Genomic DNA, 56,026 nt, shown 5'->3' on the forward strand with positions numbered 1-56,026 from the left:
CGGCGCCACCGCGTCGAAAACCTGTTTTCCCGGCTCAAGGACTTTGCTCGCATCACCCTGCGACGCGACAAGACACGCCGCAGTTGGATGGGCTTCGCCCATCTTGCTGCCACCATGATCAACTTGCGCACCACTGAGTTCGGTCACAGACCCTAGAGAAGGGCTGCGCCCGCGCCACGGCTCCGGGGGAGGAGGCGCAGGAGCGTGTGGTGCTCCTGAACCCTTGTCGTGCGTCGGACCCCATGCTGTTGGATTTCACTGATGATGGGCGTCCAACAGCGCGCCACCTCGACCAACCCGGGCGTCGGTTTCGAGCCGAGACCTCCATCCGCCTCTATCATCTCGACCACACCGATCTCGTCGAACACCGCCGGCTTCTGGCCATCGAGCTTAACGAGAAGATTGACGCCGCGAATGAACTCTACGACCGAGTGGATACCGGCGATCTCGCTATAGATCGTAGCTATAATAGTCATGTCCGTGATCTGAAGAACGCCATGGCTGAACGCGCTGAGCTTTCGGCATTCGCACGCAAGATCGTCGCCGGGCGACGCGACCTTCCCTGGGTGGAGGAGCTGTTCCTAATCTGAGGGCCGGCGTGTGTCGCCCGCGAGCAACTCTCTGTCCTTCGTTTCTTTTGGTCGGATGGTGAGCATGCTGAAGGTAGACCGTTCGTCCGCGGCACGTAGGAGCCAAGATCAAGACGTTGACCCTTGTTGACTAAATCGCCCAACCCTCAAAGTCCAGAGAGTCTCCGTGGTTTCGCAGAGCTCACCTGACCTCGTTGTGGAACCAAGCTATCAAGATCATGGCTGAAGCCTACGGAAAACCTGTGGTTCAACGCAGCGCCGGTACTGCGAAGGAAATTCCGGGAAAGACCGACTGGCGCTCTGGGCCTCGCTGCTCGCGGTCCCGGTGCTGAGCTAGCGAGCGGATCGCTGCACCTTGATGGCATTTGGCCTCGGGCTCGCCGCAGTGCTGCTGGTGCTGGCTGGCACCATAGGTGCCCGAGGGCCCGAGCGGTCTCGGGGTGGCGCTGGGGCTGGCGGCGAGCGCCACCTTCCGCGCAGGCACGGTGCTCAGCAAGAAGCTCGGCTTTCATAGCCCCGTGCTGCTGATCACGGCCTGGCAGCTGCTCCTGGGGACGCCGCTGGTCTTTGCGGTGTGGCTGGTCCTGTACGACCATGCTTATCCCGCAGCCGGATGCTGGGCGCAGGCTCTTCGGCCTGTTCTTCATGGTCGTCTTCGCCAATGCCCTCGCTTACGCCGCGTAGTACGTTTTGGCAGAGCGGCTGAAGGCCAGCGTCGCCAGCCTCTCGCTGCTGGTGGTGCCCTGCATCGGTGTCGCCAGCAGCGCGGTGCTCGTACAGCGCGCGATTGGCCCCTTTGACGTCGCGGCCCTGGCCTGCGTGCTGGGCGCGATCGCTCTGGTAGTCCGGCGGCCCGCGATACCTCCAGCGCTGGAGACGCGTCAGCAGAGCGAGTGAGCGGTACCAGCAAGACGCAAGCGTGCGGGTAGGATAGGTTCCGAATGGTCGACAGGGACCACCAATGGGCAAGAGGTTAAGGGAAGCGAGCGAAATTCGCGCTCCCTGACTCGACCGGCAGGCGATCGAAAGCACAACTTGTGAGTGCCTGTCGTCGGTCAATATTCAATAATTTCAACTAGTTAAACCTTGTGGTGAAAATCACCCTACCCTCAACCTTCGGAGAGAACGCGCCCTTCGGAAAGAGAATTCCGACCTCGTTCCGCTTTTGCACCATCAAGGTCCGCGCGGAAAACCGCAGGAAACCTGCGCCTCACGGCGTGGTTGTCTGGGAGGGAGAATGGTTGGGTCAGGGCCGACTGGAGCGGGCGAAGGGATTCGAACCCTCGACCCCAACCTTGGCAAGGTTGTGCTCTACCCCTGAGCTACGCCCGCGCCGTTCGGCGCGGCGTCGATGTACCATAGTTTCTCCCTGGCGCAACCCCCCTTCGCAACGCCTCGGTCTGGACGGCTCTCCCGGCGCGGGCCACGCTCGGGCCGAAGCGCGGGAGGAAGGTAAATGACCAAGCCGGGCAAGGCGTTCGACAATATGGTTGCGGCCGTGGCGGATATTCCGGACGGGGCGGTGATCGCCTTCGGCGGATTCGCCGGCCCTGGCACTCCCTACAACCTCACCAAGGCTTTGCTGGCACAGGGGGCGAAACGGCTTACCTGCATCGCCAACACCACCGGCGGGGCCCAGCAACCGCGCATGCCTGATATCGGCATGCTGGTGGAGAACGGCCAGGTGGCCAAGGTGATCTGCGCCTTCACCGCGGCGACCCGCCCGACTGACCAATTGCCCTTCACGCCCTATTACGAGCGGGGCGAGGTGGAGGCGGAGTTGGTGCCGCAGGGGACGCTCGCCGAACGGCTGCGCGCCGCCGGCGCCGGCATTCCAGCCTTCTACACGCCAACCGCCGTCGGCACGGAACTGGCCAGGGGACGGGAGACGCGCATCATCCATGGTCGGGAATACCTGCTGGAATACGCCCTGCCCTGCGATTATGCATTCATCCGCGCCTGGCGCGCGGATGCGGCCGGCAACCTGCAATTCCGCCTGTCGCAGCGGAATTTCGGGCCGTTGATGGCCATGGCCGCCAGAACCACCATTGTCGAAGTAGAAGAACCCATCCTGCCCGTTGGCGCCATCGACCCGGATCAGGTGCATACGTCGGGGATCTTCGTTCATCGCCTGGTACCGATCCCCCCGCCCCCAGAGGGCCTTTGGACCACCCGCCGGCAGGAGCGCGCGAAATGAGTGGGTGGGACCGGCAGCAGATGGCCGACCGCCTGGCGCGAGAGTTCCAGGATGGTTGGATCGTCAATCTCGGCGTCGGCATCCCGACGCTTTGCAGCAACACCGATATCGGCGACCGTGACATTATCTACCACGCCGAGAATGGCGTGATCGGCTACGGCCCTGTCCTGCCGCCAGGGCAGGAGGATCTGCATCTCGTCAACGCCGGCGGACAGAATGTCTCACTGAGGCCGGGGGCCGCGATCGTCCATCATGCGGACAGCTTCGCCATCATCCGCTCCGGCCGCATCGATGTGACGGTGATGGGCGCCTATGAGGTCGCCGCCAATGGCGACTTCGCCAACTGGCGAATTGGCGACGCCAAGGGTGGCGGCATCGGCGGCGCGATGGATCTCGCCGCCTGCGCACGCCGGGTCTTCATTATACTCGAGCATACGACGCGGACGGGGGAGCCACGGCTGCTCCGGGCGTGTAATTTGCCGGTGACGACGCGGGGCGTAGTCACGCTGGTCGCCACCAATCTCGGGCTCTTCGCCCCGGCCGGCGACGGTTTTGCAGTGCGGGAATTGGCGCCCGGGGTGAGTTTCGAAACGGCCCAGACCGCCACCGGCGCGCCGCTGCTGCCCGGATGAGCCAGCCCACCTTCCAGGTCACAAGGCTCCTCGTCTGGCCGCACCTCCTTGGAGGATACGGAGGCATGCTCCGCCATGGACAAAGAGCCAGGGGTCGTGCGTTTCATCGATGGCTCCCGAGGTAAGGAGGTCGATCACCACGCGAGGCGCACGCGCGGCCCTGGCCACTCCACCTTGGCTGCTGGACCATTGAGCCGACGAGCCACTTCCTCGCCTGGGGTGCTGCTGCTCCCAAAGGATAGCCTTGGTCAGGGGCTGTGCAACCGAGGGGGCCGCCGCATTGCTGGCACATGCTTTCGCCACTCTCGGGCTGCCGACGACCGTGGCTGGGATCAACCCGCCGAATTTCACCTCTCTCCGCGTCGCGGCGAAGCTCGGCCCGGTGGCGCAAGGGCGGGCGGGCGGCTACCCTCGCCAGGCGCTGCGTCGGAAAGAATGGCTGACGGTGCCGGGAGGATAGAGGGATGGGCCTGCATATCGACTACTACGCCTCGCTGAACTCGCCCTGGACGCATCTCGGCGCAGCGCGGATCGAGGCCTTGGCGGCGCAGCACGGCGCCTCCCTACGCATCTGGCCGGTCGATTTCGGTACCATCTTCGCCGGCTCAGGCGGCCTGCCACTGCCGAAGCGCAGCCCGCAGCGGCAGGCCTACCGCCTGCAGGAACTCGCCCGCTGGCGCGAGGCGCTGGGCATCCCTATCCAGATCCAGCCGAAGCACTTCCCAGCGAAGGAGTTGCCCGCCGCTGCCTGCGTCATCGCGGTACGGGAGACGATGGGCGATGCGCCTGCCATCCGCCTCGCCCACCGGGTGCTGAAGGCTTGCTGGGAAGATGATCTCGATCCGGGCGAGGAGGCGACGCTCGTCCGTCTGATCGGCGAGGTCGGCCTGGACGGAGAGGCCGTGCTCGCCCTCGGCAAGGAGCCGCGCTGGGCAGAGATGCGCACGGCCGATAGCGAGCGGGCGCTGGCCCGCGGCGTCTTTGGCGCCCCTTCCTATGTCATCGGTGACGATATCTTCTGGGGCCAGGACCGGCTGGAATTCGTTGCCAAGCGGCTGGCGCGCGGCTGATGCCGGAGGGCGAGATCGGCCGCTCCGTCCGACGGCGGGAAGACCTGCGCTTCCTCACCGGGGCGGGGCGCTATGTCATGGATGTGGCAGTGCCGGGGGCGCTGCATGGCGTCGCCCTCCGCTCCCCGCACGCCCATGCCCGCATCCTCGGCATCGACACGGCGGCGGCATTGGCCATGCCCGGCATCCACCTCGTCCTGACCCATGCCGACCTTCTGGCCGAAGGCATCGGTCCCCTGCCCTGCCCGGCCGTGGTCGTCACCGTCGCGCCGATCATTGTCCCGCCACGCGATGCCCTGGCCGCGGATACGGTGCGGCATGTGGGCGAGGCCGTTGCCTTCGTCGTGGCCGAGACCGCCGCCCAAGCGCGCGACGCGGCGGAGGCGATCCTGGTCGAGTACGAGACGCTGCCCGCCGTGGTGGAAAGCCGCGCGGCGCTTGCCCCCGGCGCACCGCAGCTTTGGCCCCAGGCGCCAGGCAATGCGGCCTTCCGCTTCGAGCGTGGCGACAAAGCGGCGGTCGAAGCCGCATTCGCCGTGGCCGCGCATGTGGTCGAGCTCGAGCTGATCAACAACCGCGTCCATGCTGCGCCGATCGAGCCACGGGCCGCCGTCGCCCGCTGGGACGGAGCACGGTTCGACCTGATGTTCAGCGGCCAGGGTGTGCATGGCATCCGTCGTCAGCTTGCCCAGGATGTCTTCCACCTGCCGGAGGAAGCCTTCCGGCTGCACTGCCCCGATGTAGGCGGCGGCTTCGGGTTGAAGAACTTCCTCTTCCCTGAATATGTCGCGCTGCTGCTGGCCGCCCGCCGCCTGGGACGGGCCGTGGTCTGGACTGCCGACTATACGGAGGATTTCCAGGCCGCCGTCCATGCGCGGGATCTGCGCGGCCGGGCCCGGCTCGCGCTCGACGCCGAAGGGCGTTTCCTCGCCCTCCATGCCGATCTCGCAGCCGATATGGGGGCCTATTGCTCCTCCCACGGCCCCGCCTGCCCGACCAACTCCGTCTCGACCGCCATCGGCGGCGTCTATGCCATCCCCTCCATCCGGCTTGAGGTGACCGGCGCCTTCACCAATACAGCGCCGGTCGATGCCTATCGCGGTGCCGGCAAGCCGGAAGCCAACTATCTGACCGAGCGGCTGGTCGAAGCCGCGGCCCGGCAACTCGCCCTGGATCCGGTTGAGCTGCGACGTCGCAACCTCATCACTGCCTTTCCCTATCGCAGCGCCCTTGGGATGCTGATGGATACGGGACGCTTCGCCGCCAACCTGAGCGAGCTGGAGGCGCTGGCGGACCGCAGCGGCTTCGCCGCCCGCCGGGCGGAAGGTGAAGCAAGGGGCCTGCTGCGCGGCCTCGGCATCGCCTGCTTCCTTGAGACCTCGCGTGGTGCGCCGCATGAATGGGCTGCGGTGCGCTTCGCGGATGATGGGATGGTGGAGCTCTGTCTCGGCACCCAGTCCAATGGCCAGGGTCATGAGACGAGCTTCCCGCAATTCGCCGCCGCCCATCTCGGCCTGCCGGCGGAGCGCTTCCGCCTGGTCCAGGCGGATACCGACACCATCCCCTTCGGCAATGGCCATGGCGGCGCCCGGTCGCTGCATGTCGGCGGCACCGCGCTGGTGATGGCGATGGAGGCAGTGCTGGAGAAGGCGCGACCCATCGCCGCCCATCTCCTGCAGGCCGCGCCCGAGGCGCTGGACTATGCCGGCGGCCGCTTCCGGGTCCACGGCACCGAGCGCAGCGTGGCGCTGGAGGCTGTGGCCGAGGCAGCGCGGGATCCGGCCAACCTACCGGAGGGCACCGCGCCGGGCCTGGATGCCGAAGCGAAGAACCTGTCGGAACTCGTCACTTTCCCCTCCGGCGCCCATTGTGCCGAGGTGGAGATCGACCCGGAGACGGGGCAGGTGACCCTGCTGCGCTACCAAGCCGTGGACGACTATGGCCGACTCATTAACCCGCTACTGACGGCAGGCCAGGTACAGGGCGGCTTGGCCCAAGGCATCGGCCAAGCGCTGCTGGAGGAAGTGGCCTACGAACCTGGCTCCGGCCAGCTCCTTTCCGCCTCCTTCATGGATTACTGCGTTCCCCGCGCGGCGGACCTCCCGCCGCTGGAGATCGCCTTCGGTGAGTTGCCGACCGCTTCCAACCCGCTCGGCGTGAAGGGCTCGGGCCAAGCGGGGGCGATCGGTGCGCCGCAGACCGTCGTGGCGGCAGTGCTGGACGCGCTGGCGCCGCTCGGCATCGGCCATCTCGACATGCCGCTGACGGCCGAGCGCGTCTGGCGGGCGATCCAGGCTGCTACTCCGCAGTAATTCCGGTTACCTGAAGCACCTTCGCCCAGCGAGTCTGCGCTGCTTCCAGATTGGCCTGGGTCGCCGCCGGTGGTGTCCAGGCGGCGTCGAGGCCGAGATCGCTCAGCCGCCGCACGATCTCTGGTTGGGCCATGGCCCGTCGCAGCCCGTCCGCGAGGGTGGCCATGACCGGGGCTGGTGTCCGGGTCGGAGCCAGCAGCGGCACCACGCCATCCCAGTCGAACAGGGCGGGGTAGCCGAGTTCAAGGAAGGTCGGGGTCTCCGGTAGATAGAGCAGGCGCTTCGGGCCGAGCACCGCCAGGACCCGCAGCTTGCCTGCCTGGATATGCTCGCGGGTCGAGGTGTGGCTCACCAGACCGCATTGCACCCGCCCGGCCAGCATGTCGAGGATCAGAGGGTTCTCGCCACGATAGGCCACATGGGTCATCCCCAGCCCCTCGGCATCCGAGAGGAACTGGCTGAACACATGGCTGCCGGAGCCGGTGCCATAGGAGCCGTAGCTGAAAGAGTGGCCACGCGCCGCGGCAATGAACTCCGCCAGGTTCCGAGCCCCTGTCGATGCCTGGACCACGAAGGTTGCCGCCGCCGCGCCAACCTGCCCGACCGGGGTGAAGTCGCCGAGCGGGTCGTAAGGAAAGCGGCGAAACACCATCGGCGCCTGCATATAGGTCAGGATGGTGAAGAGCAGCGTGGTGCCGTCCGGCGGCGACTTGGCCACGTGATCGGCGCCGATCATGGCCGAGGCGCCGGAGCGGTTCTCCGCCACGATGGTGCGGCCAAGCGCCTCACCGAGGGCCGGGGCCACCGTACGCATCCAGGCATCGGTCGCGCCACCAGGCTGGAAGGGCAGAACCATGCGGATGGGGCCGGTCGGGCAGGGCCTCCAGCCCCTGGGCCCAGGCCTGCGTGTGAAGCGCTCCGGCCGCAAGGCCACAAAGCAAGCCGCGTCGCTGCATCCCGTTGGTTCTCCCGTGGTCCCGTGTTCCCAGGATCCATGACGGAAGCTTCAGAGTTTTCGCCGAGCGCGGCAACGCCGATCAAGGCCTGCCTTCAGATAACGAAGTTCAACGGCTCCACCACCGGCCGCTTCACCCCGGCCGCGGCCGCGCGCTTGATAAGATCAGCGACGGTCAGTTTGGTGAGATGGTCCCGGCAGAGACCCTCCAGCTCACTCCAGAGCGGCGCAACCACTGCCGCCTGAAGGCGGCCCTGGGGCGCATCGGGCGTGCTGTCCTCATCGAGGGCCGTGGCAACGATCTCGGCAAGGCGCAGGTCGCGCGGTGGCCGGCCGAGCCGGTAGCCGCCCTTCGGCCCGCGGATACTGTCGAGAAGACCAGCACGGGACAAAGCCTGCAGCACGGGCTCGATGCCACGCCGGGCCTGACCCAGGCGCTCGGCGATATCGGCGGCACTTACCGCCTCGCTGCGCCCCGCATGGAAAGCGACATCCAGCATGATGGCGATGGCGGTCATCGCCCGTTCCCGCCGCAGCAGCATCCGCGCAACCTCCCCGGCGATTCAACGCCCTGGGACCGTGATATGCCGATGCGCCTATATGGGCAAGACCCGGGCTACACGACGTAGCCCGGGTCTCACGCCTACTCGCGGGTCAGAGTCGCCGCCTCGGGGCCTTTCTTGCCCTGGACGACCTTCATCACCACCGCTTGGCCCTCGGCCAGCGGGGTCAGGCCGCTACGCTCCAGCGCGGTGGCGTGAACGAACACGTCGCGGCCGCCGCCCTCAGGGGAGACGAAGCCGAAGCCCTTCTCCGGGCTGTACCACTTCACCGTGCCGCGCATTTCCTGCGCGTCACCCTGCGGCATGAAGCCGCCACCACCGCCCGGGCTACGCGGCGGACGCGGGCTGCCGAAGCCGCCCCCGCCACCGGCGCCGCCATAGCCACCGGCCATGGCACCACCGCCACTACGTGGCGCCTGAGCTTCACCAGGGCTGGTGATCTCGAGCACCTCGGTGACCTGCTGGCCCTTCTGGCCAGGCCCGACCCGCACGCGCAGCCCCGCACCCGGGTTGACCGCATCCGCGCCCACCCGCTGCAACACCGAGACGTGCAGGAAGGCATCGCCCGAGCCATCGCCCAGCTCGACGAAGCCGAAGCCCTTCTCGGGGTTGAACCACTTCACCGTGGCCTTCAGTTCCGGCCCGGAGGCGAAGACCGAGGGTGCCCGCGAGATCGGCGGGCCGCCACTCGAGAAGCTGGGCGGCGGCGGGGCCCAGCCGCCCCCGAAATCGGGTGTATCGTCGTCGAAGCCGCGCTTGCGGGGCTTACGGGGGCGCCAGCTCTCGTTCTTGGCCATATCGGAAACTCTTCGGTGCTCCTGCAGCCATGCCCCTTCCTTGGTGCATGGCCCGCCGCCCCGGCTCCGGAGGAACCGAGATCCGGCGATTGGCAAAACTCGCGGTACAGCGCCCCGCGGTCAAGGGGCAGTTCGGCGCAAGAGCGATGACAGGCGCATAAATCGCAATCGGCACCCCCAGCCGGGGTCCGAAGGGTACGGGATTCAACGCCGGGGCGAATTAAATTGGTAGGGTGCCGCCGTCGTCACCAGCGGGTCGAGCGCCAGGCGATGCTCGAGCGGCGGAAAGGCACGGCTGCGGCAATCGAGCCGGTCGCAGAGCCGGCAGGATAGCCCGATGCCGACCATCGCCTTCTCCAGGTCGATGCCATCGCCATAGACCACCTCCGGCGCGCGGGAGAGATCGCAGCCCATGGCGACCACCTGCACCGCCGCCGGCTCACCCCAGCGGGTCGGCGCGCCCTGCACGGTGCGGGCGAAGCACAGGAAGGTGCCGCCATCCGGCAACTGCGCGAGTTGCACCCGCACCTGGCCCGGCGTGGCGAAAGCGTGGTGTACGATCCATTTTGGGCAGCTTCCGCCGAAGCGGGCGAAGGGGAAGCCGGCAGCGCTGAAACGCTTGTCGACATTCCCGGCCGGGTCGACGCGGAGGAAGAAGAAGGGCACGCCCCGTGCGCCCTCGCGCTGCAGGGTGGTCAGACGATGGCAAGCCTGCTCGAAGGAGACGCCAAAGCGCGCGGCGAGCGCCTCCACATCATGGCGCAGACCCCGCGCCGCCGCGGCGAAGCCGGCATAGGGCATCAGCAGCGCACCGGCGGCATAGTTCAGCAGGCCGATACGGATCAGTGCCGCCGCTTCCGGGCTTGATGGCTCGAATCCGCCGAGCGCTGCCTGCACAGCCTCCCCCGCTTCAAGCAGCATGAGCTGGAAGGCGAGGTGGAAGCCGCGGCTTTCCCGCGGCAGCGATTCCGATAAATCGAGCCGGCGCCCCGTCGGATCGTAGCGCCGGAGCGCGCCGGGCAGCGGGCCGACGACGACGGTCAGCCCATGCCGCTCGCGCAGCCGCTGCGCCACGGCATGGTTCATCTCCGAGGGCAGTGAGGTGCGCATCTCAGCGGCGATTGCCTCAGCCTCCGCCTCCAGCAGGGGGAAATGGTTGGCGCGGTCATGGAAGAAGTCGCGCGCCTCCTCGGTCGGCAGCAGCAGGCGGCGGCCGGTTGGCAGGGCAATGCCGCCGCTATCCTCCCGCGCGACCCGCCAGGCACGATAGAGCGCCAGCATGGCCCGACCGGCCTGCGGGGCGCTGCCGGCGATGGTGGCGATCTCCTCCTCCGGGACCTCGTCGAGACCCAGCAGAGGGTCCGCCAGAACCTCGCGCAGCCCCGTCTCCAGCGCCTTCTCGCGGATGCCGGAGAGAGCCGCGATGTCCACCTGCAAGGCTTCGGTCAGCTTGATGAGCAGGCTGGCCGTGACGGCGCGCTGGTCGTGTTCGATTAGGTTGAGATAGCTGGCCGAGATGCCAAGGCGCGCGGCCAATGCCTGTTGGGCCAGACCTCGCTCCTGCCGCAGGCGCCGGATGGTCCGGCCGATCAAGGCACGCGCCACGCTTCACATCCTTTACATTTTTCCCCGCTTTTCTGTCATGACCACGACAGGTTTGCGGCTTTACAAGCGATCTACGTGCTGAACTCCGACCCGACAATGTGAATTATTCACTCGTCTACAAGACGTGACGGATGGGAGATGCCGATGCACCAGATACCTGCCCCCTGCTTTGCACCTGATGGCAGCCTTGGGGGCGACAGGCCGGAACCTGGCCGCTTCGATGGCATCCGCCGCGACTACAGCCTGGCCGATGTTGCGCGCCTCGCCGGCAGCTTTCGCATCCAGCACACCCTGGCCGACCGTGGTGCGCGCCGCCTCTGGCAACTGCTGAAGACAGAGCCCTATGTGAACACCCTTGGCGCGCTGACCGGCATGCAGGCGCTTCAGCAGGTGAAGGCGGGGCTGAAGGCGATCTACCTATCCGGCTGGCAAGTGGCGGCCGATGCCAACACCGCCGGCACCATGTATCCGGACCAGTCGCTCTACCCGGTCGACAGCGTTCCCAGCGTTGTGCGGCGCATCAACAATGCGCTGCGCCGGGCCGACCAGATCGCGGTGCAAGAAGGCAAGGGGGATACGACCCACTACGTGGCGCCGATCGTCGCCGATGCCGAGGCCGGCTTCGGTGGGGCGCTGAACGCCTATGAGCTCATGCGGGCGATGATCGAGGCCGGCGCCGCCGGCGTGCATTTCGAGGACCAGCTGGCCTCTGAGAAGAAATGCGGCCATCTCGGCGGCAAGGTGCTGGTGCCGATCAGCCAGCATATCCGCACATTGAATGCCGCCCGCCTTGCCGCGGATGTGGAGGGTGTGCCGACCGTGCTGCTCTGCCGCACCGATGCGGAGAGCGCGCAGCTGCTGACCAGCGATGTCGACGAGCGAGACCGCCCCTTCATCGACACCGAGCGGACGCCGGAAGGCTTCTTCCGCATCAAACCTGGAATGGGCAAGCGGTATGCGACCGCCCGCAGCCTCGCCTACGCGCCTTATGCCGACCTGCTCTGGTGGGAAACCTCCGACCCCGACCTCGATGATGCACGGGAATTCGCCGAGGCAATCCACCGCGAGTATCCGGGCAAGCTCCTCGCGTACAACTGCTCGCCGAGCTTCAACTGGCAGCGGAAGATGGGGATCGAGGCGGCGACGCGCTTCCAGCGCGAGCTCGGTGCCATGGGCTACAAATTCCAGTTCGTGACCCTGGCCGGCTTCCACAGCCTGAACCTGTCCATGTTCAAGCTGGCACGCGGCTACAAGGATCGCGGCATGGGCGCCTATTCCGAGCTGCAGCAGGCGGAATTCGCGGCCGAGGCGGATGGCTTCACCGCCATCCGCCACCAGCGCGAGGTCGGCGTCGGCTATTTCGACGCGGTCGCCACCGCGGCGGGCGGCGGCCACTCGAGCACCACCGCGCTGGCGACCAGCACCGAAGCCGCGCAGTTCCACGACCAGGATCACGCGCCCGCGCGCGAGGCTGCCCCGGCGAAGTGAGAGCAGGCCCCGCACCTTCGTGCGGGGCCACCCCCAACCCAAAGGAAGACGCCCCATGTCCCACGATGATTCCGACGACGGCCTGATGCACGCCCGTGATTGGGAGGCCGAGCCGACACCCTGGCGCGAGGAGCAGCTAGCCGAGCCGGATGGCCATGCCGTCGCCGATGACGGTTACGACGATGGCTTGGTCCATGACCATGGCTGGGCCTGCTCGGAGCGAGGTCGCATGGCACACCGCTGAACAACCCTGGTCGGGCTATTCGACCAGGCTCGCCGCCAGACTCACCGCCGCCGCCAGGATGACGGCGTTGAACATGAAGGCGACCAGCGCATGCGTCAGCGTGAGCTTGCGCAACAGCCGGTCGGTTACCGCGACGTCGGAGGTCTGGAAGGTCATCCCGATGGTGAAGGCGAAATAGAGGAAGTCGCTGAACTCCGGCCTCTCCTCGCCTTCCGGCCCTTGCGGAAAGTCGAGCCCGCGGCCCCCAGCCTGCCAGTACTCATGGGCATAGCGCACCGCGAAGAGGTGATGCACGAAGACTCAGGACAGTCCGATGGTGAGGAGGGCAAGGGTGATCTGCCCAGGCCCCGGCTTGCCCTCGGCCGAGGCCAGGTACCAGACCACCGCGCCGATCGAGGCAATGGCGGCGGCCAGGCTCGCGGACAGCACCGCCGTCTCGCCCTCGTCCAGTTCTTCGGCCCGGCGGCGGATGGATTCCGGTGTGGCCCGCTGCATCAGTGCAAAGGTCGGGATCGTATGGCCCAGCGCTGCGGCGCACCAGCCAAGCAGCACCGCGCTTGGCTCCTGGATGCCAATCATCCAGGCAGAGACTCCAACCAGCAGGCCGAGCGCCGCAGCAGCCAACAGGACCGGGCGGCGGCGCAGCCCGCTGAACATCATGCGGCGGCCTGAAGGGCCTGGGCAAAGACTGCTCCATCGACATTGCCGCCACTGAGGACGATGCCGCAGCATCGCCCCTGCACCGCGAGCTTGCCGGCCAGCAGCGCCGCCAAGGCCACCGCCCCGCCCGGCTCGACGACCAGCTTGAGATGCTCGAAGGCGAAGCGCATGGCGCGGAAGACCTCGGCCGGCGTCACCACCAGCCCGCCCGCCAGCCTCGCCCGGTTGATGGCGAAGGTGAGCTCGCCCGGCCGCGGCGCCAGCAGCGCATCGCACAGCCCCTCGCCCTGCCCGTCATTCGCCAGCCGCTCCCCAACGGCGAGGCTACGGCGCGTGTCGTCCCAGCCCTCCGGCTCGACCGCCCAGACCTCGGCTGCAGGCGCCAGCGCCTCCATCGCCAGGGCACAGCCGGCGATCAGCCCGCCGCCGCCGGTGCAGACGGCAAGCGCATCGAGCGTGAGGCCCGCCGCGCCTGCGTCCTCCACCAGTTCCATCGCCAGCGTGCCCTGGCCGGCAATGACATGCGGATCGTCGAAAGGTGGGATGAAGGTCCCGCCATGCTTCGCCACCAGCTGCGCGGCGAGTGCCTCGCGATCCACGGTGTGGCGGTCGAACAGCACGATGTCGGCACCCCAGCGGCGCGTCGCCTCCCGCTTGATGATGGCGCCATCCGCGGGCATGGCGATGACGGCCGGCATGCCGAGCTGATGGGCCGCGCAGGCCGTGGCCTGGGCGTGGTTACCGGATGAGTAGGTCACGACCCCGGCGCGCCGCGCGGCTGGGTCCAGCAGCAGTGCCGCGTTGGTCGCGCCACGCAGCTTGAAGCTGCCGGTACGTTGCAATGGCTCCGGTTTCACCAGGATGGTGCCGCCGGTCAGCTCATCGAGCAGCGGGTGGCGCAGCATGGGCGTGCGGATGATACAGCCGCGCAGCCGGGCGGCGGCAGCTTCGACATCGGCGAAGCCTGGCAGCGCGCTCATGGCGTGCCCTCGAAGCGAAGCGGGTCGCAGAGCGGCACAGCGGCTGCGACATCCGCATCGGGCGGCATGCCGTTGACCAGCGAGGCCAGCAGCCGGCCCGCAGCCGGGGCGGTCTGGATGCCGTAGCCGCCCTGGCCGACCATCCAGAAGAAGCCCGGCTCCCGCGCCGCGCCGATGGCGAGGCCCCGGTCCGGCGTGAAGCTGCGGAGCCCCGCCCATTTGTGCTCGATGCGGCCGACCGGGATGTCGAGCGCCTGCTGCATCCGGTCGATGGCGATAGCGACGTCCAGCTCGTCCGGTTGGGCATCGAGCGGGGCGCTGTCGGTCTCATCGGCGGGTGAAACCATCAGCTTGCGCCGCGCCTCGGGCCGGGCATACCAGCTGTGGCCGGCATCGCCGAGTAGCGGCCAATCGGCACAGTCATGGGGGCCAGGGTTGATGATGCAGGCGGTGCGGCGCTTCGGCTGCAGACCGATGATAGGAATGCCGGCCAATGCCGCCACCTCGTCGCCCCAGGCACCAGCGGCATTCACCAGGACCGGCGCGCGATAGGTCTCACCCCCTACGGCCTCGGCATGCCAAAACCCGCCCCGGCGCCAGATGCGCCCGGCCCGCTGTCGCAGCGCCAAGGCGCCACCGCGTTGCCGAATGGCCCGCAGAAAGCCCTGGTGGATGGCGGCGACGTCCATGTCAAAGCAGTCGGTTTCGACCGCCGCCATGGCGGCATAGCCGCGCCGCAATGGCGGCACCAGGGCGTGCAGGGCCTCAAGCTCGAGCGGCCGGATATCGGCGCCGCCGGCGATCATGGCCTCCAGCACCGCGACCTGCTCAGGTGGGGCCAGATGCACGACATCCCGTGCCTGGATCAGCGGCGCATCGGCGAAGCCCGGGGGCGCCGAGTCGAAGAAAGCACGGGAGGCGGCGGTGAGGATCCGGGCATCGGGGCTGCCGTAATTGCGGATCCAAATCGCCGCTGAACGGCCGGTGGCATGGTAGCCGGCACTCTCCTCAGCCTCCAGCAGCACGACGCGACGGCTCGGCGCCAGATGGGCTGCCGCGGTGGCGCCGGCCATGCCAGCACCGATGACAATGGCCTCGAAGCTTTGGATCTCCATGGCGCCATGGTTGCCGCGCGACGGATCGGCGGCAAGGGTTGGCGCCCGGCCGGGTCAGATATCCGGGCTTTGCCCACCGGGGCGGCGGTCGCCTGGCGCCTGCTCCCCGATTCGGCCACCATTGGTCTCGAGCGCCCGGGTCGCCTTCTCCACCATGTCCTCCTGAACCAGGAGGGAGACGAGGATGCCCTCGCCCCGGCCACCATCTCCATGGAAGCCATGATGCTGTTCGCTTCGCCGATCCTGGGTGCCGGCAGTGGCATTGTCCTCCCCCGCAGCCTGGACCTGGATTCGGTCGCGCTGGAGCTCAAGTTGCTGGACAAGGGTTTCGACCGCGCGCTCCGCTTCCGCACGCGAATCGAAGAGGCCGGTGATGGTGCGCATCGGGGTCGGTCCTTCTGACTGGATTGGCAGCCCCAACGGCCGGCCAGCCCCCACGTTCCCGCCACTACCATTGCTCCCCCGTTGTCATGTGCGCAGGGCTGAGCCACAGTCGTGCCCGGGACCGGGACAGGTCCGGACAGGGACAGGGCGGGTTTCCCGCCCCTGGGAAGGACGACAAGAATGGTAGTCAAGGGAATGACCCGGCGCGGGGCACTGCGTTCGGGTGCCGGCGTGATGGCGGCCGGGTTGCTCGGCGCCCCCATGGTACATGCCCAGGGCACCGGCGGCAGCCTCCGCGTCGCCTTCTGGGACCACTGGGTGCCGACCGGCAATGACGCAATGCGCGCCCTGGTGACCGAATGGAGCCAGAAGAACCGGGTCGAGGTGACGCTCGACTTCATCAACACCACCGGCAACCAGCTGCAGCTCGCCGGCGCGGCCCAGGCCCAGTCGAAGAGCGGCCACGACATCATCTCCCTCGCCCCATGGGATGTCGGCACCTATGCCTCGGTGCTCGAGCCGGTTGACGACGTCATCAACCGGCTGATCGCGAAATACGGGCCAATCAATCCGGTCGCCGAGTATCTGGCGAAGCGTGAAGGCGCCTGGCGCGGCGTGCCGGCCACCTCCGGCACCCAGAACAAGCCGGCCTGCGTCCGCTTCGACCTGATGCAGGAACATGCAGGCCTCGATGTGCGTGCCATGTGGCCGGCCAGCGGCCAGCCCGGCCCTGGCGCCGATCAGTGGACCTGGGACACCTTCCTCACCGCCGCCGAGAAATGCGGCAAGGCCGGCTTTCCCTTCGGCCTGCCGATGGGCGCCTTCTCGGATGCCGTCGACTGGGTCGGCGCGCTTTTCGCCAGCTATGGCGCATCGATGATGGATGAGAAGGGCAAGCCAACCGTCCGCAACAATCCGAAGCTGCGCACGGCCATCGAATATGCGGTGCGGCTCTCGAAGACGCTGCCGAACGACGTCTGGGCCTGGGATGATGCCTCGAACAACCGGGCGCTGATCTCCGGCAAGTCGGCCCTGGTATTCAACCCGCCCTCCGCCTGGGCAGTCGCCAAGCGGGACCAGCCGCAGGTCGCCGAGAAATGCTGGACCATCCCGATGCCGGCCGGGCCGGAGGGGCGCTTCCTCGCCTATCTGCCCTGGACCTCGGGTATCTGGAATTTCGGCCGCAACAAGCAGACGGCGAAGGCGCTGCTGGAATTCCTTGGCGAACGCAGCTCGGCCGAGGCGCTGACCAGCAAGACCAGCGGCTACGACATCCCGCCCTTCGAGACCATGACCGACTTCAAGATCTGGGAGACCGAGGGCCCGCCGGTTGGCACGGTCTACAACTACCCACTGAAGCCCCACCACAAGGCGAAACCCTCCATCGCCTTTGCACCTGCACCGGGCGAGTTTGCCGCGCAGATGTATGTCCAGGCGCTGAACACCAAGGTCATCGCCCGGGTGGCGCAGGGCGGCGACACGGTGGACCAGGCGCTCGGCTGGCTCGAGCGTGAGTTGACGACGATCGTCCGCGGCGGCTGACGATCACGGGCGGGCGGCAATGGCCGCCTGCCCGGCTTGCCGCAATCAGGGAGGTTTCATCATGGCCGCGGACGGCACCCTTGTCGCCGGCGCACCGGCAAGCGCCGCGAACGGGCGCGCCAATACCATGCAGCGCTTCGCCCGACGGCGATCCACCATCGCCTTCCTGATGGCGCTGCCGCTGATCGCCCTGATCGGCGGCCTCGTCGTCTATCCAGCCGGCTACGCCATGTGGCTCTCGACGCTGAACCGGCGGATGACAGCCAATATCGGCCTCGGCAATTTCGAGATCCTGCTGGATAGCGACACCTTCTGGATGGTAATCTGGCAGTCCTGCATCTTCGCCGTGGGTGCGGTGATCGCCAAGGCGCTGATCGGATTCTGGCTGGCGCATATGCTGCATCACATCCCGGCCAAGGGGCAGCGGAAGTGGCGCGGCATGCTGCTCATCCCCTGGGTCATCCCGCCGGCGCTCTCCACGCTCGGCTGGTGGTGGATGTTCGATCCCAGCTATTCCTCCATTAACTGGATCCTGAACATCTTCGCCGTGCCCGCCGTGCCCTGGCTGGGCGAGCCATGGTGGGCACGCTTCTCGGTCATCCTGGTGAATGTCTGGTACGGCTCGCCCTTCTTCATGATCATGTACCTGGCGGCGCTGAAATCGGTGCCGGACCAGCTTTACGAGGCAGCCGCCATCGACGGCGCCACAGGCTGGCAGGGGCTGCGCTACGTGACGCTGCCGATGATGCAGAACATCATCTCGATCACCGTGCTGTTCAGCCTGATTGTCACCTTCGCCAACTACGACATCGTGCGGGTGCTCACCAATGGCGGGCCGCGTGACCTGACGCAGGTCTTCGCTTCCTACGCTTTCCAGGTCGGCATCCTCTCCGGCAACCTGCCGCGCGGCGCCGCCGTGAGCCTCTTCATGTTCCCGGTGCTCGCGGTCTTCGCCTTCTTCATCCTCCGCGGCATCAACCGTCGCAATAGGGAGCAGATGTGATGTCCGCCAGCACCGCGAGCACCATCGCCTCCTACACGGGGAAGAAGCTCGGCAGCCTCCGGTCGGAGCGCCGCTGGGCGCTCTGGACGGCCTATGCCTCCCTGATCGTGGCGACGATCATCTTCCTCGCCCCGCCCTTCTACATGCTGGTCACCAGCCTGAAGAGCAGCGCCGAAATCTCGAATCTCTCGGGCAATCCCTGGATCGTCCGGGCGCCGACGCTCGAGAACTACATGGAGCTGATCGCCAACCCGCTGTTCCGCGGCTTCTTCTTCAACAGCGTGATCATCACCCTCTGCGTCGTCGCCATCTCCATGGTGATCTCGGTGCTGGCGGCCTTCTCGCTGGCGCGGATGAAGTTCTGGGGCAGCCAGGCCTTGGCGACCGGCGTGTTCCTGACCTACCTCGTGCCGGACACGCTGCTCTTCATCCCGCTCTACCAGATCGTCGGCGGGCTCGGCCTGCTGAACTCCATCTGGGGCCTGATCCTGATCTACCCGACGCTGACGGTGCCCTTCTGCACCTGGATCATGATCGGCTACTTCGCCTCCATCCCGAAGGAGCTGGACGAGGCGGCGCTGATCGACGGCGCGGGCTGGATGCAGATGCTGACCAAGATCTTCATCCCGGTGGCGCTGCCCGGCATCATCGCGGCGACGATCTTCGCCTTCACGGTGTCCTGGGCGGCCTTCGTCTACCCGACAGCCTTCGTCACCACGCCGGAGCACATGCCGCTGACCATCGGCGTCGTCTCCCAGCTCATCCGGGGCGATACCTTCGCCTGGGGCCAGATCATGGCGGGCGCGCTGATGGCGGCGCTGCCGCCGGTGGTCGTCTATGCCTTCCTCATGGATTATTACATAGCCGGCCTCACCGCCGGTGCGACGAAGGGATAAGCCGCGCCATGGCTCAGGTGCATCTGCGCAAGGTCGTCAAGGAATACGAGGGCGGCGTCCAGGCAGTGAAGGGGATCGACCTCGACATTGCCGACCACGAGTTCGTGGTGCTTGTGGGGCCGTCCGGCTGCGGCAAGTCCACGACGCTGCGGATGATCGCAGGACTGGAAGAAATCTCGGGCGGCGAGATCGATATCGGCGGCACCGTGGTCAACGACGTGCCGCCGCGCGACCGGGACATCGCCATGGTGTTCCAGAACTACGCGCTCTATCCGCACATGACCGTCTACGACAACATGGCCTTCGGACTCACGCTGCGGAAGTTCGACAAGGGCGAGATCAAGCGCCGGGTCGAGAACGCGGCCAAGATCCTCGATATCGGCATGCTGCTCGACCGCAAGCCGAAGGCGCTCTCGGGCGGACAGCGGCAGCGCGTCGCCATGGGCCGCGCCATCGTGCGGGACCCGAAGGTGTTCCTGTTCGACGAGCCGCTCTCCAACCTGGACGCCAAGCTGCGCGTGCAGATGCGCACCGAGATCAAGAAGGTCCATCAGACCGTCCGCACCACCACCGTCTACGTCACCCATGACCAGGTGGAGGCAATGACGCTCGCCGACCGCGTGGTGGTGATGAACCACGGCAAGATCGAGCAGGTCGGCCCGCCGCAGGAGCTTTACCACCACCCGCGGACGCGCTTCGTCGCCGGCTTCATCGGCAGCCCGTCGATGAACTTCATCCCCGCCCGGCTGGAGGAGGCCGGCTCCGGCCTCGTCGTCCGCATGACGGACCGGGCGGTGCTGCCGGTACCGGCCGCCCGCGCTAGCCGCTATGCGGCCCATGTCGGACGTGACCTGCTCTTCGGCATCCGCCCGGAGCATCTGACCGAGCCGCACCCGAACGAGCACCGGCCGAACATCGCCCATTTCGAGGCCGCTCCCGAGGTCGTCGAGCCGATGGGGATGGAGACGCTGCTGCACTTCTGGGTCGAGGGGCACGAGATCTGCGCCCGCTTCGACCCGGCGGTGGAAGTCGCGCCGGGCAAGCTCGCCGCCATGGCGGTCGACATGGATCAGATGCACCTGATCGACCCGAAGACGGACCTCGTCCTGTAGCCGGGGCGGAATTGAGGGGTTAAGATCGGCGCATGGCAGACTACACTCCGGTGCTGATCGGCGCCGAACCCCTCGCCGCCCTCGTGGGCAACATCTTCCGCGCCAATGGCTGCGATGCGGCCGAGGCCGACCGCATCGCCGAGCACCTGCTCGGCGCCAACCTCGCCGGGCATGACAGCCATGGCGTGGCCCGCGTGCCGCGCTACGTCGAGTGGCAGCAGGCGGGCTATGTCGTCGCCGGCCAGCAGGCCGAGGTGGTGACGGATGGCGGCGCCTTCGCCCTGCTCGACGGGCATTATGGCTTTGGCCAGACGGTGGCGCCACAGGCGACGGCGATGGGCATTGAGCGCGCGCAGCAGCACGGCACGGCCATCATCGCCCTGCGCAATGCAGGGCATGTCGGTCGGATCGGCGCCTACTCGGAACAGGCGCTTGCCGCGGGGCTGATCTCCATCCATTTCGTCAACGTCGCTGGCAGTGTCCTGGTCGCGCCCTTCGGCGGAACCGAGCGGCGCTTCTCCACCGCGCCCTTCAGCGTCGGCGTGCCCACGGACCCGCCGGTGGTGCTCGACTTCGCCACATCCCATGTCGCCGAAGGCAAGGTGCTGGTCGCCTCCAATGGGGGCAAGCCACTGCCGCCGGATGCGCTGATCGAGCCGGATGGGCGGCTCTCTGGTGACCCGCACACGCTCTATGGCGAGTATGAGCAGGTCGGGCCGCGCAATCCGGCCAATGGGCTCGGCGCGATCCGCGCCTTCGGCGAGCACAAGGGCTCGGGACTTGCCTTCATGTGCGAGTTGCTGGCTGGTGCCTTCACCGGCGGCGGCTGCTCCGGCCCGATCGATGCGCGCGGGCGAATCGCCAATGGCATGCTCTCCATTTTCATCTCGCCACAGCATTTCGGCACCGAGGCGGCTTTCAAGCAGGCGGCGCAGGATTATGTCGCCTGGGTCAAATCCTGCCGGCCGGCCAAGCCCGGTGGCGAGGTCCTGGCCCCGGGCGAGACCGAGGCGCGGTTGAAGGCGGAGCGCCTCGCCAATGGCGTACCGCTGCAGCCCGATACCTGGGCCGGCATCGTAGGTTGCGCCCGCAAGCTCGGCGTGACTGTCCCGAATTGAGCGAGGAGCTGACCGCCGCCGTGCGCTATGGCCGCTATGCGGCCATCCGCCGGCGCATGCTCACCGAAGCCTCCCGCCGCATCCCGCTGGCGAGCCTGGCGCAGCAGGCACGTGCCTTGTCGCTCTGGGATGGCAAGCAGGTCACGCCAGCGGATGAGATGCAGCTCGCCGCCGTCTTCGACCTTGGCGTGCTCGACCCGCTTGGCGAGCATGGCCGCGCCATCGATCGCCAGGCCCGGGCCGAGGCGCCCCCGCCCGGCAGCGAGGAACACCGGATGCTGCAGGCGCTGGCCGAGGCATCCTTTGGTCTGTGGCGCATTCACGGTCCCCATCCCGAGGGCGGAGTCCGGGCCGAAAGCTTCCCGGATGGCGAGGAGCTGGTGATCTGGGACCGCTTCCTCGATCGCGGCAGGGCGCCCGGCGCGCTGGTCGGCGCCCGCATCGCCCGACCGGAGGAAGACCTGCCAATGACCTGCGGCGCCGTTGTCTCGCTCGACAGCCGGGCGGTGGAGCGGCTGCTGCTGGGAACGCCGCCGCAACGGGGCCCGGTTTTTCCCAGCCTGCCCCTCACCGACGACGGGCCGTCGTTGGAGCGGTTGGTGGCAGAGCCAGCAACGCGACTGCGGCTCGCGGCCTTGGCCCGGACGCCGGGCTTCGCGGCGACGGTCTACCGCACCGCGATCGATCTCGGACTGATGGGGCCTGTCATCGGGCGAAGCCCCGGAGCCGCACAATCCCCCTGAGCGGCTTGCCGCGGCGGCGCTTCCAGCTACTCTCCCCGGCAACAAAGTCGGGGAAATTGGTCCATGCGCCGCCTGCTGCCTGCCTTGCTTGCCCTGCTGTTTGCCACCTCGGCTCAGGCCTTCCCCGACCGCCCGATCACCCTGGCCACCGGCTATGCGCCAGGCGGATCGACCGATATTGCCGCCCGGCTGCTGGCCGAGAGGCTGGCCGCCAATCTCGGGCCGGAGGCGCGGGTGGTGGTGGAGAACCGGCCGGGCGCCGCCGGGATCGTCGCCAGCGAATGGCTGCGGCGGCAGGTGCCTGATGGCCACACCATCATGCTGGTCGAGAGCTCATCCCATGCCATCGCGCCGGCCGCCCTGGTTGGCGGCACGCGCTATGACCCGGTGGCGGATTTCTCGCATCTGGGCGTCATCGGAACGGCGCCGCTGATCCTGGTGGTGAACAAGGATTTCCCGGCGAATACGGCACCCGAAGTGCTTGAGCGGTTGCGCTCCGCCCCGCCGGAGACCTTCACCTATGCGACGTCCGGCGTCGGCTCCATCGTGCACCTGGCGCCCGAAATGCTGGCACTCGACCTCAAGACCCGCTTCGTCCATGTGCCCTATCGCAGCGGCGGGCAGATGCTGACGGCGATCTTCCAGGGCGAGGGGCAGTTCGGCATCGCCGTGCTGGCCTCCGCCGCGCAGCAGGTGCGGGACGGCATGGTGCGGGGGATCGCGGTGACGGGCAACCGCCGCTTCCCCTCCTTCCCGCAACTGCCGACGCTCTCCGAGGCAGGCGTCCCGGGCTATGACATCACCACATGGAACATCATCCTCGGCCCACCCGGCCTGCCGGCAGCGGTTCAGGAGGCACTGAACCGTGCCATGGTCACATCCCTCGCCGAGCCCGCCCTCCAGCAGCGCCTGCTCACGGCCGGCGTCGATGCCTGGACCGCGCCGAACGCACCCGCCGATGCGCGGGCCTTCCTCGAGCGGGAAGTGGCAAAGTTCCGGGTCGTGGTGGAGCGGACCGGGGTGAAGCTGCAACCCTGACGTCGCCGGGAATCAGGTCTTTTCCTGGTCCGATGGCGATGCGGCCGGCGGGCCGACCAGCCGGCGGATCTCAGCCAGCATTGTCGGCGAATCCCAGGGCTGGTCGCCCTCTACCCGTGCCCGCTCGCGTCCCTGCCGGTCCACCACCAGCGTTGTCGGCAGGCCGCGCACGCCGAGCGCGCGGCTCGCGGCGCCCCGGGGGTCGAGCCAGAGACCGAGTTGGCGGATCGCTTTGTCCCGGTAAAAAGGTTCGACCATCGCCTTGCCGCCCCGGTCGGAGGAAAGGGCGAGGATCACCACCCCCTCCCCGGCCAGCGCTGCCTGGGCGCGGTCGAGAGCCGGCATTTCGGCAACGCAGGGGGGACACCATGTGGCCCAGAGGTTGATCAGCAACCCCTTGCCGGCGAAATCCGTGACGGTGTGCGGCTTGCCCTCGGCATCGGTGAAGCTGAATTCCGGTAGCGGCTTCGGCGGCGCCTCGACCAGGCGGCCAGCCCCGGCGCCGAGGGCTTTGCGCCCAAGGGCCGCGCCCGCTAGGGTCCCGGCCGCCGCCCGGGCCATCACCCGGCGGGTCGCACGCAGTCCGGAAAGCGCAGCCATCGTGTCAAATCCCACCCCTGGCAACTCCCAATGGGGCGGCCGCTTCGCCGCCGGTCCCTCCGCAATCATGCAGGCGATCAACGCCTCGATCGGCTTCGACCGCAAGATGTGGCGCCAGGACATCCGTGGCAGCCTCGCCCATGCTGCCATGCTGGCGCATGTGGGGATCATCTCGACCGAGGACGAGAGGGCGATCCGCGAGGGGCTGGCCGGCATCGCAGCACGGATCGAGGCCGGTGATTTTCCCTGGGATGAGGGCCTCGAAGACATCCACATGAATATCGAGGCGCGGCTGACCGAAGCGGTTGGCGAGGCCGGCAAGCGCCTCCATACCGGCCGCAGCCGGAACGACCAGGTGGCGCTTGACGTCCGCCTCTGGGTGCGTGACGCGATCGACGGGCTGACCGGGCAGATCGAGGACGTCATGCGGGCGCTGACCGCGCGCGCCGAGGAGCATGCGGCAACCGTGATGCCGGGCTTCACCCACCTCCAATCCGCCCAGCCCACCACCTTCGGCCACCATATGCTGGCCTATGTGGAGATGCTTTCCCGCGATCGCGGCCGGCTGGCCGATGCCCGGCGCCGGCTGAACGAGAGCCCGCTGGGTGCGGCGGCGCTCTGCGGCACCGGCTTCCCCATCGACCGGCACATGACCGCTAAGGCGCTCGGCTTCGACGGGCCGACGCGCAACAGTCTGGACAGTGTCGCCTCCCGCGACTTCGCCGCTGAATTCCTATTCGCCTGCGCCATGTGCGCGACCCATCTCTCGCGCCTTGCCGAGGAGGTGGTGATCTGGACCAACCCGTATTTCGGCTTCGTCACGCTGTCCGATGCCTACACCACCGGCTCCTCCATCATGCCGCAAAAGCGCAACCCGGACGCGGCGGAGTTGGTGCGCGGCAAGACCGGGCGGGTGATGGGCGCGCTCACCGGCATGCTGACCGTGCTGAAGGGCCTGCCCCTGACCTATGGCAAGGACATGCAGGAAGACAAGGAAGGGATCTTCGACGCGGCCGAAACCATGACCCTCTGCCTCGCCGCGACTGCGGGCATGGTACGCGACATGGTGCCGAATGCCGCACGCCTGCGCGAAGCGGCAGGGGCCGGCTTCTCCACTGCGACGGATCTGGCGGACTGGCTGGTGCGCGAGTTGAAGATGCCCTTCCGCGATGCGCACCACGTCACCGGCCGGCTCGTCGCCAAGGCCGAGGCCAAGGGCAGCGACCTCGCCGGGCTGACGCTTGCCGAGATGCAGACGGTAGAGCCCCGCATCACGGAGGCGATCTTCGGCGTGCTGACGGTGGAGGCCTCGGTCGCCTCTCGCGCCTGTTACGGCGGCACCGCCCCCGAGAATGTTCGCCGGATGGCGGCGGAGTGGCGGGAGCGACTGGCGTGACCCGGCTGCTGTTGGCCTTTCTGGCGCTGGTCCCGCTCGCCGGCTGCGGGCGGGCCGGGCCACCGCGGCCTCCGGGGCCGAGAGAGCAGATCATCTACCCTCGCGCCTACCCGAAGCCGGATCCGACACCATTGCCGCCTGGCGCGATACCGGAAGCACCACCCGCGCGACGCTGACGGGGCAACCCTCGCCGCCCCGCTGCCGTTGCTCCGCAAGGAGGACACGGCATGCGCATCCACCACCTCGATTGCGGTCCCGCCCGGCCCTTCGGCGGCGCCCTCATGGATGGCGCCAGCCCCGGTGCCATCGGTCGGCTGAGCTGTCATTGCCTGGCCATCGAGACCGACCGGCACGGCATCGTGCTGGTCGATACCGGGCTTGGCCTGCGCGACATGGCACGGCCCTGGCTGCGGCTGCCGTTGCTGAACACCGCCTTGCTGCAATTCCGTTTCGACGCGGACCGCACGATGCTCCGGCGCCTGCGGCGTCTCGGCCATTCGCCCCGGGACGTGCGGCATATTGTCATGACCCATCTCGACTTCGATCATGCCGGTGGTCTCATCGACTTTCCGCATGCGACGGTGCATGTGATGGCACCGGAGGCGAAAGCCGCCCGCACCCGGCCCGGCTGGCTTGACCGCCTGCGCTACCGCCCGGCGCAATGGGGCGATACCGCACGCTGGCGCCGCTACTCCGACCGCACATCGGGCCGCTGGTTCGGCTTCGATGCGGTGACGGAGCTGGAGGGCCTGCCGCCCGAGTTCCTGCTCGTGCCGCTGCCGGGCCATTCGGCGGGTCATGCCGGCGTCGCCATCGAAGGGCCGCGCGGCTGGATGCTGCATGCGGGCGATGCCTATTTCAACCGGGCCGAGGTGCATGCGCCACTGCCCGGCTGCCCAGCCGGCAGCGCCGCCTATGAGCGCTTCATGGCCTGGGATTCACGCCTCGCCCGAGCCAACCAGGCACGCCTGCGCAACCTTGTGGCGGAGCCGGACAGTGCCATCGCCGTCTTCTGCACCCACGACCCGGTGGAGTATGTCGCCATGGCGGTCTGGCAGGGGAATGCCAGCGCCATGCCCGAGCCACGGGTGGCGAGTGCGGCATGAACGCGCTGGGCGTCCCTGATGCCCATGGCTCGCGGAACCCAGGCCGGGCCATTGCCTCGTGCAGGCAATGCTTTCGGTCAGGTGATTCCACTGGACCGGAGTTTGCCCTAGCCTTCCAGCCAAGCGTCAAGGGAGGAAGGCATGGCTCGCCATGTCGTCGCAGCGGTCGGCGAGATCCCGCCGAATGGCCGCAAATTGGTTGAGGTGAAAGGACGGCGCATCGCGCTGTTCCATGTCTCGGGTGAGTACTTCGCCTTAACCGATCGCTGCCCGCATGAGGGCGGCAGCCTCTGCGCCGGCCGGCTGACGGGGCTTGTGCGATCGAACGAGCCAGGGCGGTATGAATATTCCCGACCGCAGGAGATGCTGGCCTGTTCCTGGCATGGCTGGGAGTTCGACATAAGAACCGGCCAAAGCTACTGCGACCCGGAGAGCATCCGCGCACGCATCTATCCGGTGAGCCTTGAGCCCGGCGAGGCGTTGACCAAAGGCCCTTTCGTCGCCGAGACGTTTCCCGTCTCGGTCGATGGCCAATACATCCTGGTGGAGGTCTGATCGTCCATGGCCGAATGGCATCGTGTCGCCGAGGAAGGCGATCTCGCCGAGAACATGCCGCTGCCGGTGCGCATCGGCGATCTCTGCATCGCCGTGGTCCGGCTGGAGGATGGCATCTTCGCGGTCAATGACATCTGCACCCATGAATACGCGCTGCTGTCGGATGGTTATTGCGAGGATGGCAAGCTGGAATGCCCGCTGCATCAGGCCTGTTTCGATATCCGCACCGGCGCGGCGCTGAATGAGCCGGCAGATGTGCCTGTCGCCACTTACAAGGTGAAAATCGAAGGTGGGGCCGTCTTCGTCGAGGCATGAGCCGACGGCTGCCGGGACGGCGTTGACCGGAATGGCGCCCGTCTGTCCAAGCATGGCGTGCCGAATCTGGCCGTTGTCCCGGCTACCTGAACCGCGATTCATTTTAGCCGGGCCACCAAAGCGAGCGCACCCTACCGAGGCGGCAGCCATTTGGCCGCGTCCGCTACGTGAAACGGGTTTTACCCCAACTGCGGCGGCCCCGCCGCTCATCCTCCCATCTGCAATCAGTTAGTGCGGCCTGGCTTAGGGCTCCAAAAGCCTGAGGTCAGACACAGCTACATAATGTTGTTAATTCAAACTTTTCAGAAAAGGGTGCGTCTCGGTAGATGAGCCGCCAGCGGAAGCACGCATTGCGCTGTTTCAACCCCATCCAATCGTCTCAAGCCTCACGACAGGGCATAGATATAACCAGGGCGAGAATCCTACAGATTCAACACACGCACTCGCGCTTTTAACCTATAAGTTTATGTTACTCGTACTAAAAGCACTTAAATTAGAGACGAAAAAATGGTCGTGTAATTATTGAAAAACTGGATAATTTCGTGACGGTGCTAATTTGCAACATATAACGGCCGTGTACCGTCCGCGACAGAGACAGAACTCAACAACTGCGATCTCGATGTTCGGGAACGGAAAAGATGGCTGTGCTCACGATTCAGGCGGAGAGTGGTACCATTACGTTGGCGGGCGACGCTGACGCGTTGGATGCCGATACCCAGGTCCGCGACCCGAGGGGCCTGTCGGAAATTTCGTATGTGCCCGGCCATGATGGGAAAGAAGGAGTTCCCCCATGGTCCGCCGCAAACCGCCTCGGATCCCCAATGAGATGCTGGACCAGCTGCTGTCCGGCGCGGATGCCCATACGGCCTTCGGCCAGGGCGGCACCGCTGGCCGCAACGAGGGCGTCGACATCGTCGGCAACAACGCCGTCATCGGCTACATCACCAATGGCGAATGGGTCGAGTACACCATCAACGTCCAGCAGGCCGGCCGCTACGCCATCACCTTCAACGCCGCGACCCCCGACCCGGGCCGCACCATCACCGCCAGCCTTGAGCAGGGCGGCACCGTCTACGAGACCAGCAACGCCGTCAGCGTGGTCGACACCAACAGCTACACCGTCTTCGCCCTCACCCAGGCGGCGCAGCTCGGCCTCAACGCCGGTGTCCAGACCCTCCGCCTCACCTTCGGAGGAGGGACGATGGACTTCCAATCCATCAATCTCGGCTTCGTGCCGCCTGATGGACAGGGTCCGGTTTCCGGAGCGCCGGTCGTGATCGGGGCGGCACCGGTGGTGATCAACGCCACGCAGTTCGGCCTCGGCGGTCAGGGCGTGGCCTATAACGACACCACCCCGAACAATGACCAGGGTGGCACCGCTGGCCGCAACGAAGGTGTCGACATTGTCGGCAACAACGCGGCTATCGGCTGGGTTTCTAACGGTGAATGGGTCGAGTACACGGTCAACGTGCAGCAAGCGGGGCAGTACGCGCTCAGCTTCACCACGGCGACACCCGATCCGGGCCGCAGCATCACGGCCACCTTCGAGCAGAACGGTGCCGTCTACGAGAGCAGCGGTGCGGTCGCGGTACCGGACACCAACAGCTATACCGCCTTCGCCACAGGCCAGGCGGCGCAGCTGGACCTCAACGCCGGGGTGCAGACCATCCGCCTGACCTTCAATGGCGGACCATTCGACGTGCAATCCCTCCGCCTTGCCCAGACCGCGCCTGCACCGACTGGCTTCGCGGCCTTCGCAATGGACGAAGGCTTTACCTTCGACGGCTTCGCCGCAAGGCAGGCGCCGGCAATGGAGGCCGGGCCCATCGAGCCGATGGCCCTGGCCAGCTACCTTGAGCCGAGGCAGCGGCGCCCAGCCCCGACGAGTCAGCCGAGCCGATGGAAGTGTCGGAGGCCGCGCCCACCCTCGTGCTCGACGAGGCACAGCAGCCGGGCTTCCAGCTCACCTGACCGGAGTGGCGGCCGCACCAGCCGCCACTTCCCCTCCCCCTGCCGCGCTCCCAGCCAAGGCGTTCCGATATGGCAAGCCCACCCCCCATGCTGCGTGCCAGCCTGTTCCGCTCCTGCCGCGGCGCCTTCCTTGGCGTTGCGCTGCTGAGCGCCTGATCAACCTGCTGACGCTCTCTGGCTCCGTCTTCATGCTCGAAGTATATGATCGGGTTCTGCCAAGCTGGTCGATTCCGACCCTGGTCGGGCTCTGCCTGGTGCTGCTGCTGCTCTATGCCTTCCAGGGCAGCTTCGACATGATCCGCTCGCGCATCCTGGCACGGGTTGGCGCAGCCCTCGATGAGGAGCTCAACCAGCCGGTCTTCCGTTCGCTCATGCGCGCTTCCATCGCCGCGCCGAAGGAGGCAAGCGGCCAGCAGGCGCTGCGAGACCTCGACCAGTTGCGCGCCTTCCTGGCGGGCAGCGGCCCCTCGGCCTTGTTCGACCTGCTCTGGATGCCTCTCTACCTTGCGGTCTGCTTCGGCTTCCATTTCTGGATCGTCATGGTAGCACTGGCCGGCGCGCTGCTGCTGGTCACCTTCACCCTGCTGACCGAACTGCTGACCGAACTGCTGACCCGCAACGCGACGCGAGAGGCAGTAAAGGCCGGCGCGCTCCGCAACGGTATCGCCGATGGCGCCCGGCGGAATGCCGAGGTGGTCCATGCGCTCGGCATGGTGGACCGCTTCGCCCGACGCTGGGGCGGGGCGAATAGCCTCTACCTGCGGCATCAGCAGGGGGCTTCCGATGTCTCGGGCGGCTTCGGCGCGGTGTCGAAGGTTCTGCGCATGCTGCTGCAATCGGCGGTGCTCGCGGTCGGCGCCTATCTAGTCATAGCTGGCGAGGTCACCGGCGGCGTGATGATCGCCGCCTCGATCCTTACCTCCCGTGCGCTGGCGCCGGTCGAGCTCGCCATCGCCAACTGGAAAGGCTTCGTCGCCGCCCGGCAGGGGGCTCGCCGCCTCTCCACGCTCCTTCAGGCAACGACGCCGCAAGCGGAGCCGATGAAACTGCCGGCCCCGCGCAAGTTCGTCACCGTCGAGCAGGCCAGCACCGGCACTCCCGGCACCCAGCGGCCGACGATCCAGGAGGTCGCCTTCCAGCTTCCCGCGGGCAGCGCCCTCGGCATCATCGGGCCAAGCGCCTCAGGCAAGTCGTCGCTCGCCCGTATGCTTGTCGGCGTCTGGCCAGCCTGGCGCGGCAAGGTGCGGCTCAATGGCGCCGCGCTCGAGCATTGGCAGCCGGAGGACCTGGGCCAGCATATCGGCTATCTGCCGCAGGATGTGGAGCTCTTCGCCGGCACGGTGGCGCAGAACATCGCCCGCTTCGAGGAGGAGGCGGACCCTCAGGCCATCATCGCCGCTGCTACCGCCGCCAATGTCCATGAGATGATCCTGCAGCTGCCGGAAGGCTATGACACGCAGATCGGCGAGGCCGGCGCCGCGCTCTCGGGGGGCCAGCGCCAGCGCATCGGCCTGGCCCGCGCGCTCTATGGCGAGCCCTTCCTCGTCGTGTTGGATGAGCCGAACTCCAACCTCGACACCGAGGGCGAGCAGGCGCTCACCCAGGCGATCCTCGGCGTCCGGGCGCGGGGCGGCATCGCCGTCGTCATCGCCCACCGACCGAGCGCCCTGGCCGGCGTCAACCTTGTCATGGTCCTGGCCGAGGGACGCGTGCAGGCCCTCGGGCCGCGGGGCGAGGTGCTGAACAAAGTGCTGCGCCCCGTTCCCGTTGCGCCCGACGCCAAGCCAGCCGCCGTCGCCCTCGTCAGACCGAACCTCAGCGCAGGAGCCGCATCATGATGATCCTTCGCCCCGAATCCGAGGCCCGGCGCTCCATCCGCCGGCACAGCCGGGTTGCCGTCACGGCTGTGGTGATACTGGTCGGCGGTCTCGGCGGCTGGTCCGTCGCCACCGAGATCTCGGGCGCCGTGGCGGCGGCCGGCAATGTCGTGGTGGAAACCAATGCCAAGAAGGTGCAGCACCCGACAGGCGGCGTCGTCGGCCAGATCCTGGCGCGGGATGGCGACCGCGTTCGCGCCGGCGATGTGGTGATCCGCCTGGACGAGACCGTGGCACGGGCGAATGCCGCGATGCTGTCAAAGGGCCTTGGCGAGCTGGCGGCCCGGCAAGCCCGGCTCGAGGCCGAGCGCGACGGGCAGGAGGCGATGGCGCCACGCCCGGACGGGCTGGATACCGAAGCCTATGCCCAGTGGCGCAGCGAGGCGAGGCTCTTCGAGCACCGCCGCCAAGCCCGCGATGGCCAGAAGGCGCAGCTGCGCGAGCGGGTCGCCCAACTCGACGAGCAGATCGCGGGACTCCGGCTGCAGGCCGCGGCCAAGGCCGATGAGATCAAGCTCATCCAGGAGGAACTCGGCGCGGTCGAGCATCTCTGGCGGCAAAACCTCGTCGCCATGAACCGGGTGACTCTGCTGCGGCGGGAGGAGACGCGGCTGCGCGGCGAGCACGGTCAGATCGTCTCCAGCGTCGCCCAGGCCCGCGGCCGGATCAGCGAGACGCAGCTGCAGATCCTGCAGATAGATCAGGATCTACGCAGCGAGACGGCGAAGGAGCTGCGCGAGGTTGAGGCCAAGATCCTTGAGATGGTGGAACGCCGCGTGGCGGCCGAGGACCAGCTCAGCCGCATCGAGATCCGCGCGCCGCAGGATGGCATCGTTTACCAGTCAGCGGTGCATACCGTGGGAGGCGTCATCGCGCCAGGCGAACAGCTCATGCTGATCATGCCGGAAGCGGACAACCTGACCGTCGAGGTCAAGGTGGCGCCGCAGGATATCGACCAGCTCCTGCCGGGCCAGGACACCGTTCTCCGCCTCTCGGCGCTCAACCAGCGCACGACGCCGGAGCTGCGTGGCAATGTCCGGGTCATTGCTGCCGACCTGATGACCGACCAGCGCTCCGGCCTGCAATACTACCCCGTGCGCATCGCCATTGCCGAGGGCGAGGAGGAGCGGCTGGGCGCAGCCAGGCTGGTGCCCGGCATGCCGGTCGAGAGCTTCATCCGGACGGGCGAGCGCACCGTTCTCTCCTACCTGACCAAGCCCATGTCGGATTATTTCACCCGCGCCTTCCGCGAGGAGTGAAGCAGCTGCTCCAGGGCTGAGGGGATTGAGGCACGCGCTGGCCGCGTCTCGCCTTGCTCGCCGATCGCTTCGGCCCAGAGTTCACCCATCATCCGGTCCTCTTCCGGCGTACCGAAGGGCACGGCGGAGCCGCCGGAATAATGGGTCATCTCGCCGAAGCGCGGCTTTCCTTCGATGAGATAGAGGTCGACGCGCACGGCATCGAAGCCGGCGCCGAGCCGGGCGGCGAGGTCGTTGAGGGCCGCGGCGGCTGGCGGAGGACCCGGATAATCCGGGCAATCCGCATGGCGGTGGCGCCCGAAGGCGAGCGGCTCCAGGGTGACGGGGTCGTAGAACAACTCGCGCCGCCGCTCGGTGAAACGCCCCAGATGGACCTGCAGCAGCCGAGGCCGGCCGCCAAAGACGTAAATCTTGTAGTCCTCCGGCACACCACCAGCCGGACCCGCAAGGAATTCCTCGACGAGGAGACGCGGCCGGATCGGGCGGTAGCCCCATTCACCGGTGCGCTCGCCGTAATTCTCGCTGAGCCAAGCCTCGGCCTGGGCCAGGATGGCGGAGCGGCAAGCAGCCGCCTTGTCGGGGACGAGAATGTTGTAGCCCGAGCCATGATTCGCCTTGAGAACGAAGCGCTGCGGCAAGGCCTCCCATGGGATCGCCGCGGCGCTGTCCCAGACGCCGACCAGCGGGGTGATATATCGCCAGCCGATCCGCTCCGCCGCCCAGGGCCGCACCGCGACCTTGTCGAGGGTCAGGGGAATCAGTGGATTACGGTCATTCAGGATCTTCCAGGCGATACGCTCATTGAAGCTGCGCGGGCGGCGGAGGTCAGGGTCGTAACCCAGCGCCTCCCGCATCATCCGGCGGAGCCGGCGGCTGGCACGCAGGCGGTCCAGCCATTCGAGCCGGTCCGCGGCATGGTGAAATACCTGACGCAGGAGCGTGAGGCCGGAGTGTCGAAGCGGGCCAGGAACAATGCTGCCGGTCTGGGTCATCTTTCCACCAAGCTGAAGGCGTCTCCTTCCAACGCTACGGGTGGCCAGGCGGTACGGATGCGAAATTGGCCGGGCCGTTCCGCTCCGGCTAAGAGAGCCTCGCATTGGCGGGTGGCGGAGCTGGAGGGTCGCAACGGAGGATGCTGTCTCCCGAGGAATGGCAGGCGGTACGGCTCAGCCTCGGCGTTGCCGGTCGCTCCGTCCTGGTCTCGCTGCTGCCGGCGGTGCTGGTGGCCTGGGCCCTGGCGCGAGGCCGCTTCCCAGGGCGGATGTTGCTCGATGCGATCGTGCACCTGCCGCTCGTGGTGCCGCCCGTGGTGGTCGGCTGGGGCCTGCTGATGGTGTTCGGCATCCAGGGGCCGATCGGCGGGCTGCTGCATGCCTGGTTCGGCATCCGCCTCGTCTTCACGACCGAGGGCGCGGCGCTGGCGACGGCGGTGATGTCCTTCCCGCTGATCGTGCGCAGCGTGCGGCTCGGGCTGGAGGGGCTCGATCCTGGGCTGGAGGCGGCGGCGCGAACGCTTGGCGCCGGCCCCGCCGATCGTTTTCTCAGCGTGACCCTGCCCCTGATGTCGCCCGGCATCCTGGCGGGTGCGGTCACCGCCTTCGCGGCGGGCCTTGGGGAATTCGGCGCGGTGATCACCTTTGCTTCCAACATCCCGGGCGAGACGCAGACCCTGCCGCTCGCCATATACAGCGCGACACAGAGCCCGGGCGGCGAGGCGGTGGCGGCGCGGCTGGCGCTTGTGTCCTTCGCGCTGGCCCTCGCCGGCCTGCTGTTGGCGGAGCTGCTGGGGCGTCGGTTGAGCCGGTGGCTGGGCCGCGGGTGATGCTGGATGTCGCGCTTCTTCATCAGTATCCGGGCTTCACCCTGGATGTCGCCTTTACCGCGCCGGGGACTGGGGTGACGGCGCTGTTCGGCCCCTCGGGCTGTGGCAAGTCGACCATCCTTGCCGCTGTCGCTGGTCTGCTGCGACCGGCGGCCGGGCGCGTGGCGCTGCATGACGATGTGATGCTCGATACGACGAGCGGCATAGCGGTGGCGCCGGAGCGCCGACGCTGCGGGGTCGTCTTCCAGGATTCACGGCTGTTCCCGCATCTGAGCGTTGAGGCCAATCTCCGCTACGGGCTGCGCCGGGCCCCGCATGGGGTGAGCGGGCCGACCTTCGCCGAGGTCGTCGGCCTGCTTGGCCTCGAGGCGCTGCTCGGGCGGCGGCCGCTCGGCCTTTCCGGCGGAGAGCGGCAACGCGTGGCGCTGGGGCGGGCATTGCTGGCCCGGCCGCGGCTGTTGCTGATGGATGAGCCGCTGGCAGCGCTTGATGCGGCGCGCCGTGTCGAGGTGCTGCCCTTCCTCGCAAGGCTGCGCGATGCGGCAGGGCTACCGGTCCTCTATGTCACTCATGCGCTCGAGGAGGTGGATGCGCTGGCCGACCATCTCGTGCTGCTGGAGGCAGGGCAGGTCCTCGCCGCCGGAACGGTGGAGGCGCTGGCGGCGCGCGCCGACCTCCCCGCCCTTGCCCGGCGGCGGGATGCGGGGGCGCTGCTGGGTTGCACCGTGCTGGCGCAGGAGGCAACGCGTGGCCTGACACGGCTCGGCTTTCCCGGTGGCGAGTTGCTGGTGCCACGTCGGCCCGGGCTGGCGGTGGGCGAGCAGCTCAGGGTCCGGCTGCGCGCGCGCGACGTGGCGGTGGCGCTGGAGGCACCGCGGGGTATTTCGATGCACAACATCATGGCTTGCCGTATCGAGGAGATCGTTCCGGCCGGAGAGGCCGAGGTGCTGCTGCGGTTACAGGTCGGGCCGACGCCGCTGTTGTCGCGGGTGACGCGGGACAGTGTCGGCCGGCTTGGGCTCGCGCCGGGATTGGAGGTCTTCGCCCTGGTGAAATCCATCGCCTTCGACCATGCGGCAGTGGCATGAGCGGCCCCCCGCGCCTGGCGCCGGTGGAGGAGGCATGCGCCCTGCTGCCCAGGCAACCGGTGATTCCACAGGTGATGCCGCTGCGGCAGGCGATCGGCCATGTGCTGGCCGAGCCAGTGCGGGCGCCAGGGCCGGTGCCGGCGGCGCCGCTCGCGTTGCGGGAAGGCTGGGCCGTCGCCGCCGCCGAAACCGAGGGCGCCGGCCCCTACGCCCCCGTGCCCCTGCCACACCTGTCCTGGGTGGCGGCCGGCCAGTTCCTGCCGCCAGGAACCGACGCGGTGCTGCCTCCCTTTGCCTGCGATGGCGACCTGGGGCTGGAGCCCGTGGCGCCCGGCGAGGGGGTGCGCCAGGCAGGCGAGGATGCCGCGGCCGGTGCGGTTCTGCGGCCAGCCGGGCATCTGCTGGAGCCGATAGACCTCATGCTGGGCATGGCGGGCATTGCCGAGGTGGCCGTACGGGCGCCGCGCGTGGCCCTGCACGGAGCGCCGGAGATGGCCGCGCTCGTGCTGATGGAGGGGGCAACCCTTGTCGAGACAGCGCCGGATCTTGTGCTGGCAGCCGGGGTGACGGCGGAGCAGGTGCTCTGTCCGGCCGTTGCGGCACGGCCCGGCGAGGCGACGGCAATCGGAATCCTGGATGGCGCTCCCGCCCTGCTTCTGCCGGCGCCGCCGGAGGCCATGCTGGCGGCTTGGTGGCTGCTGGGCCGTCCGGCCTTGCGCGCCCTTGCCGGCCGAGCTGCCCCGGCGCCGCGGCGCATGGTGCTCGGCCGCAAGATCGCCTCGCCGGTCGGCTTCACCGAGATCGTGATGCTTGGCGCCGACGGATGCGCCGTCGGTGCGCTGGGGATGGCAGCGGGCGTGCTGACGATTCCGGCTGGGCGTGAAGGCTATGAGGCCGGCAGCGTCGTTGAGGTCGAGGCGGTGTGACATCGGGCATCCGGTTCACCTTGTGACCGCCGCTCCCCTCCCCGGAGGCGGCCTGCTACCCACATCCACTCCCTGAGCAAGGCAAAGCCCCCTGATCGACCCCAGCCTCCTCGATCGTATCCGCCGTGCCGCGCGGCAGGAGCAATTCCTCGACGTCCTCTCTGCCGAAGCCGCTACGGCCCGCTTCCATGCTGCGCTCGACCTCGCCCCGCTACCGGCGGAGGAGGTGCCGCTGGCGGCGGCGCTCGGACGCGTCACCGCCCGTTCCCTGGCGGCCGTGGCCGACGCACCGCCCTTCGACCGCGCCTCGATGGACGGTTTCGCGCTGCGGGCTGCGGATACGCTCGGCGCGACGGAGGCGGCGCCACGGCGTCTCAGGCTGAATGCGGAACTGCTGACCTGCGGGGTCGCCCCCGCCATCGCCATCGAAGCCGGGACGGCGACGGCCATCGCCACCGGCGGCGTCATCCCGCGTGGCGCGGATGCCGTCGTCATGGTGGAGCAGACCGAGACGGAGGAGGGCCCGGAAGGGCCGGTGGTTCTCGTCCGTCGCGCTGCCGCGCCCGGCCAGGCCATCGCCCATGCGGGCAGCGACATCGCGCGGGGCGAGACCGTGCTGCGCGCAGGGGCGCTGATCACCAGCCGGGAGATCGGCATGCTGGCCGCGGCCGGGCTCGCCATGGTGCCGGTGGTGCGGCGGCCGCGCGTTGCCATCCTCTCGACCGGCGATGAGCTGGTGCCGCCGGGGGCGCCGCTGCCGCCGGGCGGCATCTATGACAGCAACGCCGCCATCCTCGCCGCCGCAGTCGCCGAGCATGGCGGCGAGCCGGTGCCGATGGGCATCCACCGCGACAACGAGGCGGTGCTCGAGGCGGCGTTGTGCAGGGCGCTCGAGGCCGCCGATATGGTGGTGATGTCGGGCGGCACCTCGAAAGGTGCGGGCGACGTTTCACACCGGATCCTTGGCCGCCTGCTGCCGCCCGGCGTGTTGGTGCATGGCGTGGCGCTGAAGCCGGGCAAGCCGCTCTGCCTCGGCGCCGTGGGGCGGAAGCCGGTGGCGGTGCTGCCAGGCTTCCCGACCAGCGCCGTCTTCACCTTTCAGGAATTCGCCGCCCCGGTGATCCGCGCCCTGGCCGGGCTGCCGCCGCGCAGCGAGGCCGCGACCGAGGCCTGGCTCGCAGTGCGGACGCCGAGCGAGGCGGGCCGCACGGAATATGTCATGGTCTCCCTGGCCGAGGATGCCACGGGTGGCCTTGCCGCCTGGCCGCTCGGCAAGGGATCGGGCAGCGTAACGGCTTTCTCCCAGGCCGATGGCTTCTTCGCCATCCCGGCCGAGGAGCAAGGCGCCTCGGCCGGCAGCCTGCAGAGCATCCGGCTGATCGGCGGTGCGCATGCATTGCCCGAACTCACCATCATCGGCAGCCACTGCACCGGCCTCGATGCGATACTCGACCTGCTGGCAGCGGAAGGGATACGCGGGCGCAGCCTGGCCGTCGGCAGCCTGGGCGGCCTCGCGGCGGCGAAGCGCGGCGAATGCGACTTCGCCCCGGCGCATCTGCTGGACCCGAAGACAGGACGCTACAACCGTCCCTTCCTCGCCCCGGGGCTGACGCTGGTGCCGGGCTGGCGACGGGTGCAAGGCGTGGTGTTCCGGCCCGACGACACCCGCTTCACCGAGCTTGATGGCCGGGCGGCGGTGCGACGCGGAGCGGCCGACCCCGGCCTGCTGCTGGTGAACCGCAATGCGGGATCGGGGACACGCATCCTGCTCGACGGGCTGCTCGGGGGGGCCAAGCCGCCCGGCTATGCGAACCAGCCGAAATCACACAATGCGGTGGCCGCGGCGGTGGCACAGGGGCGGGCGGATTGGGGCGTGGCGATCCGCAGCGTGGCCGAGGCCTATGGCCTCGGCTTCGCCCCCCTCACCGATGAGCACTACGACTTCTTCCTGCCCGAGGCACGGGCGGAACGTCCGGCAGTGCGCGCCTTCCTGGCCGCCCTGGCGAGCGAGGCAGGCCAGGCGCGGCTGCGGGGGCTGGGCTTCTCCCCGGCCTGATTACCGCGTTGCCCCCGGCGCCCAGAGCACGTCGCCGGCGCCGTTGCCGTTCATCCGGCGGGAAAGGACGAAAAGCAGGTCGGAGAGGCGATTCAGGTAGCGCACCGCCTCGGGGTTCACCGCCTCCTCCGCTGCGAGGGCAACCACCAGCCGCTCCGCCCGGCGTGCAACGGTGCGGCCGAGATGGGCCATGGCGGCGCCTGGCGTGCCACCGGGGAGGACGAAGCTCCGGAGCGCCGGCAGGGTGCCATTCAGCATGGCAATCTCCTGATCCAGCCGGACGGATTGCGCCATGGCCAGGCGGAGGCGGTCGCCGGCCTCCCCCGGCACGCAGAGATCGGCGCCGAGGTCGAACAGGTCGTTCTGGATGCGGGCGAGGATCGGGTCGAGTTCCGCATCGCCCGCCGTGTGCAGGCGGAGCAGGCCGAGCACGGCATTGACCTCGTCCACCGTTCCGATCGCCTCGATGCGCAGCGCATCCTTCCGGATGCGGGTGCCGTCGCCGAGCGAGGTTTCGCCCGCATCGCCGCCGCGAGTGGTGATGACATCCAGCTTGACCATGCGAGGCCCCTATCGTTGCAGGCGAAAATCGACCGAGGTGCGGATGCTGCCCGAGACCGGAATGCCGTCCCGCGTCGCCGGGCGGAAGCGCCAGCGCAGCACGGCACGTTTCGCCGATTCGTCGAGCGCCGGATAGCCGGAGCTGCGGATCACCTCGACTTCGTCCACCCGGCCCTCCGGGCTGATGCGCAGGAAGACGGTGACTACGCCCTGCTCGCCGCGTTGACGGCTTTCATAGGGATAGTCGGGCGTCGGGTTGCGAAAGCCATCGGCCAGGCCGGGCGGCGTGACGGCACCGAGGGCGGGAGCGGCGCCGCTGGTCAGCGGCTGCGGCCCGGCCGGGCCGGCCGGCGGCGGGGCGGCCGCCTGGGCCGCAGGGGCAGGCTGCGCCGCCGGGCGCGGCGGGGCCGGGCGGGACCGCTGCGGCTGGGGCTGGGGCTGCGGCTGGGGCGGCGGCGGGTCGGCGGGCGGCAGTGGCAGCACCTCCGGTTCGGCCTCGGGCTGTGGCGGTGCTGATTCCGGTGGAGGTGGCGCCGGCTGAGGGGCAATGGGTTGCGGAGGCGACGGTGCCTCGGGCGGCGGAGGCGGCAGGGTGACCGAATCCGGCATCACCGGGGGCGGCAGCAGGGCGGCCAGTGGCGGAGGTGGCGCCGAAAGGATGGGCGGCGGCGGCAGGGCTGGCGGCGGCGGTGGCGGCTCGGGCTGTGCCGGAGCCGCGGGCTCGCTCGGCTCGTCCTGTACCTCGCCGATCTGTTCCTGCCAGACCACCTCGACCGACTGATCGGGCGGTGGCTCGGGCCGCCTGGGGCGCTGGAGCAGCAGCAGGATGGCGGCCAGCGCCGCTGCGTGCAGCGCGAATGAGGCACCGGCAGCCCATGGCATGCGCCCCGCCGCGGCGCTCACAACACCAGCACGCCGTGATGCTTGGCCTTGCCCTCAGGCTCGACATGGATGGTGATGATGGCGCCCTCGATCTCCGCCTTGAGCGCCGCCTCGACCCGGTCACAGATGGCATGCGCCGCATCGACCGTCATCGTTCCCGGCACCACCAGATGGAATTCGATGAAGGTCAGCCGCCCGGCATGTCGGGTGCGGAGGTCATGCGCCTCGATGGCGCCCTCGGCATGGGTGGAGACGGCGCCGCGGATGCGGGCAAGCAGGCCGGGCTCCACCGCCTCGTCCATCAGCCCGCCGACGCTTTCCCGCACCAGGCGCCCCCCGGACCACAGGATGTTGAGCGCCGTCAGCGCGGCCAGCAGAGGATCGATCCAGAGGATGCCGGTCAGCGCCACCAGCCCGACCCCGGAGATGACACCGAGGGAGGTCACCACATCGGCAACCAGATGACGGGCATCGGCCAGCAGGGCCGGGGATCTCCCGCGCCGGCCCTGTCGGAACAGCAGCACCGCCCAGGCCGCGTTGATGCCTGTGGCGAGGGCGGAGACCATGAGGCCCAGGCCGGGTTGTTCCAGCGCCCGAGGCACCCGCCAGGCGCTCCAGGCCTCATGCAGGATGGCCACGGCCGCAATGACGATCAGCGCGCCCTCAAGCACGGCGGAGAAATACTCCGCCTTCGTATGGCCGTAGGGGTGGTTCGCGTCGGCCGGCATGGCGGAGTAGTGGACCGCCACCAGCGCGGCGATAGCCGCTGCCACATTCACTACGCTCTCCAGCGCATCGGCCAGCAGGGCGACACTGCCGGTCAGGGCCCAGGCGCCGAGCTTCAGCGCGAGCACCAGCGCGGCGATCACAACGCTGCCAATGGCGAAGCGGACGGTGCGGCTCATCGGCGCCCGTTCGAAGGTATGGCGGTGGGGACCAAGCAAGGGGCTCCGGAACGGCGGGTGTTTTGACCCCACAGGCTGCGGAGGGGCAAGCCCCCAGCACCGGGGTTGGCGGTGCTGTCCCTTAGCTGCCTATCTAGTGGCGCCACAGCCTGCCATGCCATGATGCGGCACTGCACAACGGAACGGCACCATGCCCCTCTCCTCCCCCGAGCCGCGCGAATTGCTGCACCTGCGCGACATCCAGTTGCGTGGCTACCACCGCGCGGACGGTCTGTTCGATATCGAGGCCCATCTGGTCGATACCAAATCCTATCCTTTCGAGAATGACGACCGTGGGGCGATCGAGCCTGGTGACCCGCTCCATGGCATGTGGCTGCGTCTCACGGTGCGGGAGGATCTGGAGATCGTCGCCTGCGAGGCCGCCTCCGACCACACGCCGTATTCCATCTGCCCGCAGGCCGCGCCGAATTTCGGCCGGCTGGCCGGGCTGCGGATCGGTCCCGGCTTCAACCGCGCGGTCAACGAGCGCGTCGGTGGGGTGCATGGCTGTACCCATCTGCGCGAGGTGCTTGGGCAGATGGCAACGGTCGCCTACCAGACGCTCTACCCGATCCGCGCCCGGAAGGAACGGGAGGAGGTGGCGCGCATCATGGCCGCCGGCGGGGTACCGGAGCGGAAGCGCCCCTCGATGCTCGGCAGCTGCCTCGCCTACGCGCCGGACAGCCCGGTCTCGCTGGCGCGCTGGCCCTGGCTGAAGGAGACGGCCACGACGGAGTGACCGGCTGGCGGCTCAACCACCGACCAGCCGGCCGCCGGTCATGGGTGCCGCCACCCCCGTCGTCCCGGGGAAGGTGATCGGCAGCCCGCGCTGTACCCGCGCCGCCAGCACCCCAAAGGCCTGGGCCTCCAGCGCATCGCCGTTCCAGCCGACGACCTCCACCGGGCGGACCGGCGCCTCCAACGCCGCGGCAAGGGCCCGCATGATGGCCGGGTTGCGCCTTCCACCGCCGCAGACCAGCCACTGCAGCGGCGGCGCCGGAAAATGCCGTGCCGCGGCGGCCACGCAGAGGGCGCAGAAGGTGGCCAGCGTCGCCGCGCCGTCCTGCGGCGAGAGCCGGTCAGCCCCGGCCTCCTGCAAGGCTCGGCTGAAGTCCAGCCGGTCGAGGGATTTCGGCGGCAGCGCCTCAAGATAGGGGTGTGCCATCAACCGTCCGAGCACGGCGCCATCCGCCTCTCCGGCCAGGGCCAGCAACCCGTCCCGGTCATAGTCGCTGCCGGTCGATTTGCGGGCCCAGTCGTCCAGCGGGCCATTGGCCGGGCCGGTGTCGAAGGCGATCAGCGGCGCCTCGCCGGCTTCGCCCGTCCCGATCCAGGTGACATTGCCCACCCCGCCGAGGTTGAGCACCGCGAGCGGCTTCGGCAGCGCCGCGGCGAGCGCGGCATGGACCACCGGCACCAGCGGCGCTCCCTGGCCACCGGCTGCGACATCGGCCGAGCGGAAGTCGTAGGCGACCGGCAGGTTGCTGAGCCGGGCGAGCAGCGTGGCGTCGCCGACCTGCCAGGTACGGCCCGGCGCCCGCAGGGCCTCCGCCGCCGTCGCGGCATTGCGGCCGGGGCGGATGGGTGGCGGGCGGTGCAGGATAGTCTGGCCGTGGAAACCGATGAGGTCGGCGCCCTCGCGGAAGCTCTCCCAGGCCAGTTCGCGGATGCGGGCCACGGCATCGGCGTGGCGGTCGGTCAGGCGGCGGACGCAATCGGCGAGGAAAGGGTCGTCCGGCAGAAGATCCGGCGCCAGGTCGAGCAGGCGGCGGAGGTCACGGCGGAGGGCGGGGTCGTAAGGAAGCGTCACCGTGGGCCCGATCCGGCCGATCGCCTCGCCATCCGTCTCCACCCAGGCGGCATCCACGCCGTCCAGGGAGGTGCCGCTCATCAGCCCGATCGTTCTCAGCATCGGGATCGTGTGCTACGGGGGCGGCCCCCTCCACAAGACCCGAATGTGATCCAAAGCCCCATGACCGGCCCGGACAGCGACTTCCTCCGCCAGGCGCAGGAGCGCGGCTACATCCACCAGGTAACCGATCCGGCGGCGCTCGAGGCGCGGCTCAGGGAGGGCGTGGTCTCGGGCTATATCGGCTTCGACTGCACGGCGGACAGCCTGCATGTCGGCCATCTCGTCTCGATCATGCTGCTCAGGCTCATGCAGCGCTGCGGGCACCGGCCGGTGGTGCTGATGGGCGGCGGGACGACCAAGGTGGGCGATCCTTCCTTCCGCGACGAGGCGCGGCCGCTGCTCGACGACGCGGCGATCGAGCGGAACAAGGCCGGCATCCGCAAGGTCTTCGACCGTTTCCTCCGCTTCGGCGGGGGGGCGGACGAGGCGATCATGCTCGACAATGCCGAGTGGCTGGACGAACTGCGCTACATCCCCTTCCTGCGCGATGTGGGGCGGCATTTCAGCGTCAACCGCATGCTGACCATGGACAGCGTGCGCCTCCGCCTGGACCGGGAGCAGAATCTCAGCTTCCTCGAATTCAACTACATGCTGTTGCAGAGCTACGACTTCGCCGAGCTCCGGCGGCGGCATGGCGTGACGGTGCAGATGGGTGGCTCCGACCAGTGGGGCAACATCGTCATGGGGGTGGAGCTTTGCCGCCGGATGGACGGCGCCGAGGCCTTCGGGGTGACGACGCCGCTGCTCACCACCGCCTCGGGCGCCAAGATGGGCAAGACGGCCGCGGGCGCGGTCTGGCTGAATGCCGAGCGCGTCTCGCCCTATGATTACTGGCAGTTCTGGCGCAACACCGAGGATGCCGATGTCGGCCGCTTCCTCGCCCTCTTCACTGAGTTGCCGATGGAGGAGGTGCGCCGGCTGGGCGCGCTGGCCGGCGCCGAGGTCAACGAGGCGAAGAAGGTGCTGGCGACCGAGGCCTGTGCCCTGCTGCATGGCCGCGAGGCAGCCGAGGCAGCGGCGGAGACCGCACGGCGCGCCTTCGAGCAGGGCGAAGCTGCCGAGACGCTGCCCAGTGTCACGGCCAGCCTGCCGAAAAGCATCGTCGACCTGCTGGTCGTTGCGGAGATGATCAAAAGCAAAGGCGAAGGCCGGCGGCTGGTCGCCCAATCCGGCATCAGGTTGAACGATGTCGTCGTGGAAGACCCCATGCAGGAAGTGACATTGGAAGACTTGCGCGATGGCGCGGCGAAGCTCTCGCTGGGCCGCAAGCGGCATGTGCTGGTTCGTCCGGGCTGAAGCCTTCCACTTCGCTTGAGCCTCACCAAAACTTGCCCTATCCTCACGGTCTCTCGATCAAGCGGTGGTAGCGGCAGCGTCGATGTCCCTGGCTCAATCTGCTGCGGCACCCGGATTTGGCCTGCGGGCCGAAGCGCAGTTCTCTCATAATCCCTGGCTCCTGCCCTGGCTGGCCCGGGGCGGGCTGATACCCTGGGTCGTCGGCAACGTCCTCGTGGCGCTGCTGTATGCCGGGCTGGGAGTCCTGGTCGGCAGGTTCTTCGGTGCCTATGGGCTCTTCCCGGCCCCGATCTGGCTACCCGCCGGCATCGCCTGCGTTGCCGCCATGGTGGGTGGCGCCGGGCTGCTGCCAGGCATCTTCATCGGCTCCTGCCTGGTCAACGGGCTGTTCTTCGGGAGTTCGCCGGGGCTGACGCTGGCAATTTCCCTGGGCAATACGCTCGGCCCCTGGGCCGGGATGATGGTCACCCAGGCGATGCGGCCACTGACCGGGCTTTTTACCCGCTTCATCGGGGTGTTAGGCTTCATCCTCGGTGGTGTGCTGCTGCACGCGGCCTGCACCGCGGCCATAGGCACGCTGGCGCTTTCCCTTGCCTCGCCCATGTCCTTGGCCGAGGCCTATGCGGTCTTTTCAGCCTGGTGGCTTTGCGACAGCGGCGGGACCTTCTTCTTCGCCCCGGCGCTGCTGCTCTGGCTCGGGGCGGAGCGCAGCTCAGCGCCGGCGGACCGCCCGCCCGGGCCGATCGACACGCTGGTGCTCCTCGGCACGGTCGCGGCGGTGGCAGCCCTCTTTGCCATCCCGGGCACCGGCCGGCTGGTGCGACCGGATGCCGTCTTCCTGCTGACCGTGCCGCTCTCCTGGATCACCCTGCGGATCTCGCTGCGCGCCGCCTATACGCTGCTGACCTTGATCTGCCTCGCTGCCACTGTCGGCACGGTGCTGGGCGAAGGGCCGTTCCAGGGCCCTGCGGTCGCCAACCCGCTGCAATCGGTCGGGCTGATGACCGTTCTGTTCGCCATGGATGCGCTGACCCTGATCGCCCTCACCAGCGAGGGGCGCGAGGCGAGGGCGCGGCTGGCCGAGACGCGTGGCACCCTGGCCCGCAGCATGGCCCGGACCGAAAACCTGGCGCGGGAGGCGCTGACGGATCCACTGACCGGTGCCGGCAATCGCCGGCATTTCAACCATGCCGGGGGCGCCGTCCTCTACAAGGCACGGCAATCCGGCCAGCCCTGCTCGCTGATCTTCTTCGACATCGACCACTTCAAGGCGCTGAACGATGCGGCCGGCCATGAGGCAGGGGATGCCGCGCTGCGTGCCGTCGCCAAGACCACCACCGGCATACTGCGGGAACAGACGCTGCTCTTCCGCATGGGGGGCGAGGAATTCGCGGTGCTGCTGCCCTGCGTCGCCCTGGCCGAGGCGGCCGCCGTGGCCGAGCGGCTCCGCCTCGCCATCCGCACCATCCGGGTCGGCGAAGACCACCGGCTGAGCGCCAGCTTCGGCGTCACCGAATGCGGCCCCTCCGACCGCTGCCTCGACCATTTGTTGCGGCGGGCCGATGCCGCTGTCTACGCCGCGAAGGAGAGCGGGCGGGACCGGGTGGAGCTGGCGCCGCCCGAAGCCTGACCGCCACCATCCTAGGCCGCCGGACGGCCGGGACAATGGTGGCAGGGCGGGTGTCAGGCTCGCTTCTCGATGTTCCAGAACAACTGCACGGGCGAGAGCACCATGCCGGTCAGGTTGCGACGGAAGGCCATCGGTTGCTGCACCAGCCCGGCCGGCACATAGGGCACCACCTCGAAGGCGCGCCGCTCGATCGCGGCGGCGAGTTCCTTCTGGCGTAGGCCATCGGCGGTGGCGATCCACTGGTCGCGCAGCCCTTCCAGCGCCGCGTCCTCCGGCCAGCCGAACCAGGCCGACTGGCCATTGGCCCGCAGCAGCGGGTGCAACGCCGGGTTGAGCACATCCGCTCCCGACCACAGCGTGTGGAAGACCGACCAGCCGCCCTGGTCCGGCGCGCCGCGGTTGCTGCGGCGGCCAATGAAGCTGGCCCAGTCGGTCGAGACCAGCTCGGCGTTCATGCCGAGCTTCTTCAGAAGCTCCTGCGTCACCAGGGACTGGTTGTAGGCAATGGGCTGGTCGGCCGGCGCCAGCAGCACCACCCGCTCGCCGGCATAGCCGGCCTCCTTCAGCATCGCCCGCGCTTGGCCGAGATTGTTGCCGAGCGCCGCCTCGCCCCCTGCCCCGGTCGACATGGGCGAGCCGGGGGTGAAGAAGGTCTTGCATTCCCGGTAGTAGTCCGGGCTGCCGACCACGGCCTGCATGAAGTCCACCTGGTTCACCGCCATCATCACCGCGCGGCGGATACCGGGATTGTTGAAGGGCGGCTGCATCTGGTTGAACCGCATCAGCAGGATCAGGCCGAGCGGGACGTTCTCGATGGCGATGGCGCGGTCCCGCCGCAGCACCGGCAGCAGGTCCACCGGCGGCTGCTCGTACCAATCGACCTCGCCCTGCAGCAGCGCCCCGACGGCGGCGGATGGCTCGGTCAGCGCCAGCCATTCGATGCGGTCGATCTTCGCCACCTTGCCGCCGGCTGCCCAGCTCGGTGCCTCCTCGCGCGGCTTGTAGCGGGCGAAGCGCTCATAGATGGCGTTCTGGCCCGGCACCCACTGAGCGGTCTGGAATCGCCAGGGGCCGGAGCCGACCGCCTCGGTGATGGGGCGGGAGGGGTCGGTCGCCGCCACCCGCTCCGGCATGATGAACGGGACGTTGGAGGAGAGCTTGCCGAGTGCATCCGGCAGCAGCGGGAAGGGGCGCTTCAGCCGGATGGCGAAGCTCCGCTCGTCCACCACCTCATAGCGATCGACGAAGGTGGCGAAGGTCTGGCCGAAGGCATCGCGGGCGGACCAGCGCCTGATCGAGGCGATGCAATCCGCGGCCCGGACCGGCTGATCGTCATGGAAAAACAGGCCGGCGCGAAGCTGGAAGGTCCATTTCAGCCCGTCCGGCGCGGTATCCCAGGCTTCCACCATCTGCGGGCGGATGCGGAATTGCTCATCGATCGCGAAGAGCGTGTCGTAGATCAGATAGCCATGGTTGCGGATGACGTAGCTGGTGGCGACGATCGGGTCGAGCGAGGGCAGCGGCGTCGAGGGGATGAAGCGCAGCACGCTGCCACGGCCTTGCGCCCGGACCGGGCGATGCAGCGCGGCAGCGGCAAGGCCAGCCCCTCCCGCGAGAAGGCGACGACGTTCCAATTCCATCAGGCGAGCTCCGACAGGCTGGCCGTTGGCGTGTCGTCCCCGCGACGAGGCTTAGGCGGCGTCCATTTCGGCGTCAAGCCGAGGCCTGGGACGCCGCCATCCAGGAGGCAGGCAACTACCGAGGAGGTGGGCCACGGCCGTCCCAGGGCGGCTCTGCCGGCGCGCCGCCCTGATGCGCTGCCTCGTCCCGCCCGTTTTCGAACAGGCCGAACAGCCCGCGCAGGAAGCCCGGCGTCAGCGCTGCCAGCGGGTTGACCACCACCTGCGGGTCAGCAAGCGGTCCCTGGATGCGGTAGGTGGCGGCGAAGACCCCGCCCCCAGCCTCCGGGCTGAACAGGCGCCCGACGAGCGGCAGGTTGCCGAGCAATGTGTTGAAGACATAGGCGGGCACAATGGTGCCCTCGATCTCGGCCACGGCACGCTGACGCAGGATCCGTCCCTTCGCCGTGATGCCGAGCGAGGCCGAGAAGGCGCGCGCATCCGCCAGCACCAGTGCCTCGGACGTCAGGGAGAAGGGAGCGACGAGCCTGCTGAAGACGAGCCCGCCGCCGCCACGTGCTGCATCGACCAGGCCGTACAGCGTCATCGCCTGCAGTAATTTAGCCGCAGCCGGGGCATCACGAAGGACGAAGCCGGTGAGTTCCGCCGTGCCGGTGAGCGGGGCACCCGGCCGCGTCTCGTTGTAGAGCCCGGTGACGCTCAGCCTGCCGCCCTGAATGGCGGTCACCAAGTCAAGTGCCTGCAGCAGCCCACCGCCATCCTCGGCGGCAAGGCGCAGCAGGCGCTGCTCGCCACGAGGCGTGAGGGTGAATTCGAAGGGTCCCGGTTGAGCGGCGACGCGGTTCGCGCCGAGGCCGGGCGAGGCGGTGCGGCCAGTGGCACGGGCCTCGCGCAATACGCCACGGGCATCGGTCCGGGCGCGAGCCTGGAGGCCGAGCAGGTTGCGGTTATCACCCATCGTCACCCGGTCGAAGCGGATATCGAGGAGCAAGGGTGGGCCGGTGTCCTCGGCTGGGCTAGCGGGGCGGGCCCCGCCTTCTGCATGGCCTTGCGGGCCGAGAACCGGCCGCAGGTCGAGCAGCGGGCCGCGCAGAGCGATGGCCCAGGGCGCCCCGCCGCGCTCTGGCGGTCGCACATCGCCCGTAAAGCGGGAGCCACCGAACAGGCTCTCGGTGAGGTCCACCCGTTGCAGCCGGGATTGCGGGCCGAAGCGGGCATTGCCGCGCAGCGAGAGCTCCAGCGCCTCGACCTGGAACCGGTCGACCGCCGCCAGCGCATCGCCCTGGAGGCGCAGCACGGCATCGGCCGTGCCGGGGGTGCCAGACGGCTTGGCCCAGCCCACCGCATCAACCCCGAGCCGCGCCTCGATAAGGTCGCCGCGCACCGTCGCCTGGCCCTGGCCGTTGCGGCGGCGCTCCACGCGGACGTCGAGCGCGACCGGCCCGCTCAGCACCGGCATGGCGTCGAAGCCGAGCACGGCGATTTGCCGGGCATCGAGCCGGCCGGACAGGGTCGCGCGCTCCACTATCTGGGTCTGTGGGCCGCGACGGAAGTCCAGATCGACCGCGACCTTCACCGGCGCGCCGAGCAGCAGGCCCTGGCCGCTGGCGCGCAGCGTGTCCGTATCGACGGCAAGCTCGATTGCCGCGCGGTCGAGTTCCTGGTCGAGCAGGATCCCGGGCAGCCGCGCCTCGGCAATGCGGGCGGCCGCCTTGATCCTCAGCGCCTCCACCGGCAAATCCTCGAGCAGCGGGAAGGCGATCTCCAGCCGCGCCTCGGCCTTTCCCTCGGCGACCTGGAGCTTGAGCGGCTGGCGCTCGAACAGCTTCAGCCGCGGATGCTTGAGGAGGGTGACGGCATCGGCAAGCGGTCCGGCGATCTGAAGCGCGATTTCCGCATTGCCCGGTTCTGCCTCGAGATTGAGGAAGCGAACCACCCCCTCGCGCAGGTCCATCCCGCCACGGCCGCCCTCGGCGATGCCCTGGCGGCCGCTTCGGGCCCGGAGCGTGATTTCCGACAGGGAGAATTCCGCCGTGCCGGCAACGCCGGTGGCGGGTGGCACGGGGCGAAGCCAATGGACGGTGGCATCGCTCGCCTCCGCCGTGCCGGAAAGCGCGGTCACCCGCACCGCATCCGGCTCACCGGCCGGGGCTTCCGCTTCGATGCGCCAGCGCCCGTTACGGATCTCGCCGGCGGTGATGTTCTGGGTGATCCAGTCCCGCTCGCCGCCCTTCGGACTGCCGAGCCCACGTGGCCAATAGCCAGGCAGGTCGGCAAAGGCGATGCGGTCGAGCGTCAGGTCGAGACGGCTCCGCCACATCCCGGACCGGCGCTCCGCCTCGCCACCGGCTCGCAGCACGGGGGCGGGGCCGCCGCGTGGCAGGCGGGGCAGGCGCAGTATGGCGCTGTCGAGGCGAAGATGGTCGGGCGTGCCAGACAGGGCGATATCCGCCCCCTCGGCGGCGATGCGGCGACCACGGCCGAGATCGACCACGGCATTGGCGATGCCAAGGCGGAGTTGCGCATCGTCCAGCTCCAGCGCGCCAGTGGCCTCGGGGACCCTGAAGTTGGCGCGCAGCCTGGCTTCGCGCAGCAGTCCGGCAGGCAAGGCAGAGAGTGCCGCGGCTCGGGCCTCGGGGGAGATGCCGGCCGGCCAGTAGCGCGGCAGATCCGCCGCCTCGATCGGCTCGGCTGCCAGCTCGACGGCGGCGTTCCAGGTTCCGTCGCGATGGACGAGGTCGCCCTGGGCCGTGAGTGCCGGGCCGGGCTGCCCCGGCAGGACCAGGCGCGCCATCTCCAGCCGCAAGGCGCGGGAGGAGCCGCTGGTGGCGATGGTCAGCCCTGCGAAGGGCAGACGCCGCGGCGCGCCATCCGGCCCCGGTCCAAGATCGAAGGCGCCGGCCCCGGTACCGAGAAACGCGCGCAGCCGCTCCGGCCGACCCTCGGCATCGAATTCGGCACGGGCGGTGAGGCTGACCAATGCATCCACCCGGCCGAGCGGAGCGAGCGGCGGCCAGATCGCGGCCAGTTCGGCGGGGCGGAGGGCCGGCAGGCTGATCCCGGCCGTCAGGCGCATGGGCTGCCCCTCGGCCCGCCCGTCAAGCCTGACCTGAACCGAGGCATCACCGGCCTCCAGCCGGGCGGAGCCCTCTCCTGTCAACCCGCCCGTGGCGGCACGGCGCAGGTCGATCTGCGGGTCGGCCAGCGTCCAGCGCCTGGAATGGGCCGGATCCAGCAGGGTGAAGCTGCCGCCCTGCACCCGAAGGCGCCGGAGCGAGGTGGCGGCGCTGCGGTCCGAGGCCGGGCGCATGAGGTCGCGCAATGGCGCCAGCGGGCCACCACCCGCCTCCGCCGCTTCCCCGGGCGTGGCGATGGCGATGCTGCCATCCGGCCCCAGCACCGCCTCCAGCCGCGGATTCAGCAGGGTGATGGAGGCGGGCGCCACGACGCCGCGCAACAGGGCGCGGACGGACAGCGTCGCAGCAGCATTCGGCAATTCAACCCGCGGCGCGCCGTCGAGCCCATGCAGGCGCACATCGCTGAGGCGGATGTCGAGCGGGGCCGCATGCCCGCCGCGGAAGCCTTCCCAGGCGATGGCGGCCCGGCCGATCTCAAGGCGAAGCGCATCCCCGCGGTCGTTCACGCTGGCCTCGATCTGGCGGGCGAGGAAGGGGATCTCGAGCGGCCCCTCCGCCAGTCGCCAGGCCAGTCCACCGAGCAGGAGCGCCAGCACCAGCCCCCCGCCCAGCACGAGGTTGCAGGCAGGACCCAGCCAGCGGAGGCGACGACGCGGCTCTTGACCTGCGATGCCGGTCACGCCTTCCCTCCATGATCATGTCCCAGACCGCACCGAGGATCGCCTCGGACCACCTGCCGCGCCCCTTCGACCCCGAGGCTGCCGAACGCCTGGTCGAACGCTTCAGCGAACGGGATGCCGCCGCCCGGGCCTTCGCCGCCAGCGCCGAGGGCGTTGCACTGCTGGGTGCGCTGGGCGGGCACAGCTCCTATCTGGCCGATCTCGCGGTGCGTGAGGCACCCGCGCTGATGCGCCTGGCCGAACGCGGGCCGGATGAGGCTTTCGCCCTGTCGCTCGACCCGCTGAGCCGGGCCGATCCCGGCGCCGCGCGCGAGGCGGTCGGCGTGTTGCTGCGTCAGGCCAAGCGGCAGGCGGCACTGATCGCCGCCGCGGCCGACATCGCCGGGCTCTGGACCCTCGACCAGGTAACGGGTGCTCTGTCGGCGGTTGCCGAGCAGACGATCGACTTCGCCTGCAACCATCTGCTGCTGGCCGCGGCGGCGCGAGGGGAGCTCCGAATCGCCGCCAAGAGTCCGGCGGTGGGCAGCGGCCTGATCCTGCTCGGCATGGGCAAGCTGGGCGGGCGGGAGCTGAACTACTCCTCTGATGTCGACCTCATGGTGCTCTACGATCCGGAAGCAGCAGCCTATCACAGCGACCGGGCCGGCGCCTCCTATGTCCGGCTGGCGCGCGACCTCGTGCGGCTGCTCGAGGAGCGGACGGCCGAGGGATATGTGTTCCGCACCGACCTGCGACTGCGGCCGGACCCGGCGGCGACGCCGCTGGCCGTCTCGCTTGGCGCCGCCATCACCTACTACGAAAGCATGGGGCAGAATTGGGAGCGGGCGGCGATGATCAAGGCCCGCCCGGTTGCCGGGGACCGGGCGCTCGGCGAGCATTTCCTGCGCGAGATCCGGCCCTTCGTCTGGCGCCGGCATCTCGATTTCGCAGCCGTCGCCGATATCCATTCGATCAAGCGGCAGATTCATGCCCACAAGGCTGCCAAGGGTGCCGGGGCGACCATCGCTCTGGCTGGGCATGACGTGAAGCTCGGGCGGGGCGGCATCCGCGAGATCGAATTCACCGCTCAGGTGCTGCAGCTGATCTGGGGCGGGCGCGACCCGGGCCTGCGCGATCCGACGACGCTCGGCGCGCTGGCGGCGCTGGCCGGCGCCGGGCGGATCGACCGGCGGGCGGCGGCGGATCTCGCCGATGCCTATGTCTTCCTGAGGAATTTGGAGCACCGCCTGCAGATGGTGGCGGACCGGCAGACGCACAGGCTGCCGGAAGACGAGCCCGGCCTCGCCCGCATCGCCTCCTTCATGGGCTTCGCCTCGCTGCCGGAATTCTCGGCTGCCTTCTTCGGCCATCTGGAGCGGGTGGAGCGGCATTACGGCAATTTCTTCGAGACCGCCCCGGCCCTCTCCCTGCCGGGTGGTGAGGTGCAAGGCGACCTTGTCTTCACCGGCGTGGAGGACGACCCCGGCACGGCGGCGACGCTGAAGCGGATGGGCTTCGCCGATCCGGCCTCGATCGCCGCCCTGATCCGCGCATGGCATCATGGCAGGCCACGGGCGACGCGCAGTGCCCGGGCCCGGGAGCTGCTGACCGAGTTGATGCCGGCGCTGCTCACCGCCTTTGCCCGGCAGTCCAACCCCGACCAGGCGCTGGTTCGGTTTGACCGCGTGCTTTCGCGCCTGCCGGCGGGCGTGCAGGTGCTGAGTTTGTTCCGCCGCAACCCGGCGCTGCTGGAGCGGGTGGCCAGCTTGCTGGGCGCGGCGCCACAGCTTGCGGATCATCTGGCTCATAACGCAGCGGCGCTCGATGGGCTGCTGGCCGGCAGCCTCTCTCCCGCCGGCGCAGACCCCTCGGCCGTGCTGCCCGCCCTGGTGAAGGATGCGCGGCATCTGGAGGAGGCGCTGGAGGCGGCGCGTCGGCTGGCGACCGAGCGGAAATTCGAGATCGATGCAGCAGCCCTGGAAGGTCAGCTCGACGCCGATACCGCTGGCGAATTGCGGGCGGACCTGGCGGATTCGGCGATCTCGGCGCTGCTGCCCCGCGTCGCCGCCGACTTCGCCGAGCGCTACGGGCGTGTCCCTGGTGGGGCGCTGGCCGTTGTCGCCTTCGGCAAGCTGGGCGGGCGGGAGATGTTGCCGGGCTCCGACCTCGACCTGGTGCTGCTCTACGACCATGACGAGGACGCCAGCGAGAGCATCGGCGGGCGGAAGGCGCTGGCGCCCTCGGAGTATTTCATCCGCCTCGCGCCGCAGGTCGTGGGGGCGATCACCGCGCCCGGGGCCGAGGGGCGGCTCTGGGAGGTCGACATGCGGCTGCGGCCTTCCGGCAATAAGGGGCCGGTGGCGATTCGGCTGGCGGCGCTCGAACAGTATCACCAGGACAATGCCTGGACCTGGGAGCGCATGGCGCTGACCCGGGCGCGCCCGGTTGCCGGGCCGCCGGCGCTCAAGCGGCGCATCAACGAGGTGCTGCGCACCGCCATCCTGAAGCCGGGCGCGGCTGAAGTGGCGCTGGCGGATGCCACGGCCATGCGGATAAGGATGCTGAAGGAGCTGCCGCCGGAAGGCCCCTGGGACGTGAAAGCCATGCCGGGCGGGCTGATCGAGGTGGAATTCATCGCCCAGGCCCTGCAGCTCGCCCATGCGCCACGGGAGCCGCGCATCCTGGCGACCACGACGCGGACGGCGCTCGCCCGGCTCGGCCAATACGGCGTCCTGCCGCCGGACGAGGCTTCGGCGCTGATCGCCGCCGACCGGCTCTGGCGCACGGTGATCGGTCTGGTGCGGTTGACCATCGGCAAGTCGCGCGACGCGGCGCTGCCGGCTCCGGCAGAGGCGGCCCTGCTCCGCGCCGTGGCGCCGCTGCTGGACCCGCCGCCGGTTGACCTGCCGGCCCTCCGCGCTCAGATGCAGGCCGTAGCCGCAACGGTCCGCACGATATTCGAGCGGCGTGTCGGGGTACTGGGTTGAGCCTGGGGGTTTGGAAGTGAGCGAAGCAGGACCAGCGGAGGGGCAGCCGGCCCCGGATTTCAGCATGCCGGCCAGCGGCGGGCGGACCGTCAACCTGGCGGGGCTGAAGGGGCAGCCTTTCCTGCTCTATTTCTATCCGAAGGCCGACACGCCCGGTTGCACGAAGCAGGCCTGCGGCATTCAGGAGGCGCTGCCGCAGCTGGGCAAGCTCGGCCTGACGGTGATCGGGGTGAGCCCGGATAAAATCTCCCCGATCGAGAAATTCGCCCAGAAATTCGGTCTCGAATTCCCGCTCGCATCGGATGAGGACCACAAGGTGGCCGAGGCCTATGGGACCTGGGTCGAAAAGTCCATGTACGGCAAGAAGTACATGGGTATGGAGCGGAGCAGCTTCCTGGTCGATGCCGAGGGGAAGGTTGCCAAGATCTGGCGGAAGGTGAAGCCGGAAGCGCATGCAGCGGAGGTGCTGAAGGCCGCTGCCGCCCTCTAGCCCGGACGGCAGGCTACATCCGCTTGTAGTCCTCGGTGGCGATATCCTCGCCGAACTGGCCCTCATCCTTCGGCAGGGGGCCCGGATGGCTCTCGCCCGCCGTGTCCATCGGCGCGCCGAGCATCGGCCCCCCCTCGCCGAGCGGCAGCGCCCGCTCCGCCGTGCAGGAGCAGACCGTGCTGCCATCGGGCAGCAGGTTCGGCATGGTGACCTCCTCGCAATGCGGGCATTGCACGGCGTCGAGTCGCGGGGAGGCTGGTGGGGGCGCGCTGTCGCTCATGCCGGAAACAAAGCGCGGCAGGCGATCCGGTTCAGTTGATCTGGGAAAGATCCTCGGCCAGCACGACGATCTGGATGGCGTAGGAGACCTCGCCATCCTCCGTGTCGCGATGGACCGTACCGACGAATTCGCTGCCGACGAAGAGCTCCACGGAGGCGTTCTTCCGCTGCGGCGTGCTGAGCTTGATCTTGTCGTTGCCCAGCAGCCGGCGGAGATGCGCCTGCACCGCGGCGAGTTCGGCTGGGGTCATGCTGGTCATCCTGACATCTGCGGGAGCGCGGAGGCATAAACCGGGCCGCGCCCCTCCGCTACCCCTTTGATCCGGCTTCCTCCGGCGTCAGCAGGCGGAGGGAGAGGGCATGCATCCCTCCCTCGAACTCCCCGGCGAGGGCGGCATGGACCGTGCGCGAACGCGTAAGCCGCGCCATGCCGGCGAAGGCCGGGCTGACGACAACCAGGCTGTAATGGGTCTCGCCACCCGGACGGGCCCCGGAATGGCCGGCATGGCGGTGGCTGTCATCCTCGATGGCGATCGAGGCGCCAGGGAAGGCGGCTTCCAAAGCCTCACGGATACGGCTGGCACGGGTCTGCATGGCCGGGAGTTCTCCGCCCTTTCGGTCGATCTGCCAAGCGGTGCCGGCTCGGCTTGCGCCAGCCGGGGGGCGCGCCCATAAATCAGCGATGCCCCCCCGACGTGGTGCCAAACCCGAACCTGAGAGCCCTCCCCGCCCCTGCGATGCCCCGGGCTGCGAGGCCCATGGGGAGTTCCGGGCGCCGAAATCCCGCACCAGCCTGAACGAGTACCGCTGGTTCTGCCTGCCGCATGTCCGGGAGTACAACTCCTCCTGGGACTATTACAAAGGCATGGGCCCGAACGAGATCGAGGCCAACCTGCGGCACGATACCGCCTGGCAGCGGCCGACCTGGCCGCTCGGCCGGCTCGGCGGCACGCGGCGCCTCAGTCCGGAATTCCTGCGCGATCCGCTCGGCCTGCTCTATGCGACGCCGCTGCACGCCAAACGGACGAAACAGGCGGAAAGACCGCAGGCACCGCCTGAACTGCGGGCCGCCCTCGACGTTCTCGGGCTCGAGTGGCCGTTGGACCAGCCAACGCTCCGCGCCCGCTACCATGAATTGGCCAAGCAGCTGCACCCGGACGCCAATGGCGGCGACCGCGGCGCGGAGGACCGCCTGAAGGACGTCAACCGCGCCTATAGCCTGCTTCGCCAGCGGGCCGGGGCGGCCCGCCCGGAGGCGACGCCGGCCGAAGCGGACGCCGCGCGATGATCCGCCTGCCGGTTCGGAAATCCTCCCGAGCCGGGTAGCCTGCCGCCTTGCCCTGTCCTAGTCTTTCCTCAAGAACCTGAGCGGATGCCGATGACCAAGGTCGCCAACCTCGCCGAAATCCGTCCCACCTCGGCGATCGAAGCCCCGGACACGAGCGTGAATGCGCGCGAGGCCTTCGGCCTCGATATCGACATGCAGGTGCCTGCCTTCTCGCAGCGCACCGAGCACGTGCCGGAGGTGGACGACACCTACCGCTTCGACCGCGAGACGACGCTCGCCATCGTCGCCGGCTTCGCTAACAACCGG

General features: G+C 68.9%; 52 protein-coding genes, 1 tRNA gene and 1 pseudogene (1 of these 54 cut by a window edge). 35 read left to right on the forward strand and 19 right to left on the reverse strand.

The features are described 5' to 3' along the window. Positions 1-209: 209 nt before the first annotated feature. The gene (locus BLR02_RS28705; protein WP_143018161.1) at positions 210-590 is read left to right on the forward strand and encodes a hypothetical protein; all 381 of its coding nucleotides are present in this window, start codon (positions 210-212) and stop codon (positions 588-590) included. A gap of 690 nt (positions 591-1,280) precedes the next feature. After that, complete coding sequence (locus tag BLR02_RS15560) at positions 1,281-1,487, forward strand: hypothetical protein (RefSeq protein ID WP_090663858.1); 207 nt, start codon at positions 1,281-1,283, stop codon at positions 1,485-1,487. 360 nt (positions 1,488-1,847) lie between these two features. Here BLR02_RS15560 and BLR02_RS15565 read toward each other — a convergent pair. Continuing rightward, positions 1,848-1,922 (reverse strand) — tRNA-Gly (locus tag BLR02_RS15565). 124 nt (positions 1,923-2,046) lie between these two features. Here BLR02_RS15565 and BLR02_RS15570 point away from each other — a divergent pair. The 5 genes from BLR02_RS15570 (at position 2,047) to BLR02_RS15590 (ending at position 6,801) form a co-directional block, all read left to right on the forward strand. Next, positions 2,047-2,787: a CoA transferase subunit A gene (locus BLR02_RS15570; protein ID WP_090561788.1), complete on the forward strand. Its 741-nt coding sequence runs from the start codon at positions 2,047-2,049 to the stop codon at positions 2,785-2,787. After that, on the forward strand, positions 2,784-3,419 hold the full coding sequence (locus BLR02_RS15575; RefSeq protein WP_090561786.1) for a 3-oxoacid CoA-transferase subunit B: 636 nt from the start codon (positions 2,784-2,786) through the stop codon (positions 3,417-3,419). Before BLR02_RS15570 ends, BLR02_RS15575 begins: the two co-directional genes overlap by 4 nt. A gap of 214 nt (positions 3,420-3,633) precedes the next feature. Beyond that, positions 3,634-3,879 carry a GNAT family N-acetyltransferase gene (locus BLR02_RS15580; RefSeq protein ID WP_090663859.1) on the forward strand — a complete coding sequence of 82 codons (246 nt, stop codon included), beginning with the start codon at positions 3,634-3,636 and terminating at the stop codon, positions 3,877-3,879. Positions 3,880-3,883: 4 nt separating this feature from the next. Next, complete coding sequence (locus tag BLR02_RS15585) at positions 3,884-4,489, forward strand: 2-hydroxychromene-2-carboxylate isomerase (protein ID WP_090663860.1); 606 nt, start codon at positions 3,884-3,886, stop codon at positions 4,487-4,489. Further along, on the forward strand, positions 4,489-6,801 hold the full coding sequence (locus BLR02_RS15590) for a xanthine dehydrogenase family protein molybdopterin-binding subunit (RefSeq protein ID WP_090663861.1): 2,313 nt from the start codon (positions 4,489-4,491) through the stop codon (positions 6,799-6,801). Before BLR02_RS15585 ends, BLR02_RS15590 begins: the two co-directional genes overlap by 1 nt. Here the strand turns inward: BLR02_RS15590 and BLR02_RS15595 are convergent. The 4 genes from BLR02_RS15595 to BLR02_RS15610 all read right to left on the reverse strand — a co-directional run bounded on the left by BLR02_RS15595 (position 6,788) and on the right by BLR02_RS15610 (position 10,721). After that, a complete protein-coding gene (locus BLR02_RS15595; protein WP_090663862.1) occupies positions 6,788-7,657 on the reverse strand; it encodes a Bug family tripartite tricarboxylate transporter substrate binding protein in 870 nt (289 codons plus the stop codon). The two genes, BLR02_RS15590 and BLR02_RS15595, sit on opposite strands and share 14 nt — an antisense overlap. 194 nt (positions 7,658-7,851) lie before the next feature. After that, complete coding sequence (locus BLR02_RS15600) at positions 7,852-8,298, reverse strand: RrF2 family transcriptional regulator (RefSeq protein WP_090561776.1); 447 nt, start codon at positions 8,296-8,298, stop codon at positions 7,852-7,854. 101 nt (positions 8,299-8,399) lie between these two features. Further along, complete coding sequence (locus tag BLR02_RS30880) at positions 8,400-9,116, reverse strand: cold-shock protein (RefSeq protein ID WP_090663863.1); 717 nt, start codon at positions 9,114-9,116, stop codon at positions 8,400-8,402. 204 nt (positions 9,117-9,320) lie between these two features. Continuing rightward, positions 9,321-10,721 carry a helix-turn-helix domain-containing protein gene (locus BLR02_RS15610; protein WP_090561773.1) on the reverse strand — a complete coding sequence of 467 codons (1,401 nt, stop codon included), beginning with the start codon at positions 10,719-10,721 and terminating at the stop codon, positions 9,321-9,323. A gap of 144 nt (positions 10,722-10,865) precedes the next feature. Between BLR02_RS15610 and aceA the strand changes: the two genes are divergently transcribed. Together aceA and BLR02_RS15620 are read left to right on the forward strand one after the other, a co-directional pair. Beyond that, positions 10,866-12,209, forward strand: coding sequence for an isocitrate lyase (aceA, locus tag BLR02_RS15615; RefSeq protein WP_090663934.1), 1,344 nt, complete (start codon positions 10,866-10,868; stop codon positions 12,207-12,209). 55 nt (positions 12,210-12,264) lie between these two features. Continuing rightward, positions 12,265-12,453, forward strand: a complete 189-nt coding sequence (locus tag BLR02_RS15620) for a hypothetical protein (protein WP_090663864.1) — start codon at positions 12,265-12,267, stop codon at positions 12,451-12,453. Between the two features lie 15 nt (positions 12,454-12,468). Here BLR02_RS15620 and BLR02_RS30480 read toward each other — a convergent pair. The 3 genes and pseudogenes from BLR02_RS30480 to BLR02_RS15640 all read right to left on the reverse strand — a co-directional run bounded on the left by BLR02_RS30480 (position 12,469) and on the right by BLR02_RS15640 (position 15,208). Beyond that, positions 12,469-13,185: pseudogene (locus BLR02_RS30480) on the reverse strand (DUF1345 domain-containing protein). Further along, on the reverse strand, positions 13,110-14,093 hold the full coding sequence (locus BLR02_RS15635; protein WP_090561767.1) for a threonine ammonia-lyase: 984 nt from the start codon (positions 14,091-14,093) through the stop codon (positions 13,110-13,112). Before BLR02_RS15635 ends, BLR02_RS30480 begins: the two are co-directional and overlap by 76 nt. Beyond that, positions 14,090-15,208, reverse strand: a complete 1,119-nt coding sequence (locus BLR02_RS15640; RefSeq protein ID WP_090561765.1) for an NAD(P)/FAD-dependent oxidoreductase — start codon at positions 15,206-15,208, stop codon at positions 14,090-14,092. The genes BLR02_RS15635 and BLR02_RS15640 overlap by 4 nt, the downstream gene beginning before the upstream one ends. 6 nt (positions 15,209-15,214) lie before the next feature. On the opposite strand from BLR02_RS15640, the gene BLR02_RS15645 reads away from it, so the two are divergent. From BLR02_RS15645 to BLR02_RS15680, 8 genes are all read left to right on the forward strand, one after another. Further along, on the forward strand, positions 15,215-15,610 hold the full coding sequence (locus BLR02_RS15645) for a hypothetical protein (RefSeq protein ID WP_090663867.1): 396 nt from the start codon (positions 15,215-15,217) through the stop codon (positions 15,608-15,610). Between the two features lie 162 nt (positions 15,611-15,772). Beyond that, a complete protein-coding gene (locus tag BLR02_RS15650) occupies positions 15,773-17,134 on the forward strand; it encodes an ABC transporter substrate-binding protein (RefSeq protein ID WP_090561761.1) in 1,362 nt (453 codons plus the stop codon). A 61-nt stretch (positions 17,135-17,195) separates the two neighbouring features. Then, on the forward strand, positions 17,196-18,137 hold the full coding sequence (locus tag BLR02_RS15655) for a carbohydrate ABC transporter permease (protein ID WP_090663868.1): 942 nt from the start codon (positions 17,196-17,198) through the stop codon (positions 18,135-18,137). Next, a complete protein-coding gene (locus BLR02_RS15660; RefSeq protein WP_090561757.1) occupies positions 18,137-19,033 on the forward strand; it encodes a carbohydrate ABC transporter permease in 897 nt (298 codons plus the stop codon). The genes BLR02_RS15655 and BLR02_RS15660 overlap by 1 nt, the downstream gene beginning before the upstream one ends. A gap of 8 nt (positions 19,034-19,041) precedes the next feature. Continuing rightward, the gene (locus BLR02_RS15665) at positions 19,042-20,145 is read left to right on the forward strand and encodes an ABC transporter ATP-binding protein (protein WP_090663869.1); all 1,104 of its coding nucleotides are present in this window, start codon (positions 19,042-19,044) and stop codon (positions 20,143-20,145) included. A 32-nt stretch (positions 20,146-20,177) separates the two neighbouring features. Beyond that, positions 20,178-21,263 (forward strand): malate/lactate/ureidoglycolate dehydrogenase, encoded by a 1,086-nt coding sequence (locus tag BLR02_RS15670; RefSeq protein WP_090561753.1) that lies wholly within the window; start codon positions 20,178-20,180, stop codon positions 21,261-21,263. After that, on the forward strand, positions 21,260-22,006 hold the full coding sequence (locus tag BLR02_RS15675) for a hypothetical protein (protein ID WP_090663870.1): 747 nt from the start codon (positions 21,260-21,262) through the stop codon (positions 22,004-22,006). Before BLR02_RS15670 ends, BLR02_RS15675 begins: the two co-directional genes overlap by 4 nt. A 63-nt stretch (positions 22,007-22,069) precedes the next feature. Further along, entirely contained in the window at positions 22,070-23,044 is a 975-nt protein-coding gene (locus BLR02_RS15680; RefSeq protein ID WP_090663871.1) for a Bug family tripartite tricarboxylate transporter substrate binding protein, read from the forward strand. A 12-nt stretch (positions 23,045-23,056) separates the two neighbouring features. Here BLR02_RS15680 and BLR02_RS15685 read toward each other — a convergent pair whose 3' ends face one another. Beyond that, the gene (locus tag BLR02_RS15685) at positions 23,057-23,644 is read right to left on the reverse strand and encodes a TlpA family protein disulfide reductase (protein ID WP_245704811.1); all 588 of its coding nucleotides are present in this window, start codon (positions 23,642-23,644) and stop codon (positions 23,057-23,059) included. Between the two features lies 1 nt (position 23,645). Between BLR02_RS15685 and argH the strand changes: the two genes are divergently transcribed. The 7 genes from argH (at position 23,646) to BLR02_RS15725 (ending at position 32,123) form a co-directional block, all read left to right on the forward strand. Next, positions 23,646-25,040 (forward strand): argininosuccinate lyase, encoded by a 1,395-nt coding sequence (argH, locus tag BLR02_RS15690; protein ID WP_281201072.1) that lies wholly within the window; start codon positions 23,646-23,648, stop codon positions 25,038-25,040. Between the two features lie 227 nt (positions 25,041-25,267). Further along, on the forward strand, positions 25,268-26,146 hold the full coding sequence (locus BLR02_RS15700; RefSeq protein WP_090561747.1) for an MBL fold metallo-hydrolase: 879 nt from the start codon (positions 25,268-25,270) through the stop codon (positions 26,144-26,146). Positions 26,147-26,287: 141 nt separating this feature from the next. After that, the gene (locus tag BLR02_RS15705) at positions 26,288-26,701 is read left to right on the forward strand and encodes a Rieske (2Fe-2S) protein (protein WP_090561745.1); all 414 of its coding nucleotides are present in this window, start codon (positions 26,288-26,290) and stop codon (positions 26,699-26,701) included. 6 nt (positions 26,702-26,707) lie between these two features. Then, the gene (locus BLR02_RS15710; protein ID WP_090561744.1) at positions 26,708-27,016 is read left to right on the forward strand and encodes a non-heme iron oxygenase ferredoxin subunit; all 309 of its coding nucleotides are present in this window, start codon (positions 26,708-26,710) and stop codon (positions 27,014-27,016) included. A 910-nt stretch (positions 27,017-27,926) separates the two neighbouring features. Beyond that, complete coding sequence (locus BLR02_RS15715) at positions 27,927-29,135, forward strand: carbohydrate-binding protein (RefSeq protein ID WP_281201074.1); 1,209 nt, start codon at positions 27,927-27,929, stop codon at positions 29,133-29,135. 13 nt (positions 29,136-29,148) lie between these two features. Next, the gene (locus BLR02_RS15720) at positions 29,149-30,825 is read left to right on the forward strand and encodes a type I secretion system permease/ATPase (protein ID WP_456303797.1); all 1,677 of its coding nucleotides are present in this window, start codon (positions 29,149-29,151) and stop codon (positions 30,823-30,825) included. Then, complete coding sequence (locus tag BLR02_RS15725; RefSeq protein WP_090663874.1) at positions 30,822-32,123, forward strand: HlyD family type I secretion periplasmic adaptor subunit; 1,302 nt, start codon at positions 30,822-30,824, stop codon at positions 32,121-32,123. Before BLR02_RS15720 ends, BLR02_RS15725 begins: the two co-directional genes overlap by 4 nt. Here BLR02_RS15725 and BLR02_RS15730 read toward each other — a convergent pair. Continuing rightward, positions 32,093-33,115, reverse strand: a complete 1,023-nt coding sequence (locus tag BLR02_RS15730) for an ATP-grasp fold amidoligase family protein (RefSeq protein WP_176849608.1) — start codon at positions 33,113-33,115, stop codon at positions 32,093-32,095. The genes BLR02_RS15725 and BLR02_RS15730 overlap by 31 nt on opposite strands. 140 nt (positions 33,116-33,255) lie before the next feature. On the opposite strand from BLR02_RS15730, the gene modB reads away from it, so the two are divergent. The 4 genes from modB (at position 33,256) to BLR02_RS15750 (ending at position 38,015) form a co-directional block, all read left to right on the forward strand. Further along, entirely contained in the window at positions 33,256-33,945 is a 690-nt protein-coding gene (gene modB, locus BLR02_RS15735) for a molybdate ABC transporter permease subunit (protein WP_090561738.1), read from the forward strand. After that, positions 33,945-35,033: a molybdenum ABC transporter ATP-binding protein gene (gene modC, locus BLR02_RS15740; RefSeq protein ID WP_090663936.1), complete on the forward strand. Its 1,089-nt coding sequence runs from the start codon at positions 33,945-33,947 to the stop codon at positions 35,031-35,033. The genes modB and modC overlap by 1 nt, the downstream gene beginning before the upstream one ends. After that, complete coding sequence (locus BLR02_RS15745) at positions 35,030-35,959, forward strand: molybdopterin-binding domain-containing protein (protein ID WP_090663876.1); 930 nt, start codon at positions 35,030-35,032, stop codon at positions 35,957-35,959. Before modC ends, BLR02_RS15745 begins: the two co-directional genes overlap by 4 nt. Positions 35,960-36,077: 118 nt before the next feature. Then, a complete protein-coding gene (locus BLR02_RS15750; protein WP_245704821.1) occupies positions 36,078-38,015 on the forward strand; it encodes a molybdopterin biosynthesis protein in 1,938 nt (645 codons plus the stop codon). Here BLR02_RS15750 and BLR02_RS15755 read toward each other — a convergent pair whose 3' ends face one another. Genes BLR02_RS15755 through BLR02_RS15765 form a run of 3 tightly spaced genes read right to left on the reverse strand, consistent with a single transcriptional unit; the run spans position 38,016 to position 40,363 of the window. Continuing rightward, positions 38,016-38,576, reverse strand: a complete 561-nt coding sequence (locus tag BLR02_RS15755) for a cob(I)yrinic acid a,c-diamide adenosyltransferase (protein ID WP_090663878.1) — start codon at positions 38,574-38,576, stop codon at positions 38,016-38,018. 9 nt (positions 38,577-38,585) lie between these two features. Further along, positions 38,586-39,458 (reverse strand): energy transducer TonB, encoded by an 873-nt coding sequence (locus BLR02_RS15760; RefSeq protein ID WP_090663879.1) that lies wholly within the window; start codon positions 39,456-39,458, stop codon positions 38,586-38,588. Positions 39,459-39,475: 17 nt separating this feature from the next. Next, the gene (locus BLR02_RS15765; RefSeq protein ID WP_090663937.1) at positions 39,476-40,363 is read right to left on the reverse strand and encodes a cation diffusion facilitator family transporter; all 888 of its coding nucleotides are present in this window, start codon (positions 40,361-40,363) and stop codon (positions 39,476-39,478) included. Between the two features lie 190 nt (positions 40,364-40,553). Between BLR02_RS15765 and BLR02_RS15770 the strand changes: the two genes are divergently transcribed. After that, the gene (locus BLR02_RS15770; RefSeq protein WP_090663880.1) at positions 40,554-41,141 is read left to right on the forward strand and encodes a DUF2889 domain-containing protein; all 588 of its coding nucleotides are present in this window, start codon (positions 40,554-40,556) and stop codon (positions 41,139-41,141) included. 12 nt (positions 41,142-41,153) lie between these two features. Here the strand turns inward: BLR02_RS15770 and BLR02_RS15775 are convergent, their stop codons facing one another. Next, on the reverse strand, positions 41,154-42,311 hold the full coding sequence (locus BLR02_RS15775; RefSeq protein ID WP_090561883.1) for an anhydro-N-acetylmuramic acid kinase: 1,158 nt from the start codon (positions 42,309-42,311) through the stop codon (positions 41,154-41,156). 63 nt (positions 42,312-42,374) lie between these two features. Between BLR02_RS15775 and tyrS the strand changes: the two genes are divergently transcribed. Further along, the gene (tyrS, locus tag BLR02_RS15780; RefSeq protein ID WP_090561726.1) at positions 42,375-43,610 is read left to right on the forward strand and encodes a tyrosine--tRNA ligase; all 1,236 of its coding nucleotides are present in this window, start codon (positions 42,375-42,377) and stop codon (positions 43,608-43,610) included. An 82-nt stretch (positions 43,611-43,692) separates the two neighbouring features. Beyond that, the gene (locus BLR02_RS15785; RefSeq protein ID WP_090663881.1) at positions 43,693-45,240 is read left to right on the forward strand and encodes a sensor domain-containing diguanylate cyclase; all 1,548 of its coding nucleotides are present in this window, start codon (positions 43,693-43,695) and stop codon (positions 45,238-45,240) included. A 53-nt stretch (positions 45,241-45,293) separates the two neighbouring features. Here BLR02_RS15785 and BLR02_RS15790 read toward each other — a convergent pair whose 3' ends face one another. Together BLR02_RS15790 and BLR02_RS15795 are read right to left on the reverse strand one after the other, a co-directional pair. Next, the gene (locus BLR02_RS15790) at positions 45,294-46,880 is read right to left on the reverse strand and encodes an ABC transporter substrate-binding protein (RefSeq protein ID WP_090663882.1); all 1,587 of its coding nucleotides are present in this window, start codon (positions 46,878-46,880) and stop codon (positions 45,294-45,296) included. A 115-nt stretch (positions 46,881-46,995) separates the two neighbouring features. Next, positions 46,996-50,697 (reverse strand): YhdP family protein, encoded by a 3,702-nt coding sequence (locus BLR02_RS15795; protein WP_090663883.1) that lies wholly within the window; start codon positions 50,695-50,697, stop codon positions 46,996-46,998. Between the two features lie 17 nt (positions 50,698-50,714). Here BLR02_RS15795 and BLR02_RS15800 point away from each other — a divergent pair, with 17 nt between their 5' ends. After that, positions 50,715-53,663 carry a bifunctional [glutamine synthetase] adenylyltransferase/[glutamine synthetase]-adenylyl-L-tyrosine phosphorylase gene (locus BLR02_RS15800; protein WP_090561881.1) on the forward strand — a complete coding sequence of 983 codons (2,949 nt, stop codon included), beginning with the start codon at positions 50,715-50,717 and terminating at the stop codon, positions 53,661-53,663. A 16-nt stretch (positions 53,664-53,679) separates the two neighbouring features. Next, positions 53,680-54,153: a thioredoxin-dependent thiol peroxidase gene (gene bcp, locus BLR02_RS15805; RefSeq protein WP_256336815.1), complete on the forward strand. Its 474-nt coding sequence runs from the start codon at positions 53,680-53,682 to the stop codon at positions 54,151-54,153. Between the two features lie 13 nt (positions 54,154-54,166). Here the strand turns inward: bcp and BLR02_RS29555 are convergent, their stop codons facing one another. Genes BLR02_RS29555 through BLR02_RS15820 form a run of 3 tightly spaced genes read right to left on the reverse strand, consistent with a single transcriptional unit; the run spans position 54,167 to position 55,026 of the window. Beyond that, on the reverse strand, positions 54,167-54,433 hold the full coding sequence (locus tag BLR02_RS29555; RefSeq protein WP_176849609.1) for a hypothetical protein: 267 nt from the start codon (positions 54,431-54,433) through the stop codon (positions 54,167-54,169). Positions 54,434-54,464: 31 nt separating this feature from the next. Continuing rightward, positions 54,465-54,683: a DUF3126 family protein gene (locus BLR02_RS15815; protein ID WP_408735462.1), complete on the reverse strand. Its 219-nt coding sequence runs from the start codon at positions 54,681-54,683 to the stop codon at positions 54,465-54,467. Between the two features lie 58 nt (positions 54,684-54,741). Then, positions 54,742-55,026, reverse strand: coding sequence for a BolA family protein (locus BLR02_RS15820; protein WP_090561712.1), 285 nt, complete (start codon positions 55,024-55,026; stop codon positions 54,742-54,744). 88 nt (positions 55,027-55,114) lie between these two features. Between BLR02_RS15820 and BLR02_RS15825 the strand changes: the two genes are divergently transcribed. After that, positions 55,115-55,720 (forward strand): J domain-containing protein, encoded by a 606-nt coding sequence (locus tag BLR02_RS15825; protein ID WP_090561710.1) that lies wholly within the window; start codon positions 55,115-55,117, stop codon positions 55,718-55,720. Positions 55,721-55,810: 90 nt separating this feature from the next. Then, positions 55,811-56,026, forward strand: partial view of a cobaltochelatase subunit CobS gene (gene cobS / locus BLR02_RS15830; protein ID WP_090561708.1) — the 5' portion only. Its footprint extends 795 nt past the window's final position; only the first 216 of its 1,011 coding nucleotides appear in the window; its start codon is at positions 55,811-55,813; the stop codon falls past the right edge of the window.

This window comes from Belnapia rosea, from assembly GCF_900101615.1.
Lineage (GTDB): Bacteria > Pseudomonadota > Alphaproteobacteria > Acetobacterales > Acetobacteraceae > Belnapia > Belnapia rosea.

What these genes read in the sequence shown, in the direction of transcription:
- BLR02_RS15820 (WP_090561712.1), bottom strand. Translation starts at nt 55,026, where the DNA reads ATGCAGACCCGTGCCAGCCGTATCCGTGAGGCTTTGGAAGCCGCCTTC.
- tyrS (WP_090561726.1), top strand. Translation starts at nt 42,375, where the DNA reads ATGACCGGCCCGGACAGCGACTTCCTCCGCCAGGCGCAGGAGCGCGGC.
- BLR02_RS15575 (WP_090561786.1), top strand. Translation starts at nt 2,784, where the DNA reads ATGAGTGGGTGGGACCGGCAGCAGATGGCCGACCGCCTGGCGCGAGAG.
- BLR02_RS15660 (WP_090561757.1), top strand. Translation starts at nt 18,137, where the DNA reads ATGTCCGCCAGCACCGCGAGCACCATCGCCTCCTACACGGGGAAGAAG.
- BLR02_RS15585 (WP_090663860.1), top strand. Translation starts at nt 3,884, where the DNA reads ATGGGCCTGCATATCGACTACTACGCCTCGCTGAACTCGCCCTGGACG.
- BLR02_RS15620 (WP_090663864.1), top strand. Translation starts at nt 12,265, where the DNA reads ATGTCCCACGATGATTCCGACGACGGCCTGATGCACGCCCGTGATTGG.
- BLR02_RS15755 (WP_090663878.1), bottom strand. Translation starts at nt 38,576, where the DNA reads ATGGTCAAGCTGGATGTCATCACCACTCGCGGCGGCGATGCGGGCGAA.
- BLR02_RS30880 (WP_090663863.1), bottom strand. Translation starts at nt 9,116, where the DNA reads ATGGCCAAGAACGAGAGCTGGCGCCCCCGTAAGCCCCGCAAGCGCGGC.
- BLR02_RS15645 (WP_090663867.1), top strand. Translation starts at nt 15,215, where the DNA reads ATGGTTGCCGCGCGACGGATCGGCGGCAAGGGTTGGCGCCCGGCCGGG.
- BLR02_RS15650 (WP_090561761.1), top strand. Translation starts at nt 15,773, where the DNA reads ATGGTAGTCAAGGGAATGACCCGGCGCGGGGCACTGCGTTCGGGTGCC.
- BLR02_RS15590 (WP_090663861.1), top strand. Translation starts at nt 4,489, where the DNA reads ATGCCGGAGGGCGAGATCGGCCGCTCCGTCCGACGGCGGGAAGACCTG.
- BLR02_RS15680 (WP_090663871.1), top strand. Translation starts at nt 22,070, where the DNA reads ATGCGCCGCCTGCTGCCTGCCTTGCTTGCCCTGCTGTTTGCCACCTCG.
- BLR02_RS15665 (WP_090663869.1), top strand. Translation starts at nt 19,042, where the DNA reads ATGGCTCAGGTGCATCTGCGCAAGGTCGTCAAGGAATACGAGGGCGGC.
- BLR02_RS15760 (WP_090663879.1), bottom strand. Translation starts at nt 39,458, where the DNA reads ATGCCATGGGCTGCCGGTGCCTCATTCGCGCTGCACGCAGCGGCGCTG.
- BLR02_RS15670 (WP_090561753.1), top strand. Translation starts at nt 20,178, where the DNA reads ATGGCAGACTACACTCCGGTGCTGATCGGCGCCGAACCCCTCGCCGCC.
- BLR02_RS15635 (WP_090561767.1), bottom strand. Translation starts at nt 14,093, where the DNA reads ATGAGCGCGCTGCCAGGCTTCGCCGATGTCGAAGCTGCCGCCGCCCGG.
- BLR02_RS15705 (WP_090561745.1), top strand. Translation starts at nt 26,288, where the DNA reads ATGGCTCGCCATGTCGTCGCAGCGGTCGGCGAGATCCCGCCGAATGGC.
- BLR02_RS15800 (WP_090561881.1), top strand. Translation starts at nt 50,715, where the DNA reads ATGTCCCAGACCGCACCGAGGATCGCCTCGGACCACCTGCCGCGCCCC.
- BLR02_RS15785 (WP_090663881.1), top strand. Translation starts at nt 43,693, where the DNA reads ATGTCCCTGGCTCAATCTGCTGCGGCACCCGGATTTGGCCTGCGGGCC.
- BLR02_RS15685 (WP_245704811.1), bottom strand. Translation starts at nt 23,644, where the DNA reads ATGGCTGCGCTTTCCGGACTGCGTGCGACCCGCCGGGTGATGGCCCGG.
- BLR02_RS15725 (WP_090663874.1), top strand. Translation starts at nt 30,822, where the DNA reads ATGATGATCCTTCGCCCCGAATCCGAGGCCCGGCGCTCCATCCGCCGG.
- BLR02_RS15765 (WP_090663937.1), bottom strand. Translation starts at nt 40,363, where the DNA reads ATGAGCCGCACCGTCCGCTTCGCCATTGGCAGCGTTGTGATCGCCGCG.
- BLR02_RS15815 (WP_408735462.1), bottom strand. Translation starts at nt 54,683, where the DNA reads ATGACCCCAGCCGAACTCGCCGCGGTGCAGGCGCATCTCCGCCGGCTG.
- BLR02_RS15655 (WP_090663868.1), top strand. Translation starts at nt 17,196, where the DNA reads ATGGCCGCGGACGGCACCCTTGTCGCCGGCGCACCGGCAAGCGCCGCG.
- BLR02_RS29555 (WP_176849609.1), bottom strand. Translation starts at nt 54,433, where the DNA reads ATGAGCGACAGCGCGCCCCCACCAGCCTCCCCGCGACTCGACGCCGTG.
- BLR02_RS15640 (WP_090561765.1), bottom strand. Translation starts at nt 15,208, where the DNA reads ATGGAGATCCAAAGCTTCGAGGCCATTGTCATCGGTGCTGGCATGGCC.
- BLR02_RS15730 (WP_176849608.1), bottom strand. Translation starts at nt 33,115, where the DNA reads ATGACCCAGACCGGCAGCATTGTTCCTGGCCCGCTTCGACACTCCGGC.
- BLR02_RS15790 (WP_090663882.1), bottom strand. Translation starts at nt 46,880, where the DNA reads ATGGAATTGGAACGTCGTCGCCTTCTCGCGGGAGGGGCTGGCCTTGCC.
- BLR02_RS15570 (WP_090561788.1), top strand. Translation starts at nt 2,047, where the DNA reads ATGACCAAGCCGGGCAAGGCGTTCGACAATATGGTTGCGGCCGTGGCG.
- BLR02_RS15825 (WP_090561710.1), top strand. Translation starts at nt 55,115, where the DNA reads ATGCCCCCCCGACGTGGTGCCAAACCCGAACCTGAGAGCCCTCCCCGC.
- BLR02_RS15710 (WP_090561744.1), top strand. Translation starts at nt 26,708, where the DNA reads ATGGCCGAATGGCATCGTGTCGCCGAGGAAGGCGATCTCGCCGAGAAC.
- BLR02_RS15770 (WP_090663880.1), top strand. Translation starts at nt 40,554, where the DNA reads ATGCCCCTCTCCTCCCCCGAGCCGCGCGAATTGCTGCACCTGCGCGAC.
- BLR02_RS15600 (WP_090561776.1), bottom strand. Translation starts at nt 8,298, where the DNA reads ATGCTGCTGCGGCGGGAACGGGCGATGACCGCCATCGCCATCATGCTG.
- modB (WP_090561738.1), top strand. Translation starts at nt 33,256, where the DNA reads ATGCTGTCTCCCGAGGAATGGCAGGCGGTACGGCTCAGCCTCGGCGTT.
- BLR02_RS15745 (WP_090663876.1), top strand. Translation starts at nt 35,030, where the DNA reads ATGAGCGGCCCCCCGCGCCTGGCGCCGGTGGAGGAGGCATGCGCCCTG.
- modC (WP_090663936.1), top strand. Translation starts at nt 33,945, where the DNA reads ATGCTGGATGTCGCGCTTCTTCATCAGTATCCGGGCTTCACCCTGGAT.
- BLR02_RS15700 (WP_090561747.1), top strand. Translation starts at nt 25,268, where the DNA reads ATGCGCATCCACCACCTCGATTGCGGTCCCGCCCGGCCCTTCGGCGGC.
- aceA (WP_090663934.1), top strand. Translation starts at nt 10,866, where the DNA reads ATGCACCAGATACCTGCCCCCTGCTTTGCACCTGATGGCAGCCTTGGG.
- BLR02_RS15595 (WP_090663862.1), bottom strand. Translation starts at nt 7,657, where the DNA reads ATGGTTCTGCCCTTCCAGCCTGGTGGCGCGACCGATGCCTGGATGCGT.